Origin of the sequence: Acinetobacter sp. YH12105, assembly GCF_013419095.1 — a bacterium.
GTDB lineage: Bacteria > Pseudomonadota > Gammaproteobacteria > Pseudomonadales > Moraxellaceae > Acinetobacter > Acinetobacter pseudolwoffii.
Genome location: NZ_VPAU01000018.1, coordinates 1 through 57,648, shown reverse-complemented (window position 1 = coordinate 57,648; position 57,648 = coordinate 1). Strand labels below are relative to the sequence as shown.

The window sequence follows — 57,648 nt, the reverse complement described above, 5'->3', positions numbered from 1 at the left end:
TAAGCCTGCCGCCAGCGTTCAATCTGAGCCATGATCAAACTCTTCAGTTTAAAATCAGTAGTGCCTAAAGGACACCAATCTTGGCTCATCAATTTTCTGACAAATATTTCTCAAATAAACTTCGAGTAATTTCTACCATTCAATCAATGAAAATAATTTCGATCGATCAACCAGTAAAAATCCACACAAGTTGTTCTTCATAATCTCTTAATGATCTTCTTGTTACTTCGTCAGTAGCAAGCTAGGTCGGCTATGTTACACTAAATTTTGTTAGTGTCAACAAGTAATTTAAATTATTTTAAACTTTCTCCTAAAACCCAATCTCAACACTTCGTGCTAAGTTGCTGTTTTATCAGAAGTTTTAATCTTCATCACTGCCGATGGATGTGCATTCTACAGCATTTCAGAGCGCTTGCAACACTTCTTGCAAAGATTTTTTATCGTGTGTTTGTTTTATAAACCAATAAAAATATAAATAATTGTTTTTTATATAAAATTTATTTTAATTATTTTTGATTTTCATGTGATCTAGCTAAGAACTCTCACCCAAGTAATTACAACCAATTGTTTTAATTAAAATTATTTAAAAAAATCATTTATTACGCACTCCCTATTGCTTAAGGCGTAGTCAATTCTTGTTTTATTCTTCACCGCCCTGACGCTTATATAGACAAAACTTGTTTTATACGGCCTTCTTCCTAGAAATTGGCACTCTATTTAAATATGCAAAATAAACTCCGACCTTAAAATTAAAAAAGCCATTGCTTAAGAGCAATGGCTTTTTCAAAAGATTAGACAACAATTAAAACTTCATACTGACTCTTGCCCAGTAGTTACGGCCAATATTGTTAAATTGCTCATTGGCAGCAAATCCAAAACCAGAACTGCCCATCTTGTTCAAATGCTCGGCATAGGTACGATCTAGGACATTATCGACCCCCACAGAAAGATCTACCCCATTCGTAATGTGATATGTGCCATTTAAAGACAGTGCGCCAAAGCCTGCACTTTTCTTAACATCATAACCAACGATATTCCCTTCACGCTCACTAATTCGGTTTTGACCATCGACCAAACGCCAGTAAGCACCCAAAGTATAATTATCCTGGATATAACGTAAATTCACCCGAGCCTCTAAAGGTGAAATCTGTGGCAACGGCGTATTATCAGTGGTGTTTTCACCCCATGCGTACATGGCACTGACATCAGCCTGAATCGCATCACTAAACTGATAACCAATGCCCGCTTCTGCACCTGCAATGACAGCATCGACATTTCGTGTTTCAGCTTGATCGTTTGCATTGTATTTGGTCAAAATAAAATCTTGAATCAAGCCTGTATAGGCAGATACCCATGAACTTAGGTTTCCATGTTCATGTTGGTAACCTAAATCCAACTGTAGGGTTTTCTCAGTATCAATGCTTTTAAAGGTATTGGTATTACCATTCCCTGTTTTAGGACTGAATAATTCCCAGTAATCCGGCATACGTTCGACATAGCCCACGCCAATATAGGTCTTACCATCGTCATGCTCGGGATGATGATTTTCAAAACGTACAAAGGCACTCGGTAGAGTTTCTTTACGTTCCTGATTTGACTCCACTGCTTCTACATTGACCTGATCCAGACGCAAACCAGACACTAGCTTATTGTTATCACTAAGCTGATAACTGAGCTCACCAAAAGCCCCAACAGACTGGAATTCCATATCTTTAGTACGTGACTGATTTTGATACGGCGTCATCAGACTTCCGTTACGTTTAGTATGTTGGTTATTCTGACTATCGATACCAGTAATCAGCTGTAATTTATTCCATTCATTGGTCATTGCCATACGAGCATTCAATGTTTTACGCGCAACATTGCTCGCCATGGGCATACTCATCATGGGACTAGCCTGAAACTCACGCAGACTATAATTATCCATGACATGATCATTAAAGTTATAGTTCACCTGTGCTTCAATCTTTTGAATCACATCGCTAATATTTTTCTTTTCGAGCTTTAGACCGAGACTTTCACGGGCAAATTTCGATCCATCCATAGCCCGACCAGCATAGACTGCTTCAGCATCCGCTTTACCACCGGTCAGTTCTACCCAGGTATTTTCATCAGGTGTCCAGCCTAAAGCCAGATCCGCATTCCAGCGCTCCCAATCCGAAGGAACAATGGTGCCATTTCCATCTTTATAACTGCCAGATACAGAACGGTTGGTATTCAGACGGATATATTTCTGCTCATCGCCTGCTGCCACTTCAATATTCTGATCCAGTCGGTCAAATGAACCCATCAAGACACTTGTTTGACCACGATAGTTTTTATCATCTTTAAACTGTTCCGGACTGCGCTCAAAAATCACGGTTGCGGCAGATCCAGTATTGGCATATTGAACCGTTTGCGGGCCTTTGATCACCGTAATCTGGTCGTAACTTTCTGGGGAAATATATGAGGTGGGTGAGTCCATCCGACTTGGACAGGCCCCCAGGTTTTCAGTGCCATCGGTCAGGATTTTAATTCTTGAACCAAACATACCCCGGAAAGTCACATCACCATTGGTGCCGGCACCGCTATTCACTGCACTAAAACCGACAATACTTTGTAAATAGTCTGCACCATCTGATGCCGGAATCGGTTGAATCGGCTGTTTCGGATCAGCACGGACAATCAGTCCATTGGCATCATTACCTGCTGTAGAAGTCACCACAATCGGTGCCAAAGTTTGCACGGGCATCGTTTCATTTGCCATTGTGGCTGGTGAATAACAGATAACACAAATCGCAGCCGCAAGTGGCTGTAAAAAAAATTTAGGCTGAGCCATTTTTTTATCTCACTGAATACATAAAAAAGCATGGCTTGAGTCAATAACAACCCAAGCGAAAAATGCAGGTTTATGCAGGCAGTGGCGGCGCTCGTCCCTGAGGAATTAAAAAGAGCTGCTGAAGGACAAACCAGACATGCTTAAAGGTTTTTTGATAAGCAATTAAACGTACCTGAATCCGGTCAAGTACCTGTTTGATATCCAGATCCGGCGGTAAGACTAAATTGGCATAAACCGTACAGTATTGACACTGATGATTGGCATCATGATGATCATGCTGAATATGACCAGATTGGACTTTGAAATGGTGATGTTCACTGGCACTATGCTGTGTATGAACGTCTGTCGCGATAAGAAGCGCACGCGTGATGGTTTCGCAGACCGGAGCAACCTGATATTGCGTCGGTAACAAAGGCTGTAAAAATACAGCAATCTGTAGAAACACAGCTGCAAATGCAAATAGCAGCCCCGCGCGTAAAAACACAGGCCACTCCTAAAATATGCTCATGTCGATTATAACAAAGCCCAATCAGAATTGGGCTTTGTTGGATCATTAAAATAAATTAAAAAAATATCCTAGCGTTTAACTGCCACCTTGTCTTTATTACGCTGGCGTACCAGTTTTTCTACTTTTTCACGTGCACGTTGACGTTTTAATGGCGATAAATAATCAACAAATAATTTGCCACTTAAGTGATCCATTTCATGTTGAATACACACAGCGAGAAGTCCGTCAGCTTCGAGTTCAAATGCTTGACCTTCCAGATTAATTGCCTCGATTTTTACACGTGACGGACGGTCAACTTTATCGTATATTTGAGGAACTGATAGACAGCCTTCTTCGTAGGGCTGCGTTTCTTCAGTCAATGGTGTAATTTTGGGGTTAATAAACACCATCGGTTGATCTTTATTTTCAGACAGATCCATAACAATCAGCTGAATATGACGATCCACCTGAGTCGCGGCAAGTCCGATACCTGGTGCTTCATACATGGTTTCAAACATATCTGCAGCGAGCTGACGAATTTCATCAGTCACATCTTCGACAGGTTGTGCAATGGTACGAAGACGGGGATCCGGGAAACTTAAAATAGGTAATAAGGCCATACTGCGTCCTCAATTATGCCATTGATCAAAAAACCAAATGAAGGGAATGCTTCATCAAAAAATGTGTGTAAGATCGTTATTATAACGCAACTACGCACATAATTTTAGGAATTATGATAATGAAAAAGGTTTTGAAGGGCATGCCATTTTTTAGTGCCTTGGGGTTTAAAAATCAGATGCTGGCACTCGCCGTTTGTGTCGGTGTCGGTATGGGGACTATTCATTCTGCCGAGGCCGCACCTGCACGTAATGTCAATCCGCCGGCATTAAAAGCCAGTGCACCCAATATTTATGTGGTCAAAAAAGGCGATACCCTCTGGGACATCTCAAAACGCTTTTTGAAAAACCCGGTGCGTTGGCCTGAAATCTGGGCCAGCAACAAGCATGTGAAAAATCCACATTGGATTTTCCCGGGCGATCGCCTGTTGATGTGTGATTACCAGGGCCGTCCGATTATTGGCAAAGATGAAGGTGATGGTTGTGACGGTATTATCAGCCGCTATCTGGGCAGCACCTCTCTGCAACCTCAGATTCGGGTTGAATCTTTAAACAATACCATTCCAGTGATTCCACTAGAACATATCAAACAGTGGCTAGAGCGCTATACCCTGATGGCGCCTGATTCAGTTCAAGGCACCCCATACATTCTTGGAACTGCAGATCAGCGCGTACTGGCGGGCAAAGGCCAGAAAGTCTATGTACGTGGTAACGGTCTGGTCGTTGGTCAACGCTATGCCGTTTATCGTGAAGCTGAGCCTTATGTATTTACCGATGCCAATGGCAAGAAATATACTGCTGCACTCGAGCTGCAACAGGTGGCATCTGGTATTGCGGTACGTAGTGAAGGTGAGGTAACCACACTGGAGCTGACTGACAGTTATAACGCGGAGGTGCGTCGCGGTGACCGCGTACTGGCTGAATACGACCCGATGTTACCGACGCTGTTCTACCCAACCAATGCAGAAAGTATTGTGCCTGGTGGTCAGATTGTGCGTGTATTGGGGTCGATTGGTACTGCAGCACGTCATAGTGTCGTCACCCTTGACCGTGGTACGGCACATGGCGTTCAGACAGGTCATGTCTTTAGCGTAAACCAGAAAGGTGAAGTGGTGACTGATCCGAAGACTAAAGAACGGGTGCAATTGCCAGGTGAGCGTATTGGTCAGGTCATGGTCTTTAAAGCCTTCGATCAATTGAGCTATGCCTATGTGCTGGATAGCGAGCTTCCAATTAAAGTGGGTGCCGGCATTCAGCCTCCTTTGTTAGAAGACTAAGGTTGCAAAGTGGGATGATGTTGATAGATCAGCATCATCTCAATTATTTTCATTCATACCAATAATAAGAAGACGCAAAAATAGGTCTCACTATGTTGAACAGATTGTCGACATCACAAATCAATGCCATCACGCTGTGGTATTTGGTGCAACATTCCCTCACCAGCTTTTATAAAATCAGTCGGCATTATGCAGATCTTGCGGATGCAGTCCATTGTTCTCAAATCGAGACCTGGCAAAAGCTCGGCCTTCATAAAAATCATATTCAACGCCTGAAAGACTTTCAAAGCAGCGAATCTCAAACCCATTTTCAGCACAGTCTAGAACAGATTCAGTTGCACAGTGATTTTGTGCTTTTGCATACAGATGCTGAATATCCACAACAACTGAGTCATTATGAGCATAAGCCGCCAATTCTGTTCGGGCAGGGACATGCAGATCAGTTACTCCAGCCACAAATTGCAATTGTTGGCAGTCGCAAGCCAAGTCCGCACGGACAGCAAGTCGCCTATGACTTTGCCTTTTATCTGAGTGAGCAAGGTTTTTATATTAATAGTGGCTTGGCACAAGGGATTGATGAAGCAGCACATCGGGCTGCGCTACAACATCGACGAACGATTGCAGTGATGGGTACAGGGATCGAACAGACCTATCCTGCTGTACATCAAGCACTACGTCAGCAAATGATTAACCACGGTGGTACAGTTATTACTGAGTTTTTACCTTTTACCCCACCCTTGCAGCAGCATTTTCCACGGCGCAACCGAATTGTCAGCGGCTTAAGTCTTGGGGTGATTGTGGCAGAAGCCGCGTTAAAAAGTGGTTCATTGCTTACGGCACAATGGGCAGCGGAACAAGGCAAGAACATATTTGCAATTCCGGGGCATATTTACAGTGAACATCATCAAGGTTGTCATCAACTGATTCGTGAAGGTGCAATTTTAATTGACCATCCACAGCAAGTGATTGAGGATTTAGCCCTAGCAACACAGTGGCAAGCGAATGCAAATCACTTCAAAAAAGATACTTATCCTGAGCAAGAGCGCACTATCCCGCCCCATTTAATTCATCTTTATAATCAACTCGATTGGGTCGGACAGAGTCTGGATCAGCTCAGTTTTCATTTACAACAGGAAGTATCTTCCTTGACCAGTCAATTGATGGAACTTGAGCTGCTCGGCTTGAGTACTCAACAAGCGGGCATGTATCAGCGTTGTCGTCCACTGAAATAAAGTTCACAATAGGGCTTTGTTGTTTTGTATAAGGTATTCACATGATTACTACCTCTGTTGCTGAAGCAGCAGCATGTCTTAAAGACGGACAAGTCTTGGCATATCCTACAGAGGCTGTTTGGGGCTTGGGTTGCGACCCTTATAATGAACAGGCATTTCATCAGATTTTAAAATTGAAACAGCGCCCGATTGAAAAAGGGGTGATTCTATTGGCAGCGCATATTTCACAGGTGGAACATCTGCTGCAAGATTTAACTACAGAAATGCGTGAACAAGTGATTGAATCCTGGAGCAATGACAGACCCGCTGAACGCGCCATTACCTGGCTGCTTCCCGCGCATCAGGAGATTCCGGCCTGGATTAAGGGCGATCATCCCAAAGTGGCGGTTCGCGTTACCAACCATCCACTCTGTATGGCACTGTGTCAGGCCTTTGGCGGTTTTATTGTGTCTACCAGTGCCAATCCTGCAGGATTGGAACCGGCACGTTCACTGCAAGATGCGATTCGCTACTTTGATCAGAATCTGAATTATCTGAATGGTGACTTAGGGTTAAGCCAGCAACCGAGCCGGATTATTGACGCCGTCAGTGGGGCGATTATTCGCGACTAAGTTGGTTCTCAGTCGACTCAGATATTCAAGCTCGACTAAAGTTTTAAGACAAAAAAAAGCTCAACCATATAGGGATGGTTGAGCATAAAAAAGGATGTGCATAAATCACATCCAGAGGGTTCAGAAATCTCTGGGAGTTTGATAAAACAAGGAAAAATATGTTTAATCATTCTCGATGGACGCATTATGAGAGAAAATTAGTGCAACGACAAGTACAATAAAAAACTCAATTAATACATATTTTCTATTAATACTAGGCAACTTTTAACCAAAATTCAAACTATCTTGCTCTTTCTATTCCAGTTTTAAAATAAATTAAGATTTTTATATTTATTTTCACATTTAAAAATTGGGATTTAACAGGCTATTTCAATTAAAAAACCTTGATTGTTTGCTTAATATTTAAACAATTAATATCTTGATAAACTGTTCCTTAGCTTATCACTTTGCTCTTCCCGGATATTGTGCCCATATAATTCCCAGTAAAATGATACCGCCTCCAATACTGTGATACATGGTCCAGGCTTCACCTAACCAGAGATAGGCGACTATCGCGGTAAAAACCGGCATCAGATTCATAAAAATACTGCTACGATTTGGACCGAGTTGCTGTACCGCCATCATCCAAAAAAACGGGGCTAAAATAGAAGGAAAAATTCCGGCATAAACAATACTGGCTGCATTATGGCTATTGATACTGTCCAGACCGAAGTAAAGTACCAATGGAATATGATAGAGACAGGCCATAAAAATCTGGATATACAGACTCAGCAACAGTGGAATCTGAATCTGCCATTTTTTCAGCAAGACACCATAGCAGGCATAGAAAAATACTGCGATCAGCATCAGCAAATCACCGATATAACTGTCGCCCACCGTCAAGAAATGCAACCCCTGCCCTTGGGCCATGACATACATCAGCCCAATAAAAGACAGCAGACTCCCCAGTACCGCAGCCTGTGTCGGGCGAATTTTTAAGACGAAAATACCCACAATAATGGTAAAAATAGGAATAAAGGCATTGATCAGCCCCATATTGGTCGCAGTGGTAAAGTGTGCAGAGCTATAGGCCAATCCTTGATACAGCACCATCCCCAAGGCACTCAAAACTGCAAAGTGTCCAAGATGTGGGCGAATCTCTGGCCAGGCTGCTTTGACCTTGGGCAACAGAAATGGGCTTAAAATTAGCAGTGCCAGTACCCAGCGGTAAAAACTGATACTGATGGGAGAAATATAATCCGCCACATAACGTGTCACCGTCATGTTTAAGGACCAAATAAAAACTGCAGCCAATGGCAATACCATTGCCCACCAGACTGCTTTGTGCTGCTGTGTCATACCCTCATCCATGTGTCGCTTGTCTTGTTATTTAGCGATTGCTATTTGCGCACCCTAGCATAATAGATTTTTCACATGATATTCAGGCAATTTACCGATTTAAGCCTCCTGCCTCAGCAGCTGTTACTTGTATTGAATCTAAATACCCGTTAAAACAAAGATCGATTCAGTCTGAATAAACAGGAAATCTAATGACTCGCTCTGTATATGACATTCCAGTCAAAACCATTCAAGGCCCGGAAACCACCTTAAACCAGTATCAGGGCAAGGTATTGCTTGTGGTGAACGTGGCATCGAAATGTGGTCTGACTCCGCAATATGAAGGTTTGCAAAAGCTGTATAAAGACAAAAAAATGCAAGGTCTGGAAATTCTGGGCTTCCCTGCCAATAACTTTCTGGAGCAGGAACCGGGTAGCGAAGCAGAGATTCAGGAATTCTGCTCTGTCAATTATCAGGTCGACTTCCCGCTCTTTGCTAAAATTTCTGTGGCGGGCGAAGACAAGCATCCGCTCTATACCACGCTGACTCAAGCTGTACCAGAGCGGATCGGTGAAGGCCCGTGGTGGAAAGATCTGGTCGATTATGGCCTGACTCCAAACCAACCGCCTGAAGTGTTATGGAACTTTGAGAAATTTCTGATCAATAAGAATGGCGAAGTGGTTGCACGTTTTGCGCCTGACATTACTGCAGATGATCCGCGAATTGTGGATGCGGTAAATGCCGAACTGGCCAAATAATTGCTAATCGCAAAGTAAGTATGTATTTACCCAATAGATACTTACTTTGTAATTTAAACACAGCGAGTTAAATACATAATGATTCATATAAATCCTATCTATAAGTCGCCCTCAACTTTTATTTTTGGCTATAGTTCGTCGCCTGTTCATCAATCTAACAGGCCTAATCTGCAACGATCCTCGGTTAGATTAACAATACACTTGAAGCAATAAACCATTGAGTAAAAGCAAGCGTATTTTCTATATCAAATGCATTCTACGCGTATGAGAAACCCGTACTGGATCAAGTGAATAGGGAGAATGTAAGCATGCATATCCAGAACTCTCCGTTTCTTAACATCATTACAGCCCAAACAATTTATTGAGTTGAAAACGTGAGTTTTATCTTTATTTTTTAAGCATTTTTAATCGAAGACGGTCTGCGCTTCAGTAAATTTGTTATAACTTTGCAACAATCTTTTTTATCTCCATAGTTTGTCCCTATATTAAATCATGAAATATTTCCACCTGCACCGAGACCCTGATTCCATGTCCAAGATTCTTGCCAATGCCGTTCTTCCTTTTGCATTATTTAGCTCAGGGATTTTACTGATGGGATGTGAACAGGCAGTTGAAGCACCCACTGAGCAAGCGGAAACTCGTAGTTCCGATCTTGACACTGCCAGCCAGCCGCAAACTGGCGCTACAGCAACAACTGAGCTTAGATCGGGCAATATGTTTTATATGGTTCGTGATGTGGCTGACTTACAGCTGAAAGCAGGCAGTTATGTGGAACAGTTGAAGCAGACTCAGACCGAGCTACAAAGTGCAGTAGAAGCCAAGGATACTCAGCAACTGCAGTCCACCGCAACCCAGTTACAACAGCAACTCAACAGCTTTAATCAGGTACTCGGCAACCTGAACTTAAAAAGTCAGGAAATTGACCAGATCCGCAGCAATATCATGAGTGCCAATCAGCAAGTCTTGGCCTCACCGCTGTTGAATGGTGACATGGATTTAAGCCAGATCGACCTGAAAAAAATTGAATCGCAGATGGTCAATGTGCAAGCTGAAATGATCAAACTGGCGGGGCTGCTGATCCAGAATCCAGAGCAAAAATCAGACAGTACGACTGAACAGGAAAATACCTAAACCTTCATCTAAGGCGATAGATCGGAAAGCATCTTCCTCAATCGCCTTATCTGCTTTACACTGTGATTTATTATAAAAACTAATTTAAATTAAAAGCTTATATCTAATAAAATAATCAGGAGTTCAATCATGTCGAATTCAGTGCTGTATTCTGTTGTTCCGGTCGAATCCCGACTTGACCTGAAAGATCCCTTTATTTTCACTGTTCACCATCAGGATCATTATCCACAAGGCAATGCCGAATTAGGGCCAGTTACACCGCCGTATCAGCATGAATATGACATGTATTATGGCGAGCAAATTCCCGGCTTTCCGGAGCATCCGCATACCGGTTTTGAAACCATTACCATTGTCGAATGCGGTTATGTCGACCATTTTGACTCGCTCGGAAACTCGGGACGTTATGCCGCAGGTGATGTGCAATGGCTGACCACCGGCAATGGGGTACAGCACTGCGAAATGTTTCCTTTAGTTCATCAAGATCAGGATAATCCTCTGGAGCTGTTTCAAATCTGGCTGAATTCCTCACCGGAACAGAAAACGCAGCCGGCCGATTATAAAATGTTGTGGCGTGAACAGATTCCACATGTACTTTCAGCCGATACAGCCGGAAGTAAAGCGGATATTCGGGTCATTTCAGGGCAGTTTAAAGACACCGAAGCACTGGATCGTCCACCCCATTCTTGGGCAGCACCTACTGAAAACAGGGTCAATATTTATATGATCACACTTGCGCCTGAGGCTGAACTCATTATTCCGGCAAGTACTGCGAGCGCGACGCGTTTTTGTTATTTCTACCAAGGCAAAAGCCTGGAGCTGGAAGGACAGAAAATACAGGTCAAGCATCTGATAGAACTCAAACCAGATCAGGATATTCATCTCAAAGGTGGTTTACTGGAATCACATATTTTATGGCTAGAAGGTGAACCGATTGGTGCGCCTGTGGCAATGCGTGGGCCCTTTGTGTTAAATACTCCGCAGGAACTGGATGCTGCTTTTCGCCGTTATCGTGACACCCAGTTTGGTACTTGGCCTTGGCCAAACGCTGAACTATCATTTCCACGAGAACAACCTCGTTTTGCCAGTTATGACGGTGGTCAACGCGAAGAATATCCAGAACAAAGAAGCCACTGAATAGTGGCTTCTTTGTCGAGTCAATATTTTATTTCTTCGGGCTTTTGACCACGACCAGTTTCTTTTGCACAAATTCTTTGAAACCATCAATCGAGAGTTCATGGCCATAACCGGAGTTCTTCATCCCGCCAAATGGTAATTCCGGCGTGGTATCGGTAAACCAGTTGATCCAGATCATGCCGGTTTCCACCCGTGACGCCAGTTGTTTAGCGCGCTCAATATCTTGCGCATGGATCACGCCGCCCAGACCATAATTAGAATCATTGGCAATTTCGACAATTTCATCATCATCTTTTGCGACATAAATTTGCGCCACCGGACCAAAGAATTCTTCATACCAGGCTTCATTTTCACGCGTGATATTTTCCAGAATGGTCGGTGCATAGAAATTGCCTTGATGTTCTACGGCTTTAGCACCAGTAACTACAGTTGCACCTTGCGCTACGGCTTTTTCGACTTGTTTGGTGAGCTTTTCTAAGGCATCTTTTGAAGACAGTGGCCCTAGCGTGGTTTCCGGATTAAGCGGATCACCGAGTTTCAATTGCTCAAAGGCTTTGAGCATGCCAGCTTTAAACTGTTCGGCAATTTTTTCATGCAGGATAAATCGTTTCGCCGCCGTACAGACTTGGCCGGCATTATTGACCCGGGCCTGACAGCCTAATTTAATTGCGCGTTCCAGATCTGCATCATCCAGTACGATAAATACATCATTCCCGCCCAGTTCCAGCGTTGATTTTTTAAGATGTTTTCCGGCCTGTTCAGCGACTGCACTGCCCGCACCTTCTGAACCTGTGAGTGCCACACCACGTACACGTTTATCGGCAATCACGTCTTTCACCTGATCGGAACTGATAAACAGATTGGTCCAGACGCCTTTGGGTGCGCCTGCATCCAAGACCAGTTGCTCAAAGGCTTCCGCACATTGCGGTACAATGCCAGCATGTTTTGCCAAGACTGGATTACCAATGGCGCAGTTTGGGGCAAAGACCCGCATCAGTTGATAAAACGGGAAGTTCCACGGTTCAACTGCCATGATAATACCCAGTGGATGATGCTCGACCCACGCTTCACCCAAATCGGTCTGATAAGACACTGGCGCTAAAAATTCTTTGGCATGATCCGCATAGTATTCTGCAATTTTGGCGCAGGTTTCGATTTCACCTTCACTCTGCTTAATCAGTTTCCCCATATCCTGGGTCATAAGCTTGGCCAGTTCAGCTTTTTGCGCTCGCATGTTGGTAGCCAATTTACGCAGTACTGCAATACGGGTATCGACCTGCTGTGACCATTCTGACTTTAGGATTTTTTCTGCGCTATCGAGTGCATTTTGAATATCTTGATCGCTATGGGATGGGTAGTCTTTCAATTTTTGATTGGTAAATGGATTAATAGATTGATAAGCCATGGTTTTCCCTTTTTCAATTATAAGTTTTGCCTGTTCTAAACTTCTATCGTATTAAGCTATAACAAGCGAAATCTGTTCGAATCATTTAACTTATCACTGATTTTTTTATGGTGTGTGCAGGTTTACAGATTGGTTCAAAACATTACTGAGAAAGGGTAAAAGTTATATCGAGTGGTACAAATTAAAATTTATTTAAGAATCGGAAATGTAAAACCAACACTCTCAAGATCGATACTTGCAAAAATTCCAAGCTAAAACAAATAATCTAAATCAGCTGTTTTAAGGTGATGCTAAAAATATAAATTTCAAATTTTCAGGTGTGTAGTACATTATTCTATATAGTAGAAAAAAGAAAATTCATAATGAGTCAAATACCATCTAATATCATTCAAACAGCAGAAAACTATTTTGATAATACAGTTTTAGAAACGACTGATACTATTTTTCAAGAAATTTTAAAAGCTTTTCCAATAGCATCTTCAGGTTTAGCGATTTATAAAGTTTTCAGAAGCTATAACGAAAAGCAAAAATTAAAAAATATCCTGGAATTTATAAAGGAAGGTGAAAAGTTAGCATCAGGAACATTACTAAAAATCTTCAAGAATCAAAACAACTTAGAAATAGGTGGTGAATTACTCAATGCTTTAGATAAAGTCTATTTAATCCATCAATCTAAAATGCTCGCTCGTTTAGCTCTTTTATATGATGCGAAAGAAATAAATCGTGAAAATTTTTTAAGATATGCTCATATTATTCCTCAATTTACATCGTTTTTATTAGAAGGGTTAGAAAAAGCCTACTTATCATTTGAAATGAACAAATTCGAGAAGGATTACCGCCTTACGAATAATGAATGTAACTTTTCAGCATCTGAATTAGAAAAGTTTGGTTTTTTGTACGTAGTAGCTACATTTGGTTCTGGCAATAATTATGGTAGAGAAAAAGACTTAATCTTTTTTTATGAACACATATATAAAAACAAACATGATAAGAACCTATGAACCATAAAAAAACCACCCTTTCGGGTGGTTTCTTCAATCTTAAACCTGCAATTACATTGCGCGGTTTTTGATTTTGCGGATCGTTTCCAGCTGAGCAGCAGTTTCTGCAAGAGCAGCCAAAGCAGCAGCAGCGTCCAAATCGCCCTTTTGATTTGCTAGCAATTGTTCAGCGTGTTTACGCGCTTCAATAATTGCAGCTTCATCTAAGTTTTCTGCACGGACTGCAGTATCTGCAAGAACCGTAACAACATGCGGTTGAACTTCTAGAACACCACCAGATACATAGATTAATTCTTCTGTACCGTTTTCCAAAATAACGCGGATCGCGCCAGGTTGGAGCAAAGTTACCAGCGGAGCGTGACCAGGCATAATACCTAACTCACCGCCAGCACCTTTAGCAATTAGCATAGTTACAGTGCCTGAGTACAAAGACTCTTGAACACTTACAACGTCACATTGCATAGTCGCCATGAGAATCTCCTAAATTAGGGAACTAATTAAAGTTTCTCAGCTTTAGCAATCACTTCGTCAATACCACCAACCATGTAGAACGCTTGTTCTGGGATGTGATCGTATTCACCAGCTAGAAGACCTTTAAAGCCACGAATCGTTTCTTTAAGAGATACTAATTTACCAGGAGCACCAGTAAATACTTCAGCTACGTGGAACGGTTGAGAGAAGAAACGCTGGATTTTACGCGCACGGTAAACAACCAGTTTATCTTCTTCAGCAAGCTCGTCCATACCAAGAATCGCGATGATGTCTTTAAGCTCTTTATAACGTTGCAATACGTTCTGTACAGAACGTGCAATTTCATAATGCTCTTGACCAACAACTAACGGATCTAACTGGCGTGAAGTTGAGTCTAGTGGATCGATCGCTGGGTAAATACCAGAAGATGCGATGTCACGGCTCAATACAACAGTTGCGTCCAAGTGAGCAAACGTTGTAGCAGGCGATGGATCTGTTAAGTCATCGGCAGGTACGTATACCGCTTGGATTGACGTAATAGAACCAGACTTAGTCGATGTAATACGTTCTTGAAGAACACCCATCTCTTCTGCAAGTGTAGGCTGGTAACCTACTGCAGATGGCATACGACCTAGAAGTGCTGATACTTCAGTACCCGCTAGTGTATAGCGATAGATGTTGTCTACGAACAATAGTACGTCACGGCCTTTACCGTTTTCGTCTTTCTCGTCACGGAAATATTCAGCCATAGTAAGACCAGTCAACGCTACGCGTAAACGGTTACCCGGTGGCTCGTTCATCTGACCGTAGACCATTGCTACTTTGTCTAGAACGTTAGAATCTTTCATTTCGTGATAGAAGTCATTACCTTCACGAGTACGCTCACCAACACCAGCAAACACAGATAAACCTGAGTGAGCTTTCGCGATGTTGTTGATCAATTCCATCATGTTTACAGTTTTACCAACACCGGCACCACCGAACAGACCAACTTTACCACCTTTCGCAAACGGGCATAGCAAGTCGATGACTTTAATACCAGTTTCTAGAAGGTCAGTAGAAGCTGCTTGTTCTGCATAAGAAGGTGCAGAGCGGTGAATTGGTAAACGCGCTTCAGTCGCAACAGGACCAGCTTCGTCGATCGGGCGACCAAGAACGTCCATGATACGGCCTAGAGTCGCTGTACCTACAGGTACAGAAATCGGCGCGCCAGTGTTAACTACGTTCAAACCACGCTTAAGGCCTTCAGTAGAACCCATTGCAATAGTACGAACTACGCCATCACCAAGCTGTTGCTGAACTTCTAAAGTAGTTTCAGTACCATCTACTTGGAGAGCGTCATAGATCTTAGGAACGCTGTTGCGTTCAAACTCGACGTCGATAACCGCGCCGATGATCTGAATGATACGACCGCTATTCATTGCTGTCTCCTCAATTCAAAATAATGTTAAACGGCAGCGGCACCACCAACGATCTCAGAAATTTCCTGAGTAATCGCGGCTTGACGCAGCTTGTTATAAATAAGTTGCAGGCTCTTAATGATCTCGCCTGCGTTGTCTGTCGCTGCTTTCATAGCGACCATACGTGCAGACTGCTCACATGCGATGTTTTCAATCACACCTTGATACACCACAGACTCGATATAGCGAACCAACAAGCCATTTAAAAGCTCTTCAGCTTCAGGCTCGTAGATATAATCCCAACCGTATTGACGGTTAAGAGTCTTGTCTTCTTCAGCAGCAGCCAAAGGAACAAGTTGTTCGATCTTTTGATTTTGAGTCATGGCATTGACAAAGCCGTTTGACACTAGATAAATACGATCTAACTCGCCTTTATCATAAGCATCCAACATCACCTGTACAGAACCAGATAACTGCTCAAGACTTGGAGTATCACCGACTTGCGTCGTCGCCCCAAGCACTTTACCGCCGTAGTTTTTAAAAAACGAAACCGCTTTTTGACCAATTAAAGCAAATTGAACTTCAATTGACTGCTCTTGTTGCTGTTGAACGTGTTTAACCACTTTCTTGAACAAGTTAATGTTCAAACCACCAGCAAGGCCACGATCTGAAGACACAATGATATAGCCAACGCGCTTAACCGGGCGTTCAACCATATAACGGTGTTTGTATTCAGGGTTCGCTTGGACCAAATGAGCAATTACACGGTGCATATTTTCGGCATACGGACGGCCTTGAGCCATGCGCTCTTGCGCACGACGCATCTTAGAAGCTGCTACCATTTGCATCGCTCGAGTAATCTTTTGCGTGCTCTTGATACTAGCTACTTTGGCGCGAATTTCTTTTAAATTTGCCATACGCTTAACCTAGTATTCGAAAGCCCTTGCGAGCTTCCGAAGGTTGATTCCGTGAACCAAACCAACACTAATCTAGCAAGTTGCTAAATTAGTAAGTTTGAGTCGCTTTAAAGCTTTCAATACCTGCTTTGATTGCAGCTTCGATGTCTTTGTTGTAATCACCAGAGGCATCGATTTGTTGCATTAACGCAGCATGTTCTGAACGGAAGTAAGAAATCAACGCAGCATCAAAGTCTACGATTTTCTTAACGTCTACGTCAGCCATGTAGCCTTCGTTAGATGCATAAATTGAAACAGCCTGGTCAGCAATTGAGTAAGGAGCATATTGTTTTTGCTTCATTAACTCAGTTACACGTTGACCATGTTCAAGTTGCTTACGAGTTGCTTCGTCAAGATCAGAAGCGAACTGAGCAAATGCTGCCAATTCACGGTATTGCGCCAAAGCAGTACGGATACCACCAGACAATTTCTTGATGATCTTGGTTTGCGCTGAACCACCAACACGAGATACAGAGATACCCGCGTTCACAGCAGGACGAATACCTGCGTTGAATAATGATGTTTCAAGGAAGATCTGACCATCAGTAATCGAAATTACGTTGGTTGGTACGAATGCAGATACGTCACCCGCTTGAGTTTCAATAATCGGCAATGCAGTTAATGAACCAGTTTGGCCTTTAACTTCACCGTTAGTGAATTTCTCAACGTAGTCAGCAGATACACGAGAAGCACGTTCAAGTAGACGTGAATGTAGATAGAACACGTCACCTGGATACGCTTCACGACCTGGTGGACGGCGTAAAAGCAATGAAATTTGACGATACGCAACAGCTTGCTTAGACAAGTCATCATAAATGATTAACGCGTCTTCACCACGGTCACGGTAGTATTCACCCATTGTACAGCCAGAGTACGGAGCCAAATACAGCATTGCTGCTGGATCAGATGCACCTGCTGCGACAACAGTGGTATACGCCATAGCGCCAGTTTCCTCTAGCTTGCGTACCACGTTAGCGATAGTCGATTGTTTTTGACCGATTGCTACGTATACACATTTAATGCCAGAGTTTTTCTGAGCGATGATCGCGTCGATCGCCATTGCTGTTTTACCAGTTTGACGGTCACCAATGATCAGCTCACGCTGACCACGGCCTACAGGGATCATTGTATCTACTGATTTATAACCAGTTTGTACAGGTTGATCCACTGACTGACGCCAAATTACGCCTGGTGCTACTTTTTCAACAGCATCAGTTAATTTAGCATCGATCGGGCCTTTACCATCAATCGGGTTACCCAAAGCATCTACTACACGGCCTAAAAGTTCTGGACCAACCGGAACTTCTAATACACGACCTGTGCAACGCGCTTTTTGACCTTCTTGAAGGCTTAAGTAGTTACCTAAAACAACGACGCCCACTGAATCCTGTTCTAGGTTCAGTGCCATACCATAAAGGCCGCCGTCGAATTCGATCATTTCACCGTACATTGCATCAGCAAGGCCGTGAATACGCACAATACCGTCGGAAACCATAACAATGGTCCCTTCGTTCTTAGCGGTTGCGCTGGTGTCCAGATCGCCGATACGCTGTTTAATGAGCGCACTGATCTCGGATGGATTCAGTTGTTGCATTGCGCTATACCTCAATCTTTTTAAAGTTCAGTCTTCTTATTTCTTAAGCAAGAAGACGAGTACGCATTTTCTCAAGCTTGTTAAGCGCAGAATCATCTATCACTTGGTCGCCTGCACGAATAACTACACCAGCAATAAGCTCTGGTTTCACTTCTACAGAAACACTTACTGCAGCTTCGAATTTCTTCTCTAATGCATGCGTCAGTAATTGTTCCTGAACAGAAGTTAATGGGAATGCTGATTCAATCACAACATCCACAGTATTGTTATTCTGTGATTTGAGCTGTTCATATTCTGCAGCAATTTCAGGAAGAAGCGTCAAACGGTTGTTTTCAGCAAGCAATGTCAGGAAGTTAGACACTGCTGCAGTTTGGTCTTCACCTAAAACTTTGGCAAAAAGAGACACCTGCTCAGCAGGTGTAAGCTCCGGGCGATTTAGATAAGCTGAAAATGCTTCGTCTTGCACCGCAGCACTGAGCAATTCAAGTGCAGTTGACCAAGAGTCAGTTGCACCCTGCTCAGAAGCGTAAGCAAATGCTGCTTTTGCATAAGGGCGTGCTAACGTCAAGAGTTCAGCCATAATCTGCCTCTCTTAAAGTTTAGCAGCCAGCTGAGTCAGCATGGCATTGTGAGCTTCTGCATCAACTTGCTGGCTAAGAATTTTCTCAGCACCAGTCACTGCAAGAGCAGCCACTTGTTGACGCAATTCTTCGCGAGCAGAATTGATTTCGGTATCAACAGCTTCTTTCGCTTGTTGACGAATACGCTCACCTTCAGCAGATGCTTGAGTACGCGCTTCTTCTACCAACTGTGCTGCACGACGGTTCGCTTGTTCGATAAATTGAGCCGCTTGTGCTTTTGCCGTGTCCAGTTCAGCTTTCACTTGTGCTTGCGCATCTGCAAGGTCAGCTTTCGCTTTTTCAGCAGCATTTAAGCCATCAGCGATACGACGCTGACGTTCACTAATCGCATTGATTAGTGGTGGCCATACAAACTTCATGCAGAACGCGACAAAAATCGCAAACGCAATCGCTTGGCCAAACAATGTGAGGTTGATATTCATTGCAAATTCCTCAAATAGTGAATTTCGGAATTAAGCTGATTAACCTACAAATGGATTAGCGAAGATGAAGAACAAGCCAATACCAACACCGATCATAGGCACAGCATCAAGAAGACCTGCGATTAAGAACATACGAGTTTGAAGTTGCGGAGCCAATTCTGGTTGACGAGCAACAGCTTCAAGGAAACGGCCGCCTAGAAGACCAAAACCAATCGCAGTACCTAAAGCACCGAAAGCGATCAAGATAGCAGATGCAATTGCAACTAGACCTAAAGTGAGTTCCATGATAATTCCTCAGAGGTTAGGTTTTATACCAAATTAAGTTAAAAAATTGTGTGCCCAACCATCCGTTGACAGTTAGGCAATACCATTAATGCTTTTCGCTTGCCATACTCATGTACACGATAGTCAACATCATGAAAATGAATGCTTGTAGCGTAATAATCAAAATGTGGAAAATCGCCCAAGGCACAGACAACGCCCACTGGATCCAGAACGGTAATAACGCGATAAGAATGAAGATTAACTCACCCGCATACATGTTACCGAACAGTCGTAGAGCCAATGAAACTGGTCGCGCCAAGAAAGTGGTCAATTCCAACAATAAGTTGAATGGAATCAAAAGCACTTTAGCAACTGGGTTACTTGGGTTAAATGGGTTAAGTGCTAACTCACCAACGAAGCCGCCAACACCTTTCTCACGAATACTATAGAAAATGATCAAGAAGAATACAGAAATAGACATACCGAGGGTAACGTTTGGATCTGTAGTCGGAACAATTTTAAAGTAAACCTGATGAGGGTCTACACCCAGCATAGAAGCAATCGCGTGTTGAGCTACATAAGGAATAAAGTCAACAGGGATCAAATCCATCAAGTTCATGAGGAAAATCCACACGAAAATGGTTAAAGCTAAGGGTGCAATTAATCGAGACTTCCCGTGGAAGGTATCACGTACACTTGAATCTACAAACTCGATAATCATTTCAATTGCAGACTGGAACTTGGTAGGAACACCAGCATTAGCCGCTTTCGCAACCAACCAGAATAACAAACAGAAAATCAGACCCAGTCCGATAGACCAACCCATTGAATCCAAGTGAATAGCAGTGAACCCCATCTGTTGAGCTTCAGCACCGCTCTCGGCCAATTTCCATGTACCATCTGGCATTTTGCCATAGGTCATGTTGGTCAAGTGATGCTTGATATACTCGGTCGAAGTAAGGGCATGTTCTTCAGCAGCCATAAATCACACCTGGTCAATGTCAAAAAACTAATAGAACAAACGAATATCGCGTGCTGCTTGATATCTCGCCTGCTCCTGAAAAACTTTTCAATTTCTTGTTGTGTCTATACTCATTTTTGTAGACGTGACGCCCAAAACGGAGCGACCCACGACATGGCTTGAACAAGTATAAAACCACAAAACAACGCCACCGCTGACAACGGTTCGACATTGCTTAAAATTAAAATGAAACCAACAATCACAATTGCAAACTTTCCCATTAAGCCTTTATACATGTTCGAAAGAACTTGTTTAGACGCGCGGGCTCCTGCTGCTCGAAACGATTGCCACGAAAAATAACAAGTCGCGAGCCAACAAACGAGCGCACCTAATGCTGCACTCAGGGCTGCGGTTGAGTCTTTCACGACCCAGCCGATCAAGGCTGAAACAGGGATCATACAGGCTTGCAGGAGGACCAAAGCTTTCGCTAATCGTCGGTCAATCAAGCGACTAGTTCGGCTCATTATTTATTCACTCACAGCAATCATGCTTGACAAGTTTAACAGGTGATTATTTTTAATCGCAGGCATTATAGAGTTACACCCCTGAACATGCAATCTTTTCCCGACCTTAGTCGTGTTTTTTTAAATCTGGGCAATGCTGTTAAACTAATCAAAATCTGTCTATTTTTTAAATCATTAGCGTGCATTTAATACGCACTTCTGGGTTTCTGCTGCTAATTGCTGCCAGGCTTGCACAAAGTCCCCTGCCCCGCTCATGCTTTCATCGACATGCTGAAACACCACCGGTTTCAGTTTTCGGTACTGATTTTCACTGGCATGACCTTCGGCCAGAAGGCACATTTTAGGCTGTGGGCGATGATCCTGTAAGAACTTGATTTGTGCCACAGTTGGCGAGACATGTGGATCATCGGTCAGTGCGCCCATGAATTTCAGATTCAAGGGACGTTCCAGATATTGATAGGCATCATGATACGACCAGTAAGCTTTGGCTTTAGTGCTGGAACTATAACGCTGGGCCGTCGCAAACATGCTTTGCGCAAAGTCGCGTGCATTTTTCCAGTACAGTTCACGGTTCTCCGGCAATTGTTGCGAACGCAGCGCCGCAATAAAGAAGCCAATCCTTACGGCATTATTTGGATCGAGCCAGACATGCGTATCAATGGTATTTTTTAAGGCCTCACCACGCGGGTTACGCATCGGCAATGTGGTCAAAATACCGGATTCCAAAATAGCGATACCTTTATGACTGTCATTCAGCACTTTGGCCAGCGGTGCTTCATGCGCCTGACCCAGCCAGATCACCAGACCGGCATCCTGAATGATTTTACGATGTGCCGGGGTCAGACTGACATCATGTCCGCTCTGATTGGCCAGTAATAAAGTCGGCTGTTCCACGCCCTGGGTAATTTTCTTGGCAATCAGATAGATCGGCTGAGTCGAGACCACCAGACTTTGTGACCAACTGAGTGTGCTGAACAAAGCCAAAAGACCCATTGCAAGGAGACGGAACATGAGTAGAAATCACTTAAAAACGAGAAAATTAGTGAGTGTTATAATATAACAAAAATACAAAAATACCTATGCCCAATCGAAACTCTGAACGCTTCATGTTAAGATTTGAAATCTATTAATTTTCAGTTTCGCACTTGAGGTGAACTATGGGTTCTTGTTCGCACGAACACCACAACGCATTGCACGGCGTACACGACCATCCCAATGTCGCACAACGTCTTGCTGAAGCGGAAAGTCTTTGTGCAGCAACAGGCGCACGCCTTACCCCTTTGCGTAAAGAAGTGCTGGAACTCATTTTAAATGCGACTGGCCCGATGGGGGCTTATGATTTACTGGCACAAATGAAAAATGCCAGTGACCGTCCTGCGGCGCCACCTACGGTATACCGAACTCTGGATTTTTTATTGGATAAAGGGCTGATTCACCGCCTGACCTCGATCAATGCCTATATTCCTTGTTGCCATCCACGTGAAGGGCATCAGGCGGCTTTTTTAATCTGTACCGAATGTAAAGCGGTGACAGAAGCATCAGCGCAAGGTCTGCTTGACCAACTTGATGCACTTGCAAGCTCGGATGACTTTAGCGCACATCACAGTATTATTGAAATTTCAGGAATCTGTCAGCAGTGTCGCAACAAAGCTTAAGTGCCTCCCCCCTGATTCAGCTCTCCCAGATCTGGGTCAAGATTGATGAGCGTGATATTTTAAAAGCCATTGATTTTTCATTGCAAGAAAAAGAGATTGTCACGCTGATTGGCCCGAATGGTGCAGGCAAGTCGACTTTAATTAAAGTCATGCTCGGCATCTTGAAACCGCAATCCGGTGAGATCAAAACTGCACGTAAACTGAAATTCTCTTATGTGCCGCAAAAATTCAATCCATCGCATAGCTTGCCGCTGCGGGTCAAAGATTTACTGGCGCTGGAAAAATGTCCATCCAAAATCAAAACTGAAATTATTCGCGATACTGGCATTAGTAAACTGCAAGATTCCAAAGTTCAGCAACTCTCAGGCGGTGAGCGTCAGCGGGTGCTCTTGGCACGGGCCTTATTACGCCAGCCCGATATTCTGGTACTGGATGAACCGATGCAAGGTCTGGACATTCAATCCGAAGCTGAACTGTATGAATATGTGCGTAACTTGCCGGAAAAATATGGCTGTGCCGTATTAATGGTGTCACATGACCTGCAATGGGTGATGCAAGGTACGACTCGGGTGGTGTGTCTAAATAAGCATATTTGTTGTAGCGGTCTGCCGGAAAGCGTACAGCAGCATCCAGAATATCAGGCAATCTTTGGCACCAACCGGGTGTTTTATCAGCATCATCATGATCATTGTGCGCATGGCGATTCTGCTACGCCGTGTCAGCATGATACGCGCCCTCATATTCACCCCGAGCCGGAAGCTTAGACCATGATGGATTGGTTACAACTCCTTTTACCTGCATGGATTATGGGCACGCTACTGGTGTTTCTGACGGCACCGCTAGGCTGCTTGATGCTGTGGCGTCGTATGTCATTTTTTGCTGATACTATGGCACATGGTACTTTACTAGGTGTTGCGATTGCAGGCGCCTTAAGTCTACCGCTGTGGATGGGCGTGACCTTCTTGGCATTATTGCTGGTTGCCATTCTGTGGGTGCTACATGATCCCCGCCTCCCCAATGATGCCCTGCTTGCACTGTGTTCAGCGACCTTACTTTGCTCGGGTTTATTGTTTATTCAACATTTACCAAGTTTAAGACCTGAACTGCTCAGCTATTTATTCGGTGATCTACTGACCATTTCCTGGACGGACTTGCCCACGTTTGCCATTGTGATCATTCTGGCCTTAGGTGTTTTATATAAAAGCTGGCAAGCCCAGATTCAGATCGCGATTGATCCGGATATGGCGGTCAGTGAAGGGGTAAATGCCAAATGGCAACGCCTGATCTTTATGTTGCTATTGGCACTGTTTACCGTACTGGCTTTACGTGCAGTCGGTTCCCTATTGATGGGTGCATTGTTGGTTATTCCTGCTCTGACTGCTCGCCTTTTGGCAAACTCTCCACGCCAAATGGTGATCTGGGCATTCGTGATTGCACAGATTGGCGTGACAGTAGGCCTCTGGTCGAGCGCAGGCCTTAATACTTCAACTGGGCTGACCATTGTGCTGACCATGGCAGTGTTATTTGCAATGATGTTTATCTTTCAGAAATTTAAAAAGCTGAGCTAGGACATGGGGACTAAACGCTACTTTGTGAGTGCCTGTTTGCTCGGTCAAAAAGTTCGTTACGATGGCAAGGATTGCCTTGTCAAAGAAGTGCTCGAATCTTTAGTTCCAAATCAATATATCAGTCTGTGTCCTGAAATCTCAGGTGGACTACCGATTCCACGTCCACCTGCCGAAATTCAAAATGGTTCAGGCTTAGATGTACTTGCGCAAAAATCTTTAGTTATAGATATTCTAGGCAATGATGTTTCTCAAGCTTTTATACAAGGTGCATATCTCGCTTTAAAAGTTGCGCAAGACTTTCACGCCACACATGCAATTCTTAAAGCTCACAGTCCCTCTTGTGGTAGTGATTTGATTTATAACGGATCATTTTCAGGACATAAAATTCAGGGCGATGGTGTTACCGCTGCACTCTTTAAACAACATGGTATTGTTGTGATGACTGAAGATGAATTCTTGGCGCAATTATCACAGACTATTCTTTAATTTATAAAAGCGAAATTCAGGATTAAACAGCCCAATCAAAAATAAAATCGTGAATGCAATCCAAAAGAACCACGCCATCATAATTACCTGATCTTTCATTCATTCTTCAGATTGAGATGTGTTAAACACAAACCATGTTTTCCAGCCTCTAATATATGCTGCCCCGCCCCACGAAATAATCCACTTGGTTAAAATGCAGTTTAAGACATAGATCAAAATCCATAATGGCGTTGACATGCTGCTTTGCCTATTATTGTTTTCATGCGATCAAACTAGATGAAATACGCTTAAAAATCAATTAATAGACTTAAAAATGTATTCCATACTGTTATTGATGTACCAAACTCAACAAACTAGCAGCACAACCGAATAATACGGCAAATGTACGATTTAGAATTTTCTGTTGTTTTGGTGACTTGAGCAATCGTAAAACTTTTGCAGCAAGCCCCGTGTAGCCCGCCATCACAATCAGATCAATCGTGATCATGGTCAGCGCCATAATCACATACTGAATCCATTGTGGTTTGGATAAATCCAGAAATTGTGGCAATACAGCCAGTAAAAATACAATGGCTTTTGGATTACTCATATTCACCAAAAAACCATATAAAATCAGTTTTCCCGCAGATTTACGTGCCAATTCATGTTTAATTTCGATGGATTGTAGTGGCGCTTTCCACTGTAAAATAGCCAAATATAATAAATAGCCCACACCAAACCATTTCACCACCAAAAATGCCCATGGCGTGGTCGCAAACAGCACCCCCACTCCGGCTGCCACCACTGCAATCTGCACCAGTAATGCCAGTTGCAGACCCAATGCATTCCAGTAGCCATGTCGAAAACCATAATTCAGCCCACTCGACATCGAGGCAATTGCCCCTGCACCGGGTGAAACACTAATCACCCAACAGGCCAGCATATAGGCAAACCACATTTGGTAGGACATGAACATTCAACTCTGGAAAACTTGCACAATATTATAGGACTTATCCAATAGGTTCAGGCTAAAAAATTGCTTAAATATAAGGCGCTGCACTGTTCACTCTGCAGAGCTTCAGGCACAATATGTGCATTAAAAAACAGGATTTATCATTACAGGAGCCATGAATGACAGCCCAATCGGTAATCTTGCCCCTCCCCTCAGATCATGCTCGCTTTATTGTATTGCGTCTTAAAGACTTAAATATTGAAGCACTCAAAGAAAAATTAGAACATCTTTTTACTTCTCGTGATCGTCTGATTACGCAACATCCTCAAGCACAAATTAAAACAGCGGTCGCTTTTGGTCCTGAGCTTTGGTCAAGACTTTATTCACAAAGCCCTGCGGGTTTCAAACAGCTTGAACCGATTCAGGGTTCATTTGCAATGCCGGTTGTTCCGGCAGATATTCTGATTCATATTGCCAGTGCACGGGCGGATATCTGTTTTGCGCTGAGTCAGGCTTTTTTTGAAGGAATTCAGGATCAGGTTGAAGTTCTGGATGAACGTGTCTGCTTCCGCTATTTTGATGGCCGTGATGTGACAGGCTTTATTGATGGCACTGAAAATCCGCAATTCCCAGATGATCGTGCTGAGGTGGCATTACTTAGTGAAGATACGGGCATTTTCCAGGATGGTTCATTTATTTTTGCCCAGCGTTATGCGCATGATCTGGAAAAGTGGAAAAAGCTGAAAGTCGATACTCAAGAGCAAGTGATGGGTCGTACCAAACTGGAATCGATTGAACTGGAGGATGAGGTTAAACCGGCAAATGCTCACGTTGCACGTACTGTAGTGGAAGATGAAGAAGGCGAAGAAATGGAGATTCTCCGTCATTCCTTGCCTTATGGTGATGGCCGTGGTGACCAAGGTCTATTCTTCATTGCCTATACCAAAGATTTAACTATTATTGATGCCATGTTAGAGCGTATGTTTGGTACGTCTGGCGATGGGATCCATGACCGCTTGCTACACTTCGTCACTCCACTAGATGGAGCATATTACTTTGCACCGAGTGAAGAGTTGTTGGAAGAAGTTTTGGAAGGGTGAAGTTAAAAAAGATTGCTACATTAATGATGTAGCAATCTAGTAACTTATTTTTTCAGTAATTTCTTAGAATTTATATTTTCACAACCTAATGTATAGAATAAACATTTTAATTCTAAATTCAATACTAATTTATAATTATTAATTTTACCGTTACCTTCGCTAATATCCGCCTCATATAGATATTCTCTTTCTTTGACAAAATAAGAAAAATTATCACCAGCCAATATATTTAAATAATTACTTTCTAAACTCTTAGATGAAGAATCTACTACTGGAACCTCGACTACTAAATTTGATAATTTATTATATATAAATATATTAGAACTAAATTTTTTATAAGCTCTTTTCACATAATCTATTTCACTAAATTCTCTTGTTCGAAAAGCTACTATTTTTTCATCTTGATATAGTATCTTTAAATCGACACTAGATTTTAAAGGCACTGTACTTTGGAACAAAGTATATTCTATTTGATTATTAAAGACCTCAACACCATAACTTTTAAGAATATAATTTCCACCAGAATATTTTTTATTTTTATTACCGTAATCAACCAAACCTAACTTTAAGTTTTCATTTAATTGAGAAAAACTACCAAATTGATCTAAAAACAAAATTGGCTCATTGGTTTGTATAGCACTCTGCTGATAATCATTCCAATCTATATTATTCGAATGACACGATAATGAAAAAAAAGTACTAATTATTACTAGGAATTTAATTATTTTCATATTTTTTAAAAAGCCTAAATTAATTTATTTAAAAAAAAGGGGATAGGATCAAATCTTCCTTGTAGGCCTTTACCCAATAATGGCGAGCTTCTTGTCTCAAAATGTAAATGTCCACCCTTTGAAATAGTAGTCATTCCACTCGCATTTCCACTAGAACCTGTTTTACCTAAAACTGTTGTAACATCCACAGCATCTCCCTTTTCAACATTTATTGTAGATAGATGTGCATAAAAAAAGTAAATAAAATTACTGTTTATAATGTTTTTTAATGCATAATTTTTTTGTTGTATAGGCAGGTCATCAATGTTTACTTCTAATACAACAATTTTACCATATGGCCCTCCACTATCCTTTGCGACAGCAATAATGCCACTACATACTGCAAAAATATTTGTACCTGAGTCAGCAGCTAGATCTATACCCTGATGATTTCTTGTACCTCCATTTCTAACCTTCCCAAAAGTGGCACTTTTGATATTTGCAAGACCAGCAGTTCTTAACTTATTTACTGCTAAAGGATCTACCCATATTTCACTTCCTCCTACAGGTTTATTTTCTTGTACTTCTTTACTTAAGATTGGTGTTGGTGTTGGTGTTGGTGTTGGTGTTGGTGTTGGTGTTGGTGTTGGTGTTGGTGTTGGTGAAGAAGTTTGTTCTAATAAAATTTTTATTGTTTCTTCTAAAGATAAATTTACCCCGGAAGTTTTTGATTTATCCAGTACATAATCATAAATATTAATATGTGCATCAATATAAGCTCTTAACCATGCTCCATAGGCAGCTTTTGCATCATCATTATATCTTTTCAAATAATCTGAGGCTCTTTGTTTACCTTTACTTCCAAATTGTGCAAATAACAAATTCTTCGCTCTTTGTTGAGAAAAACTATTTTGTATGAATGACCTAGTACCACCCGCTCCTTCATGATGTAATAGATAAGCAAATTTCGCTATTGAACTTGGTTCTGTTAATTTTTGATAAGGCAATTTTGACCATTTAAAGTTAACGACTGCATAAGCTGCTGCTGCATCAATAGAGAATTCAGGAATGAATCTCAAATTGAGAAGTTGCTTCTCAGTGAGCTTCTTATTTTTTGAAGCATATTGTCCTATTAGAGTATGTTGATTTTTACAAATTTCAAGCCAAGTACTTTTTAAAAATTGTGTTAGTCCAGCAGCATTTGTACTTGCATTAAAACTTTCCGGATCCCATTCACCATTACTTTTTTTTGCAGCCTCAGCATGAATTAAAGCTGCGAGGCTATGAGGTGTAAAATTATGCCGCTTCGAAGCCTCTATAACGAATTTTCTATATTTATTATTGACGCTACTTAGAATAAAGTTTTCTTCTGTAAATTGGCTTGCAATTATATGAGTACTATTACCTGAATCAGTCCTTTTTTGATCACTTCTTGGCTCCGGCAAAGATGATTTATTAGTATGTAGCTCATCTATTTTTTTACTTCCTCCCATTATAACTGGGTCTGCTAAATTTTTTAATGATTGTTTAATTTCATCTAATGTCTGTTGGGCTATACCAGACTTAGGATAATGTACACCTGAAACCTTCATTTGTCTTGAAGTTAATCTTAAAACTTTTTTACCTATAGGTAATTTTTTATGATGAGCTATTAGATCAAAGGCACCTTTAATATTTTTATAATAAACTTTTAGTCCTTTTAAATGGTCTAATATTTCTATATTATAGATTACACCATCTTTAAAAATTATTTCTTTTGACTTATCATCATATTCTAGCTTTACAGTACCTTTTGGAATTGACTTAAAAGATAAATCTAATAATATGATTTTTAAAACCACTTCAGCATTAATCTTATTCTTTTCATTAATATAAATTTTTTGACCTATTCTTATTTTATGGATCATAGAAGTATCTAATTCATTAATTTCTGCTATTTTTTTCACAGTAATATTAAATTTTCTCGAGATACCCCATAATGTATCTCCTTTTTTTACGATATAATAATTCACAGAGACTACCTTTATAATTATTCAATATCTTCCAACTGAATTCCATGCTCTCCCACATCAAACTCATCTTCTATATCAGGCACTTTAAATTCCAAATCTTCAAAGCTACTAGACCATTGTTTAAATCCTACTAATGCTTCATAAGCTAATGATTTTTGAAAAATAGATAATTCAGACTTACCCTTTAAATCAGTTTTACCTTCCCATAAAATTTCCTTATTTTCAGGTGTGAACATAGTTACCTCTGCACCTTCAATTCCTGTACCGCCCAAACTAGTAAATAAAAAATCTACAGCATATGGACCAATTTTAGGCAACTCAGGTAAATCATAAAAAGTTTTAGCCCCTCCCATAAAACTATGCTGCCCCGCCTTACACTCAAATTTCCCACCAGTTGTGACACACACTCCACTGCTATTAATCTTTATTTGAGACCCTCCCGCGGTTAGCAGGATCTCTTTCGGACTGGTGATCTCAATCTTGTCTTCAGTTGAAATCAGCTTAATCACCTTCCGTGCAATTGCTTCGATGGCATCATCTTGGGCCTGTATTTCAATTTTACCTTTGCCTGCGTATAAGCGTGCTCCGTTCTGGGCAGCAAATAGGCTGATCTTGTGCTGCGCATGTGCAATCAGAGACTGTTGAGTCGATAGATGGATACTTTCCCCTGCACTGTAATTTATCTGCTGGTCTGCAGATAAATGAATATTTTCATTTGTACTCAGCGCAATCGAATGTGGTGCCGTTAATACCATAACAGCCTGTTTAAATGCAGTGGCTTTGCTCGCATCTTCAGTTTCTAGTTGATTCAGAAATTGTTTTAAGCTATTAAAAAGCTCAAGCGGATCAGTTTGCTGAGCTTCTGCCATGTCACTCAGAACTTTGGTGTTATTCAGATTTGATTCCATCTGGTTCTTGGTAGGCTTAGCATCCAGGTGATTACCTGCTGCTGTATCTTGCGAATAGGTCGAAATCAGTAAGCCTTGCCCTGCTCGTACCACCCCCCACTGATCTGTCCTAAGTTCAAACCCTTCCCCACGACCTTCACTCGATTCTGTTTCTTTAGGATGACTGAGATTTCCTAAATTCAACTGGCTAGCACCATGACTACTGTGTAACTGTGCACTAATCTGATCCGTCGTATCATCAAAACGCAGCTGGTTGAAACCCTCACCCTCTACTTCTTGGGAACGGATCCCACTGAGTTTTCTGGTGGCTGGTAATTGTCCCTTCGCATCAAACATCACTGGATGTCGTTCTGCTTCGTGAATCCGTCCCATAACAAAGGGCCGATCGATATCGCCTTCAAAAAAATCAATCACTACCATTTCACCAACTCGTGGATGCAATCTGACTCCATAACCTTCACCAGCCCAAGGGGTTAATACATCAATCCAGGCCGAATCGCTATCATTGTCATTGCTGCCTGCACCAGCATCATGTTGATGGTCATCACTTCGGGTAAATAGAAAACGAACTTTCACTCTTCCCCAAGCATCGACATGGATTGTTTCACCTTCAGGCCCGACCACTCGAGCTCGCTGCGGATATGCAACGGGGCGATGCATAAAAGGCTGATATTCAGGTACGACGGGGATGTCACGGCGGACGATATACAACTCATTGGCCTGCCGTTCTTCCTCCGAAATTTGCCAATCACTTTGACCGAGCAAGCTGTCTAGCTGCAATAAAATATCTTTAGGTAAATTATTCTGGTTATAGAAGCGTTTACCCAAAATCAAAAATTCACGCTCATGCACGGGATGCTGATCAATTTCAGCATGCTGTTTTAATTCAAACCAATACCCGACCTGAGCATCACGTACACTGCTGCTGGCTTTAAAATATTTGGATTGCAGCGCATGATAATGATTGAGCTGCTGATTCAGTCGTTCCAGTTGTGCCGTACCAGATGCCGTCACCTGATCCTCGGCATTCAAATCACCTGTCCAGGCCGGACTAATGTTCCAGGCATCTTCAAGATTCAGACTGGCCGTATCCTGCACGCTACTTTGCTGATGAGTATTTAATAAGGACTGGCTTTGATCCTGCGCAAGGTGCTGCGCTTGCCAGCGCTGGGTATGGGTACTGTTGGAATTAAGCTGACGTACGGCAATCAGACTGGTCAGCGTATCAAACTGCTCGGTGGCATGACTGCGATGGAAGCGGATTGAACGGCGTTTTAAAGCTGAAAAGGCTTGAGAATGATCGATTAAACGCAGGTTCTGCGGCTGAATCTCAGTAGCGGACACCGGAACAATGGAGTGCTTTTCATCAATCAGCCAGTTTATTCCTTCACTACGCCATAAACGCGTTAAAAAATCATAATCCGACTCATTGGACTGCATCACAAAAGGGCGTACATCGTAATCCCGATTTAATCCGGTCAGGTCCAGACTAAGACTGGCTGCAAATAATGCACTTCTACTTTGCCATTCACTAAATAATATTTCACTGATTTCGCGCACGCTCTTATTCATAAACACCCGACTATTACGGCGTTTGTGCCAGAGTGCAGTAGCATCCTGCATGGTCAGTTTATACAGACTCAAGGCACCGTCGCTGTGTCCCTGACTGGCTGCGGTAATAATGCCACTGGTTCGAAAAAGTTCGCCACGATCTGTTACCTGATCTACTGCCACCTGACAGCCTATAAATTGCTTTAAAGCAAGATTGGCCTGCGTAGAAAGGCAGATCAGTTCTGCCTGCAGACCCTGATTAATCTGATGCTGGCCATCAATCCGCTGAATCAGGACCTGATGATTTAAGAGCAGATGTGAAAACTGCAGATGCAGCGCACGATGCTGCCGGTTCAGCCCAAGTTGCTCCAGCAGCAGATGAATATGTTTTGGCATTTTATAGTTATAGTTTTAAGCATTATTATTGTGGAGCAAATTCTAGGAAAAGTTGTCCATTTCGTCCAGCTCGGTGTGCATTTCACATAATTAGGCATTTGATTTTCAGTAATTCAATTGCACCTATTCAATAAATCTCTGAAAAATAGAGGTAAAAATAATGCCAAATATTTCAGAATTTTCTGATTATCCAGAGTAGAACTTGCTGCTACACTGGATTCAATCTTATTTTCAAGGCCAAGGACATGCTGAAATTCCCCTCTAAACTGCCTGATCTAGGCATCACGATTTTTAGCACCATGTCGGCCCTGGCACGAAGACTCGGCGCATTGAACCTTTCACAGGGATTTCCAGACTTTCCTGCGCCACCGGCATTGATTGAGGCTTTGAGCCGGGCCAGTCATAACGGATTTAACCAGTATGCACCTGGAGATGGCTTGCCGATATTGCGTGGGCTGGTGGCCGATCTGTATCGACAGCGCGATCAGCTGAGCATTGACCCGCTAGAAGAGATCACGATTACTTCCGGCGCCACAATTGCGATTTTTTGTGCGATTCAGGCCACAGTTCGTGCGGGTGATGAAGTGATTATTTTCGATCCGAGCTATGACAGTTATGCACCTGCAGTACAGCTGGCTGGTGCAACGCCTGTACATATTGCATTACAGCATCCCGAGTTTTCTGTGGACTGGAATCAGGTGAAAGATGCCATCAATAAGCGTACCCGCATGATTGTGGTCAACACTCCTCACAACCCCAGCGGTAGTGTCTGGTCCAGAGCAGACTGGCAACATCTGATTGAGCTGATCCGTGAGCGCAATATTGTGGTGTTATCCGATGAAGTCTATGAACATCTGGTTTTCGACGGCGTTCAGCACCATTCAGCCTGGTCATTTCCTGAACTGCGCGAGCGTAGCTTCGTGATTGGTTCTTTTGGTAAAACCTTTCATGTCACCGGCTGGAAAACCGGTTTTTGTATTGCGGCACCGCCACTCATGAAAATGTTCAGACAGATTTATCAGTTTGCCAGCTTCTGTGGCGTGACTCCGATTCAGGTGGCTTTGGCGGAATACATGCAACAGCATCCTGAACATATACGCGAACTTTCCCGGTTCTATCAAAACAAACGTGATCTATTTAATTCATCAATAGAAACATCACGTTTTAAATGGACGCCCTCTCAAGGAACTTATTTCCAGAATCTCGATTATTCGGCTATCCGGCCTGATTTAAATGATGTAGAGATGTGTCATTTTCTGGCAGAGCAACACGGGATCGTGGCAATTCCAGTCTCTGTGTTCTACCAGCAAGCGCCTGCCGATTTACGCCTGCTCAGGTTCTGTTTTGCAAAAAAAGAACAGACCCTGATTCAGGCAGGTCAAATTCTTTCAAAGGTTTAATTCAAATTTTAACTAAAATTCTTATAAAATAAATGCCTTAGTTACTTAAAAGCTAAGGCCTTTATTCCTGCTTTATTCAATAATAGCAACATAATTAAATAGATGAAAAATCAATAACAGGATAGGGCATGGCACAGCAATCACTGATCCAACAACAGAATTTATGGAAGGCCTTTCTGGTATTTCTGTTGCCATTAATTGCAACCAACATCCTGCAAAGCCTTTCAGGTACGATTAATACGGTTTTTGTCGGGCAAATGCTGGGAGTCAATGCCATTGCTGCGGTTGCGGTATTTTTCCCGATCCTGTTTTGTTTGATGGCTTTTGTCATTGGCTTATCTGCCGGTTCTACTGTACTCATTGGACAGGCTTGGGGCGCAAAAAATATCGAAAAAGTGCGCTGTGTGGTCGGTTCAACTTTATTTATGACCTTGATTGGCGGAAGCTTGATCGCGCTGTTTGGAGTGATTTTTGCCGAAAATATCCTCTTGGCGCTCGGTACAGATCCGGAGGTGATGCATTTATCCTTGCCCTATGTGCAATGGATGCTGGCAGGTAGTCCCCTAATTTTTATTTATATTATTTATACCTCTATCTTGCGCGGTGTAGGCGACAGCACCACACCGCTGTTTGCTTCCGCACTCACCATTGGCGTGGGCTTGGTAGTCACCCCGATATTAATTGCCGGATATTTTGGCTTTCCCCAAATGGGCATTATCTCGCCGGCAATTGCCACCATTTTGGGTAATCTGGCCGTATTGTTGTTTCTAGTCCTGTATTTAAATTATAAACAACATCCGCTTAGGCTGGACTGGGCATTATTAAAACATATCCGCCATCAGCCTAAATTAAGCAAAATTATTTTAAGTCTGGGCGTTCCGACTGGAATACAGATGATCACGACTTCTGTCGCCGGTCTGGTGATTGTCGGCTTGGTCAACCGCTATGGCGCAGAAGCAACGGCTGCCTATGGTGCGGTCAACCAGGTGTTAAATTATATCCAGTTTCCTGCTCTGTCGATTGCGATTGCAGCTTCTGTGTTTGGTGCACAAGCGATTGGTGCAGGAAAATCCGATTTACTGAATAAAGTCACACGGACTGCACTCAGTATGAATATTCTGTTTACTGGCGGTTTGGTGGTTTTGGCCTACCTGTTCTCAAAATATTTAATGGCACTGTTTATTACTGATCCTCAGGTCGTGGTGCTGGGTCAGCAACTTTTATTCATTGTGCTTTGGTCCATTTTATTCTTTGGTGCCAGCGCCATTTTTGCTTCAATTATGCGTTCAAGTGGTACGGTAACTGCACCGATGCTGATCAATATTTTTGCAATTCTCTGTATTGAAGTTCCTGCCGCTTATCTGTTTAGCCGGTGGTGGGGGCTAGAAGGGATCTGGTATGCCTATGCGTTGGCCTTTGTCAGCATGTGTATTTTGCAGGGACTGTATTATCAGTTGGTCTGGAAGAAAAAAACCATTAAAATATTGGTTTAGCTTCATTATTTTACATGCCTACAGCCTTACAGCAACTCACTCCTGATCTGCAATAAAAAATTAAAAACCCGCTTTCGCGGGTTTAATATCCAATGATTTAAGCAGATTTTTTCTTCTTTTTTCCGAATTGGCTTGCCAGTGCAGTGACATGCTGATAGCCGCTTGGCAAGATCCGTTGAATCAAATCAACAGCTTTGGCATCGTTACCAATTAATAAACGGCGTTTGTCTTTCTGTACCGCCTCCAGAATCTGACGAGCGGCTTCTACTGGCGGGCAACGCAGCAGTTTATTAAAATTACGGGCGGCTTTTTCCGGATTCATGCCCAAGGTCAGCATACTGTCATTCATTTTCGCAGCATTGGCAATATTGGTACGAATTCCCCCCGGATGTACACAAAGTGCACTCACACCGCAATTTTGCAGATCCAGTTCCTGACGCAAGGATTCGGTAAAACCACGCACTGCAAACTTGGTCGCGTTATATGCCGACTGGGTCGGCTGCGCGGTTAAACCAAACAGACTGGAAATATTAATCACATGACCATCGCCGGTTTTCTTGATTAAAGGCAAAAATTCTTTGGTGCCATACACCACGCCCCAGAAATTAATGTCGACGATCCATTCCAGATCTTCATAGCTCGCACCTTCTACGGTACAGCCAAGTGCCACGCCGGCATTGTTAAAGATCATATTGACACTGCCATGATCCTGCTCCACCTGTGCTGCCCAGCTGCGTACCTCTTGTAGCTTGGCCACGTTAACTTTTTGAATCGTCACCCGAACATCACTGCCCTGCAACAATTCAACCGTTTGTGCCAGTCCTTGTTCATTAATATCACTTAGTGCCAGATGACAGCCTTGCTGTGCCAGCAAAACTGCCAGCTGCTGACCGATCCCTGAACCGGCACCGGTAATGGCAGCGACTTTATTCTTAAAATTTTTCATTGAATTTCCTTATGTAAATAACTGCTCTTCCATGACAGCAGGATCTTGTTCTGTTGTTTCAGGAGTTAGCACAGACCCTCAATATAATTTTGACAATATATATTGTCAATAATTATCCGATGTCCTTAGCGGCCAAATTCCTCTGCTGAATTTCGACATAGGTCAAAGCGTGATTTATTGCTAAGATATTCAAAATCTTCATGCAGATGAGTAGCCAGGCTTTATGACCGATTCAATCAATGCAGCAACACCATCACGACCACCCAAAAGCAAGGAACGTCAGTTTAAAGGCCTGTCGATGGCTGAGCGACAGCAGGTACGTCGTGAAAAGCTGATTGAAGCCGGTATTGAAGCTTATGGCAGCCATGGCTTTTTTTCAGTAACCGTGAAAGATATCTGCAATGAAGCCAAACTGACTGAACGTTATTTTTATGAATCTTTTAAAAAAAGTGAGCACCTGTTTCAGACCATCTTTTTAAAACTGATTGATGAACTGCAACAGAATGTCATGCAGGCCATGATGCAGGCATCCACTGATCCGAAAAAAATGATTGAAGCGGGTCTGACTGCCCTGCTTAGCACCTTGCGTGACAATCCGCGTATGGCACGGATCATTTATATTGATGCCATGCTGGTGCAGGAGTTGCATAATCAGGCCACCATTCATGAAACCATGTCGCGCTTCGACCGCATGATTCATGCCTTTGTCATGTTAATGATGCCGCAGTTAAATCGTAGTGAGCAGGAAATTTCACTGGTGTCGACCGGTTTAAATGGCTATGTCACCCAAATTGCCATTCGCTGGGTCATGAGCGGATTCAAGCAGTCATTGGAGGAAGTTTTATCATCGTGCAGTGTGGTATTTTTGGCATTATTGGAGTCATTTTCCGACAAAAAATAGCTGTTAAATCGAAGGCTTAACCAGATTTTCTGCATTCTAAAACAGGTTCTAATTTCTGCTGAAGCACCGATAAAAGTAAAATTAATTTATGATTTTTTAACAAGTTTCTTTACTAAAATTGTCACAAATCTTTGCGAATTTCAGCAGTTTTTCCCTTTCTGCAATGATACTGTCATAATTAGTCTTTGTAATAAGCCTGTCATAAATATAAAACGGTTCACCGTTTACATGAAATAGGGTATTGCGTTGTGAAAGATGACTACATATTAATCGTCGATGACGAACTCCCGATTCGGGAAATGATCCATACCTCTCTGGATATGGCCGGTTTTCAATGCTTACAAGCCGAAGATGCCAAGCAGGCGCATCAGATGATTGTGGATCAGCGTCCGGCACTGATTTTGCTGGACTGGATGATGCCGGGCGGGATCAGCGGTGTAGATCTATGTCGTCGTCTGAAACGTGATGAAAGCCTGTCAGAAATTCCGGTGATCATGCTGACCGCACGCGGTGAAGAAGACCACAAAGTACAAGGTCTGGATGCCGGTGCCGATGATTACATGACCAAGCCGTTCTCGACCCGGGAACTGGTGTCACGCATTAAAGCTGTCCTGCGCCGTGCCAATGCACTCAGCGGTGAAAAAACCATTGATGCCAATGGCCTGATTCTGGATCCGGTCAGTCAGCGGGTTAATTTTGGCGATAAAATTCTGGAAATGGGGCCCACTGAATACCGTCTATTGGCGTTTTTTATGACCCATCCGGAACGTGCCTATACCCGTGCGCAATTACTGGATCAGGTTTGGGGCGGCAACGTCTATATTGAAGACCGTACTATTGACGTCCATATACGCCGTTTGCGCAAAGTGCTGGAACCTTATGGCGCAAACCGCTATGTACAAACCGTACGTGGAACCGGTTACCGTTTTTCAACCCGTGCAGATGTGGCTTTAGGTTAACGTCTTTTAAGGTAAATCTTGTTTTATGTATGAACCCTACCCTGTCCCCGAACTGGCACGTGAGCACAAAAGAATCCGTTACAGCAGTTTATGGGATTTTGCCAAACAGGATTTACGCTTACTGGCTTTTTTCCTGATCATCGCCAGCCTTATCGGTTTTGGGATTGGGTATTTCTGGATTTGTATCGTCATTGCCTTTGTGGCGTTCTTTAGCACCCAGATGCGCTCTTTATATCTGGTCAATGAATGGATTTCTAATCGCCCTTATGATGTTCCGCCGAATATCGGCGGGATTTGGGGCGCACTGTTATTCAATGTTTATCGCGCTCAGCGGCAGGAACGGATTGTGCAGGCAGAAATGGTGGAACTGATCGATCGAGCGCAGTCTTCACTGGTGGCCTTGCAAGAAGCAGTGGTTTTAATTGATGAAAACCAGCAGATTGAATGGTGGAATCCAGCCGCCGAACGTCTGCTCGGAATTTCCAGTGATGACCGTCGCCGTAATATTTTAACTTTGCTGCGCCAACCGAGTTTTATTGAATATTATCATCATATTGATGAGTCACCAGATGGCCTGAAAATGCGATCTTCGCTGTTCGAAGATCATTATGTCCAGGTCAAAATGACCCGTTTCGGCGGTGAAAGCCGGGTACTGGTCGCCTATGATGTGACCCGGATGCACAATCTGGAACAGATGCGTAAAGATTTTGTCGATAATATTTCGCATGAGCTGCGCACGCCTTTAACCGTACTCAGTGGCTATATTGAAACCTTTACCGACCAGGAAGATATCAATCCGCGCTGGAAACGCGCCTTTGATCAGATGCAGTCGCAGACCCGACGCATGAACGCGCTGGTGAATGACCTGCTACTGCTGTCACGTCTGGAAAATGACAAAAATATTGCCAAAAACCAAATCATCGAAATGCCAAGTCTGATGAATCAGCTATTTGATGATGCACAGGCCTATAATATCGATTATGGTCATACCCTGAATCTGGACATTGACAGTCATTGCGATCTGATCGGTTCAGATATGGAACTGGCCAGCGCCTTTAGCAACCTGATCACCAATGCGATTAAATATACGCCTAAAGGTGGAATCATTACCATGGGGTGGCATGATGATGGTGAATCTGCCTATTTTGTAGTAGAAGATAACGGCATCGGAATTGATCCCAAACACTTGCCACGTCTGACCGAACGTTTTTACCGGATCGATTCAGACCGTAGCCGGCGTACTGGTGGCACCGGTTTAGGATTGGCAATTGTTAAGCATGTCCTGATGCAACATCAGGCACATCTCGAAATTGAGTCCAAGGAAAACCAGGGTTCCACTTTTAAGGTGATTTTCCCCAAAGAGCGCCTCAGCTTTCCAGACTGATATCCCCCATTAAAAAAGCTGCCATCGGCAGCTTTTTTTTCAGGATGCTATCTGTTTTTCTTTGGCCAGTGCACGCGCATAGGCTGCACGTTGCGATACCCGTTTCAGATAAGCCTGAATCGCCGGATAACTTTGGCCAGTCCGGCTTTGCATGGCCTCCAAAGGAAAACTCATCTGAATATCGGCAAAACTGAAGTGTCCGGCAAAATAGTCATGCTCGCTCAAATAGCGTTCCAGAAACTGGATATGATCTTTTAAGCGGCTTTGTACAAACTGTTTCTTCACTCCCTCACAAATTTTCTTGGCTACTGGTCGAATCAGTAAAGGGGTATGTTTCGGTACAGTGGTCATCACCAGTTGCATCACCAGCAGTGGCATTAATGAACCTTCTGCATAATGCATCCAGTAACGGTACTGGGCCTTGTCGGCAGGATCTTCTGGGCGAAACTGCTGCTGTTCATCATAGCTTTCCTGTAAATACTCCAGGATCGCCGCAGATTCCGCCAGTACCTGCTCCTGATCGGTCAGAATTGGTGCCTTACCCAAGGGATGAATCTGTTTTAAGGCCGGTGGCGCGGAAAGATTAGGCTGGCGCTGATAATATTGCACTTCATAATCCAGTCCTAACTCTTCCATTGCCCAGAGAATACGAAACGATCGTGATTGTTCGAGATGATGTAAAACACGCATATTAGACTCATGATTTTATTGTTCTTGCTTGCTGAGCATAGCAAAAAGCAGCGGAATGTAGCGCAATTTTTGATGACTGTAATGCTCTGTTCCCTAGGTTGCAGATTTGCCATTTTCAGTTCAAATCCGACAGGGTTCCATCCACCCCTGCAATTCTGATCGTTTATCTGGAAGCACGCATCCGGTCTGGAAATGCGGGAGCTTCTAAACGTGGTCCATCATAGGCCGGAATCGAACCGAAGCGTTCATGGCCTTCAATCCATTGTTGCCGCGCAATTTTAAGTTCCTCGGTGGTACGTCCGACCAAATTCCACCACAGTAAAATCGGGCTTTCAAATGGTTCACCACCAATGAGTAATACACGGCTCCCGGCATGAATATCAGCATTAACCTGCTCTAATCCCGGTTCAAGGATCAGCATGTTATCTTCCGTCAGTTCATGCCCATTAATGCTGGCCGTGCCCTCAAGTACCATAAAACCATATTCAAATTTTGGATTCAGGGCTAAGCTCGCACTGGTACTTTCTGCTGCATACAGGTCTACCCCGAGCAGTTCACTATGCACTTTTACCGGTGAAACGGTTTTTAAATATTCACCGACTAAGACGGTAAATTCGATGCCCTGATCATGCACTACCGGCAATTCAGGATAATGCTCAAAAGCCGGTGCCATATTGATCTTGTCATCCGGTAAGGCAATCCATAACTGCGCTGCATGCATATGCGTTTCGCTTTCTGGAGAAACTTCCGTATGTGAAATGCCATAGCCCGAGGTCATCAGATTGACCTGTTTGGGACGAATCAGCTGCTGAGTACCTAAACTGTCATTGTGCATCATGGTGCCTTGCAGCATCCAGGTAAAGGTCTGCAGACCAATATGGGGATGTGGCCCAACATCTAGGCCATCGCCTTGTGGAAAGCTGGCCGGACCGGCATGATCCAGAAAACACCAGGCACCAATCATGCGTTTATGTCGGCTGGGCAAGGCACGTTTGATTACGGTACCCTGTCCGATTTCGGCACGGCGTAAAGGGAATTCCTGAATAAACTGATTGACATATTTTTCACAATCATCCGAATTGGACAGTTCAATATCACTATTATTCGACATGGCTGAGCTCACCTCGGCATTTTCATTCTAAATCTTAAATTATGTGAAACATTCTTCCCTTGGACTGCTGCAAGATGTCTCCCTATTCAGGACAATGTACAGGGTCTATTTGCAAAATCTATCTTTGGAAATATTTAGATACGTATAAAACCCTTAACATCGCTTGATCGATCTAACTCCTGTTCAAGCGATCAAACCTGAATTTCGCAGTGTAACAGCCTGAGTGGAAGTGGCTCAATGCTGATTAGGGTGCTCTCAAGCCTGCGCTAGAAGCCATTTCGACATTGCTGGCCCAATTACCCAATGTTTCACGTGAAACGAATGATTTTAATTTAAAAATTAAAGCAATTAAAAATTATTTTTATGGATTTCAATCACTTTTGCAGCTAAAAAATATAATTTTTGTTACGTTTTAAAGTCAAATTTAAGTCAGATACCCATTTTTAGGGAGGTTATTTTTCATCCAATCACGGCATAATAGGCACCTATAAAAATAATACTGGACCAGGACATGTCTGCTCAGCATGAGAATATATATTCAACGGCGAATATATCTTTTCAAAACTCAACGACCGATAAATCACTGAAATTATCTGAATGTGATCTGCAAAACCGTCAGCTGATCGAACAGGCGCTGACAGATCCTCATGCTCGTATTCCTGCTCCATTTCAGCAATATTTTCATGATTATGTCTATACGCATAGTCATACTAATTTACGTCAAATTAACTATCTGGCACAAATTGCCTTTTTGCTGTATTTCTTTGCCGATATTCTGATTATTCCAGACATGTTTTTTATTTCTGGTCTGATACGCGTCATCTTGGTTCTAGGCGCTATGCTTTGCTGTTATTACTTGTTTAACACATATAAAAACATTCAGATTCTAGATAGAATCCTGCCGATCGCCACCACTGTGGCTGCAGCTGCATGGATTGGCCTGCTGGTGCTTTCAAGCAGCCCCCATGTTGCTACCTATATTTACGCCTCTGCGATCTTTATTCTCATCGCCAATCTGTGTATACAGACCCAATTTAAAGTTGCGGTCTATTGTTCCATCTTGATTGCCCTGTTTATCATGATTGGAGTGACCCAGTTAATGAGTGCATCTCAAGCCTTTATTTTTACTGTCGTGTTTAGTCCACTCTGGTTTTTTAGCATTTATATTAACTGGAATAACATTCTGAATGTACGGCGTTCCTTCCTGCGCTCTTTGCTGGACGAATGGAACTATCAAACCTTAAAAAATCTGGCACATACGGATGATTTGACCCAGTTATACAACCGCCGCCATTTTGTCGATATGGCTGAACGTTCTATTCATCAATGGCCCAAACATGCCAGCACCTGCCTGCTGATGTTTGATGTCGATCATTTTAAAAATATCAATGACAACTATGGGCATGACATCGGCGATCGCGTACTACAACTGATTGCTGAAGTCACCCGTAAAGAAATGCGCCATAGCGATGTACTTGCACGTTTTGGTGGTGAAGAGTTTATTGCTCTCTTGGAAGATACCCAGCTGCCAGACAGTCTGGTGATTGCAGAGCGAATTCGTTGTGCAATTCAGAAACAATTTGTTTATGCCAAACCGAACCAGCCCATTCGTTTTACCATTTCGATTGGTATAGCAGAACTGGAGTCGCCTACGCAAAAGCTGGAGGAGCTGATCAAGCAAGCCGATATCGCTTTATATCAGGCGAAAAAATCAGGCCGAAATCGGATTGAAGTTTATCATTCCAAAATGCTGGAAAAGCCCAAACCTGCTCCAGCCAATCCTTGGAATGCCTTTAAGCCCGTGACCCAGCAAGGTCATTCAAAGGCCAATCAAACCAAGCAGTTCTGGTCCGCCCTTTAAATAATGAAATCAGGAATATTAGTGAAAGCTTAAATTTTTATAAACTTTACATGGAAAAGTTGCATATTCTATCACGAAGAAAAAATCCTAATAAAAAAGAGCACCGAAGCGCTCTTTTTTATCGGGATATCTCCGATCAACCAGATATTTACTACGTGCATAGCGCTTGGCATCATTCAGGCAAGAAGCCGTGCTTCGTGAAATCCCTCACTGCCGCGAGCATAGCTCTTGGCGTAAAATCGGCTAAAAGCTATCGCTTTTAGAAATCCCGATTTTACTCCCATTCAATAGTTGCAGGTGGTTTAGACGATACGTCATACACAACACGAGAAACATCTTTAATTTCATTCATGATACGAGTCGAGATTTTATCGACTAGATCATAAGGAAGATGCGCGAAACGAGCAGTCATAAAGTCCACAGTTTCTACTGCACGCAGTGCAATTACCCATGCATAACGGCGACCATCACCGACAACACCGACAGATTTCACCGGCTGGAATACCGCAAATGCTTGAGCAGTCTTGTCATACCAACCGCTGGCACGAAGTTCCTGCATGAAAATGTCATCAGCAAGACGTAAAATGTCTGCATATTCTTTTTTCACTTCACCCAAGATACGCACACCTAGACCTGGGCCTGGGAATGGATGACGGTAAATCATGCTGTGTGGCAAGCCCAAAGTGGTACCCAATTTACGTACTTCATCTTTAAACAAGTCACGTAATGGTTCAACCAGTTCAAAAGCCAAGTCTGCTGGTAAACCACCCACGTTGTGGTGCGATTTAATCACATGTGCCTTGCCCTGTTTGCTTGCAGCAGATTCAATCACGTCTGGATAAATCGTACCTTGTGCAAGGAATTTTACACCATCTAATTTACGTGCTTCTTCAGCGAAGACAGCAATAAATTCACGGCCAATAATTTTACGTTTTGCTTCAGGATCAACTTCGCCTGCAAGTGCAGTCAAGAAACGCTCTTCAGCAGCAGCACGAATCACGCGGATACCCATGTTGTCAGCAAACATTTGCATCACTTGATCGCCTTCGTTCAAACGAAGCAGACCGTTGTCTACAAATACACAAGTCAGCTGATCACCGATCGCTTTATGCAACAGCGCGGCTACAACAGATGAATCCACACCACCAGAAAGACCCAGTAATACTTTTTCATCACCAATCTGTTGGCGAAGCTGTTCTACACGTAGATCAATAATGTGTTCTGGCGTCCACAGACCGCGACAACCACAAATTTGATGCACGAAGTTTGATAGTAATTCTGCACCTTTAGACGTATGTGTAACTTCAGGATGGAACTGAATACCATAGAAACGGCGAGTTTCATCAGAAACCATCGCAATTGGACAGCTAGGCGTTTGTGCAGTGATCTGGAAGCCTTCTGGAATACGGGCAACTTTATCGCCATGGCTCATCCAGACATGCAGCTGGTTTTCACGGTCCTGTAAATTACCGATCAGCTTGTCACGTACCACGATATCAACTTCGGCATAGCCAAACTCATGTACATGACCCGGCTCAACTTTACCACCAAGCTGTTCGCACATGGTTTGCAGGCCATAACAAATACCCAATACCGGCACACCCAGCTCGAATACCACTTGCGGCGCACGCGGGCTGCCTTCAAGGTGAACGCTCTCAGGTCCACCAGACAAGATGATACCGTTTGGATTAAATGCACGAATGTCTTCTTCAGACATATCATAGGCATACATTTCAGAATATACACCAGCTTCACGGACACGACGTGCGATGAGCTGACTATATTGAGAACCGAAATCCAGAATCAGGATACGATCTTCAGTAATTTGAGTATTGGTAGTCATGACGAACAACTATGAAAGGCAAACGAAAGATAAGCGCCGTATTCTAGCATTTTTCTTGTGTTTAAGCACACTATTCCAATTGGTTTAAATATTAAACAGTTAAGAAATTTCAGAAAATAATGCCCTCATTTTTGGCTGGAACAGGAGAGCAGACTTCCGCTGATTTCTCTGTTCCAGCCAAATGAATGGTTTATTTCAGATGTTCAATCTGAATCACTTCAATATCCGTGGGTTTGTTGCGGTGCGTATCGACCTCGCCCCAGACTTTCACTCGGTCGCCTGCTTTGAGTTTTAATCTTTTCCAGTGGTCGTCATCCACATCAATCATGATGCTGCCGGTTTTATCTTTTAATTCAAATTCATCACTTTGTGCTGCACGCTGTTTAACGATCTGGCCTGTTAAGGTCACGCCGGTTTCATCTTTCATTTTGTGTGCCTGAGCAATACTGACCACATTCTTTTTGGCTTCTGCCAGAACAGCCTGATCGGATTTAGCCCAAAGTGCCGGACTGGCAACTGCCAGAACTAGTGTCGCAAGAATATATTTTTTCATATGTTTTGACCTGCTATTTTTATGATGATTTCATGATCTAAACAGAAAGCTGAAGCAGACGCCGCAGAAGTTATGTAACGGCATGATGAACTTGTGTAGTCTGCTCAGAAAGATCCAATAAAAATCTGTAAATACGCTGATACATCCATTTTTAAAATGACAGGATTAGCCCGAAAGCAGAAAAATAAGCCGCAAAATAGTCGACTTTTATTACTGACTTTAGAGGTGATCGCTGTTAGGATTTGACCACACTTTTGCTTGTACTGGGCTCATGGAACTGATTGATTTTATCTTGCATGTTGATGATCACTTGCTTGAATTTATCACCAATTACGGGATCTGGATTTATGCCATTCTTTTCCTGATTATCTTTGTAGAAACAGGTCTGGTGGTGATGCCGTTCTTGCCCGGCGACAGCTTGCTATTTGCAGCAGGTGCTTTGGCAGCGTCTACAGGTGTGATGGATCCCTGGGTACTGATTCCGCTTTTATTTGTTGCGGCAGTATTGGGCGATACCCTGAATTACCATATTGGCAAATATATCGGGCCGCGGGTTTTCGAGATTGAATCGCGCTTTATCAATAAAAAACATTTATTGGCGACCCAGCAATTCTTTGCCAGACATGGTGGTAAAACCATTATTTTTGCGCGTTTTGTGCCTTTTGCTCGTACCTTTGCACCTTTTGTCGCTGGTGCTGGCAGCATGAATTACAAATATTTCCTGAGCTATAATGTAGTAGGTGGATTTATCTGGATCAGCTCATTTGTCATTCTGGGCTATATGTTCGGTAATATGCCGATCGTCAAAGATAACTTCACCTATTTGATTTTCGGTATTATTATTTTAAGTGTCTTGCCAGGTGTGATCGGCTTTATTCAACAAAGACTCAAAAAAAGTAAAACAGCTTAAGATTTTTTATAGCCTGTGCATTTAATCCCAGAGCTTGATCAGTAATGGGATCAGACAAAGCAGTACAAACAGAGCCGAGCCTCTATAAATAAGGCCGGCTTTTATTTTTTCAGAGTGACTGCTCAAAATTGCCTGACCAAAGACCATCCAGAAAATCCCTACTGGAACGGTACTCAAGCAAAAGGCAGCAAACACCAGAACAAAGTTGGTCGGACTTTGCCAGGTTTCCATGGGTAAAATCCCGGAGGCCAACAATGCTGCTTTAGGATTGCTTAAGGTGACAGTAAACATTTGCCAGGGACGAATCTGCGGATGATTTTTGCTATAGCGTTCTAACTGCTGGGCCTTATATAAATGCAGCGTCATCCAGCCCACACAGATGGTACTCAGGACATACAACAAGCTTTTGAAATTTGGCCAGATCGGTAAAGCCAGATGAATTAACAAAGCCCAGACATTAATCGCATAAAAATAGCCCATCAGAATGGCAGGAATATAAAGGCTGGTTTTGGCCTGACCCTGCTGATACGCAGAGCTGGCGACCAAGGCATTCGCCGGCCCTGGAATCATCAGAACGGCGATTAGCCCCAATACAAATAACCAATTTTCAATCATCGTGATGAACTATTCCGGGCCTAGCTTATAGCTTAATCAATATTCTCATGCCAGAACAGCTCTATAAATCTAGGATGCTGAGACGATACGCGCCATTTCAAGTGATATTAAGCGGAATATCAGCTCGGCTATTTTGAAAAAATCATAAAAAATGCTGACCCAAGATCAGCATTTATGAAGAGATCAGGAATTCGTTATTTAGCAATATTCTGACGAACCACAATCGGACAATTTTTGTAACGGGCGGCCTGAACAATCGCTTCCTGTTCACCTAAAAGCCGTGCCAGTTCGGTTCGCTTGGTATTGGATGACTGTCCCATATTGACGGAAACACTCGGACCAATTCCCCAACCACCGCGACTGCCCCAGCCACCACCCAGACCGACGCCCACACCTACACCCGTGCGTTTTGGCGCTTCCACGCCATTGTCGATATATTGCTGAATACGGTTATATTCGCCTTGCAGCTGCTGACAACCCAAGGTCTGATACTGGGTCGGGGACACATAGGTGGGTTTCACCGTTGTTGCACAAGCACTCAGCAATGCAAGTGCTGCAATACTCAGGCTTAATTTCACAAGTTTCATAGTTAACTCGATCTTAGTTCTGCTCTATCTCATTGAACAACGATTGATAGGCCTGAGTCAATTTATGATCAGTAGCCAAATGAATCAGGGGCTGATTTTTATGATGAGATTCTTTCATTAAGATGGAGGGCGGTAACATACTATTGAGTACGGGCAATCCTTCATCTTTCAGTTGCTGCACCACTTCACGCGGTAATCTGGCCTGTGCCTGAAACTGATTCACCACAATACCTTCAATTTCCAGTCTTTCATTATGGTCATCTTGGGTTTCAATGACATTTTCAATCAGGGTCTGTAAGGCGCGTTTAGAAAACACATCACAGTCAAATGGAATCAGCACGCGGTCTGCAGCAATCAAAGCCGACAGTGTAAAGAAATTAAATGCCGGCGGGGTATCAATAAACACCCGATCATATTGCCCGGACAATTGTTGTAAAGCATCTCGCAGTTTGTAGATTTTATGCTTGGACTCCAGTGCATGTGCCAAGGCGCCCAGTGTCGGGCTGGCTGGAATCACATCCAGATACTTAAAGGGAGACTGATGCACATAACTTTCCAGACCTTTGCTACGGCTTTTCAAAATCGAGCCAATTGCATTGCCGAGCAAGCCTTTACTTTGCTGATTGCCCAGCACATTTTCAAAATAGTTTTCAATATTCGGTTCTAATGCCGGCTTGTCACTTGAATAGGTCGCATCGTCACCTAATACGTATTGACTGGAATTGGCTTGTGGATCCAGGTCAATGAGTAAAGTTTTTAAACCCTGATGTGCGCTGATCGCGGCCAGATTAACGGTAATACTGGACTTACCCACCCCACCTTTTTGATTAAATACCACACGTGTATGCATGTCCCCTCCTGTTATTTTTAACTACTTTTATCACACTTGTATTTTTTAATTATTCACATAGGCAGACTGCGCTTGAAGTCACAGCCTGCTTGCTTTTAGCCAAAATTCGGCTTGATCATCACCAAGATCAAAATAGAAACCAATGAAACTACCGCAATAAATAAGCCAGCCCGGCGTTGTGCCAGCAAGATTGAATCATCTTTTTTATAGGCTTTAGCTAAAGAGGATACCAGCACAAAAAATAAAATAACCTTGGCATAAAACCAGGGTTGCACATCAAAATCCTTGATCACCAATGACACAATACCTGTAAACGCGATCACCGTAATGGCCAGATGCTGTAAAGCCACCAGCGCAATTCGTGCCTTTGGATTCGGTAGGTTGCCTTGTGTACCAATAAACAAAGTCAAGGCACGGGCAAGAATGGCGACAATCGCCAATCCTGCTGCTGACATATGAATAATTTTGACTAAAAGTTGAGTTTCCATCATTTCCTCTTAGTTTTTTGGTGCATGTGCACAAGCTGGACTGGTCGTGTCCTGCCCTGCCCATTCTTCAGGCAAAAATGCATGGATTGCCAGCGCATGAATCTTGTCTTTGGCCAGTAAATCACCAGCAGCAGCATAGACTTTCTGATGACGCTGGACTGGACGTAAACCGGCAAAGGCCTGACTGACAATCACAGTTTTAAAATGAGACTCTTTTCCAGGGAAATAACCGCCATGACCCGAAGATTCATTCACCACGTCTAAATGGGTCGGAGATAATTGTGCTAAACGATCTTTCAGTTGTTGTTCTAAGCTCATGGCCTGACTCCAATCTTTGAAAATATAAAGTCAGTATACCTTGTTCTGCTGAGTATTTTGGTAATCTGTTACAGCGCAATCTGTTGATTGTGGCGAAGTTTCATGAATTCCCACATGAATATTGGTGATTTATTGTCTGGTCTAAAATATTTTGCTTTTATTTTATGCAATTGATACAAGATTTTTAACAAAGGTGTTGACCACATTTTTTCATGCTGTATTATACACGGCATGCGGGAATAGCTCAGTTGGTAGAGCATAACCTTGCCAAGGTTGGGGTCGGGAGTTCGAGTCTCCTTTCCCGCTCAAAATTTTTTCATTTAGTTTTTTCATTTAAAAAACTTTATAGACTCCGCGGGAATAGCTCAGTTGGTAGAGCATAACCTTGCCAAGGTTGGGGTCGGGAGTTCGAGTCTCCTTTCCCGCTCCAGATTCAAAAAGCCCTCATCGAAAGATGGGGGCTTTTTTATTGTTGATTTTATTATATTTTTAAAAATCCCCCTTCCTTTGTTATTCAATTCAATAAAAAATATTCTTAATGTAATTTATATTTTGTGACCAAGATGTGACCATGGCGTGCCCACGACCTTATCCGTTGTTCTGAACTGTAATTACGCTCCACTGGTCAAGAATGTGACGGATTATACCGAAGAAGAATATCAGTCCATTCGGACAGAGTTACTCCGTAATACGCATGGTCAAAATCATTGGTTTATGATTGCCCATTTACTGGGTCACATTGACCCTACAGAAACCTTTAAAAGCTATATTCATCTGAGCTACCTGATCGCTGGGCATAAAATACTGCAATATCATCCAGACATAGATACTCAATTAGTAAAGAAGATGATGGGCTACCTACCTTCTTTCAAATTTTTAAACACAGTAAAAGATACTGCTCCATTCAATTTTGAAAAGCATGCTATTCATTTAAGTCAGCAGTTACTCAACGACCAAACTGACTGGTTAAAAAGTAACATAGAAGACATTCTGGATGAGGTTTCATTTAACTCACAGCCTCATGATTTTTCTAAATATTTCGCAGGAACAAAGGAATCCAAAATCTCATTTGCATGGTTTTTTAAGTGCCTAAATTTACTGGAAATTCATCATGATCCAGACCGGGTATCACAGGAAATGAGCTTACCTATAGAACTGGTTGAGTACTGGTATAAAAATGCCAAACAACTGGGCCAACTCAAGTCTCAAAAAAACAACCCAAGGTTATTTGATCTCAACAACACGAATCATCTTGATAAACCTTTAAAACCCGCCATGATTGATACCGTTGAAGAGCGCACAGCAAAGAACTATTTCTTTGAAAATATTCAAAATATCTTTGAAAAAAAGCCAGATCAAATAAAAGCGGTGCTTGAGACATTTTTAAGTCGTGTTACGGTTTCGCATACTGGCATTCATTATCGATGGAATAAAATCGATCAATTGGAATCATTTTATTCCAAGGTAAAAGACCTGTTTCCCCATCAATTTTGGCATTTGCTTGGACAAGACTTGGTACAATTGCTAGATAAAAAGAAACAGCCTTTATTACTGAAGCTGGCTAAATCGAGCACAACAGAGCATCCTACCACTCAAGAAGATTATGTTCGTCTCCAGCTTTACTCAACAAAAGATGCCAAAGCACTGGCCGCATTTAAATTCTGTTTACATTTAGCCTGTATTGGCAGACCTCGATCTCTTTGAACTTAAAGCTGAAGGTCTAAAAATAACTACATGCTGTTAAATAATTTAACCGTTGCTTCCTTATCTAAAACCAAATTTAATATATTTAGTAAAAATTGAGTGTCTGATCAACGATAATTAAATAGTATAAACTCTATGAATTAGCAGCGTCTGAAACAGGGATCGGTCATGCGTACAACATCAGAAAAAACTGCAAAAAAGAAAATGATATTAGCTAAGGTAGTTTTAGCTGCTGCTGAACGACTTGGTCTTGCACAGGATCAACTAGCCTTAATACTCAGTATAGATTCGGTGAAAACTTTAACCTCTCTTGAATTAGATCCCACTTCAAAACAGGGAGAAATCGCCCTCACTTTAATCCGTATTACCACATCACTAGATGCTCTAACAGATGGGGATACAGCCTGGATGCAGCATTTTATGAAATCACCCAATAAATTGATGAATGGTATTCTAATAGAACAGATTCAGAACTCTCAGGGATTGGCCTCTGTTTTACAATTGGTGGAAGGTCTTCGGGCTAAACTTTAAGATAAGCAAAGTATTAGGCTATACACAGAAAAGTCTTTCAGAAAAGACTAAAGTGAATAAAACAACAATTTCAGAGATAGAGAATGGCCATTTTACAGGTTCATTTGACATATTTGAACGTGTGCTTGATGGCATGGGTTTACAATTCGAAGTGAATAAAAAAAGTTTAACTTGCCCCAATGGGATGAAATTGAAGAAATATTTGCGGAATATGATGAATAAATTAGATTAGATTTATGTTCACATTTGATATTACACCTAATAATGTAGGCATAGTTCCACTGGTCAGCGCTCTCCATTAGATTATGAAGAGGCCCATCAAAAGATTAATACCAGTCAGTTAAGGAAATTTGGATGAAAAAAAATCTAAATTTCCTTATATTTGAATTTAAATTGATCTAAATTTATGTCTTAATTGAGCATAATTTTAGTTTTTCAATTCTTAACTGACCGGCATTATGGTAGGTATCGGGCTTTCATCATTCAATTTAGGAAGCGAGCAAATTGCGCAAGACATAGTGCAAGATACCACCGGCCTTAAAGTATTCCACCTCATTCAAGGTATCAATACGACACAACACTTGAAAATGGCTACACGTACCATCGGTATGTTGCACATCTACTTTCAGCATTTGATGCGGATGAATATCATCCGACAAGCCTAAAATTGACAGTGTTTCATGGCCCGTTAGGTTCAAGATCTGCCGGTTTTGACCCTCTAAAAACTGTAAAGGTAACACCCCCATGCCAACCAGATTGGAACGGTGAATCCGCTCAAAACTTTCAGCAATCACCGCTTTCACCCCCAACAGGTTGGTGCCTTTGGCCGCCCAGTCACGTGAAGAACCGGTACCATATTCTTTCCCAGCAATCATTACGAGTGGGGTTTGTTCTGCCTGATAGCGCATTGCCGCATCATAAATCGAGAGTTTTTCTGCACTTGGAATATGCAGGGTATTGCCACCCTCCTCGCCACCCAGCATTTCGTTTTTGATGCGGATATTGGCAAAGGTACCTCGCATCATCACTTCATGGTTGCCACGGCGGGAGCCATAAGAATTAAAGTCTTTTACATCAACCCCCTGTTGCTGCAAATATCGGCCGGCCGGACTATCTTTTTTGATATTACCCGCCGGGGAAATATGATCCGTCGTGACTGAATCGCCTAATATAGCCAAAATCCGTGCCTGTTTGATCGGCTGAATTGGTCGCACCGGCTGATCAATTTCTGCAAAAAAGGGAGGATGCCGGATATAGGTTGATTGTTCATCCCAAGCATAGGTTTGACTTTGTGGGATCTGGATTACTTTCCACTTGGCATCGCCTTCAAACACTTCCGCATATTCTTTATGGAACATCTCAGTATTCACGTTCTGTAGTGCGGCATCAATTTCCATTTGTGTCGGCCAGATATCTTTTAAATAAACTGCTTGGCCATCAAAACCTTCACCTATCGGCTCAGCAGTGAGATCAGTTCGAATATTCCCGACCAGACCATAGGCAACTACTAAGGGTGGCGAGGCGAGCCAGTTGGTTTTCACCAAAGGATGCACCCGTCCTTCAAAGTTACGGTTTCCGGAAAGCACTGAAGCTACATTCAAATCAAAACATTGCACAGCTTCTTCAATCACTTCAGGTAAAGGTCCCGAATTACCAATACAGGTAGTGCAACCATAACCCACCAGGTTATAACCCAGTTGATTCAAATAAGGCGTCAACCCTGCTGCATCAAGATAATCGCTGACCACTTTGGAACCTGGAGCCAGTGAACTTTTCACCCAAGGTTTCCGCTGCAAACCTTTTTCGATTGCTTTTTTGGCCAATAGGCCTGCTGCCAACATGACACTGGGATTCGAGGTATTGGTACAGGAGGTAATGGCTGAAATCACTACATCACCATGCTGCAACGGATATTTTTCACCATCAATCATACAAAAAGCATTTTCATGTGGCAGGTTGGCCTGTTTCGCTTCAACAGCCGTACCTCCCCCTCCTTCATTTTCCAGACGCTCTTTTTCTTCTTTGACCGGTTTCAAGGCCAGATCCATGAAGGCATGAAAGATTTTTGGCACTTGCGACAATAGCACACGATCCTGCGGGCGTTTCGGACCCGCCAGACTGGCTTCTACTGTCGACATATCTAAAGCCAGAGTGTCGGTAAAGACGGGTTCATCCCCCGGATTACGCCATAATCCTTGCAACTTGCTATAGGCCTCTACCAAGGCAATTCTTTCCGGCTGACGTCCGGTTAAACGTAAATAGGAAAGCGTTACCTCATCAACCGGGAAAAAGCCACAGGTAGCGCCATATTCGGGTGCCATATTGGCAATAGTGGCACGGTCAGCCAAGGGTAAATCGGCCAGACCATCGCCATAAAATTCGACAAATTTTCCAACTACGCCTTTTTGGCGAAGCATCTGGGTAATGGTCAGCACCAGATCAGTTGCTGTAATACCTTCTTTGAGTTTACCTATGAGCTTAAAGCCGATCACTTCTGGAATCAGCATGGAGATCGGTTGGCCCAGCATGGCCGCTTCCGCTTCGATGCCGCCTACTCCCCAACCTAACACGCCTAAGCCATTGATCATGGTGGTATGTGAATCGGTACCGACTAAGGTATCAGGAAAGGCAAAGCGCTGCCCATCGACCTCATTGCTCCAAACTACTTGTGCCAGATGTTCCAGATTAACCTGATGGCAAATCCCGGTTCCTGGCGGCACCACGCGAAACTGATTGAGCGCAGCCTGCCCCCAACGTAGAAATTGGTAGCGCTCGCCATTGCGTTGCATCTCAATTGCGACATTCTGCTCAAAAGCTTGCGGACTGGCAAAGTAATCGACCATCACCGAGTGATCGATGACCAAATCCACCGGTGACAACGGATTAATTTTTTCCGGGTCACCACCAGCTTTGGCCACCGCTGCACGCATCGCGGCAAGATCAACCACTGCGGGAACACCGGTAAAATCCTGCATCAGGACCCGTGCCGGACGATACTGGATTTCCTGTTCTGAGGTTTGGTTGTTTAACCACCCTGCCAGCGCATGAATATGCTCGGTTTTCACCGTGAGCTGATCTTCAAAACGTAGTAAATTTTCCAGCAAGACTTTTAAAGATTTTGGCAGCCGGGACAGGTCGCCCAATTGCGCTTGCAATTTGGACAGGTTGAAAATCTGATAGTGTTCTGAACCGACGGTCAATGTTTCTAAGGTATTAAAACTATTGATATCACTATACTTGGCCATCTAGTTTCCCTCCGGCTTAAGATGTTATTTTTATGATCACAGTCAACCACTTCTTTACTTACTGTATGCCAACTGCGCGGCGGGTTTGTTATTATTTATTATCGGATTGCGCTAGGCAGTTAAATGCAGGGCTGCGAGGAATTTTTGCCAGAGAGTTGTCGACAGTTCAGATCCGGCATCGACAATCTTTCTGCCAATTCCGTAAGGAGATAAGTTAAATTGAACCACGTATTTTAACTGTATTTTCAGAATGATTTCAGATCACTACGTAGCTAGGGCTGTTTTACAGATCGAAATAATAAAATCATAAATGCTTTTCAAAAAAAGAAACTAATATGTTTCTTATAGAACCTAAAAGAAATAAATGTGTCTACAATGAATGAATCTTTACTTCAGCAAATCAAAAAAAGACGAACCCTATTGGGCTTAAAGCAAGTTAATATGCAATCCCGTACAGGCATTTCAAGACAGCAGTACCAAAAACTGGAAAGTCAGGGCAATCCACGATTAGAGACCTTAGAAATTATCGCGGCAGGATTAAATGCTCAACTGATGCTCATTCCAGATGATAAAGTTCATTTAATCAGACAATTATTGAATGATGAAATTAAAATCACGATCGAAGATCAGGATGACTTAATGACCAACCCATGGAAGGGTCTTCTCGGAGATGAGGAATCATGAATCCTCTTAACGAGGTATTTTACCGGGTACTGACCATTATTAAAAAATTTATGCTTCATCCATAATCCATTCTTTAAAAAGAGCATCCTCGATTTCATAAGTACCATTTTCTGGTTTAAAAATAATTTGTTTTTTTGATAAAGAACGTAGGGCAGATTGAATACTTGATACTGCAATGCTGTCTACACCGATGGAGTCAGCAAGATGCTGTCTAAATTGAATACTATAAAGTTCAACTTGTGATTCAGCTATGGCTTTTAAGAGCAGCTGTTCTAATAACTTAAACTCTCCCCATAATCCTGAAAAGTCACGGTGCCCCATTGTATCGGCTATAAGCTGTTCCTTTGCAAAATCTATAGCCAGCATTGGGTTTAATGCTAAACGCTCAACCAATGACCTCACCAGTTGAGGACTTTGCTTCATATCTAAAAAAGCACACCATAAAATTTCTTTATCCAAACTACGTCCTGTTATTTGATTAAATACATCTGCCAGATGATCTGTAAATGCTTTTGTTAGATTTGGAAAAGGTAAATTCTGCCCATAATGAAAAAATGGAGCACTACTCACAGAAAACATTTGTCTCAAGCCCTCTCGACTTGAACCAGTAAAAATTACCTTTATCGTTTCTTTATGCATATCTAAAGCAGTACGCAAACTGGCAATAGTTGTTTTATATTTTGAACTAGCTAAAGCCTGAATCTCATCAAGTAGCAATAAAATAGGTTTACCCTGCTGAGCCAGTTTTGTAATACTAGATAAAATACTGGAATTCACTTGCCCTTGTGCAAGAGTCATTTCGGCTTTTACACCTGCCACCTCTGTACTTAAAGAGCCAATATTTTTAATCCAATGATTGGCTTTACCAATCAAGCCATTTTGCTGTGAAAACTCATCAAGAGCTTTTACAAACTGTCCTTCACTATGCAGGCCTGCATCTAAAAAACTGAAATAAAAAACGCGCCATCCAAGCTGTTCTGCTAAGGGCGTAATATCTTTTCGTAAAAATTCAGTTTTTCCCATCCGGCGTGGGGCAAAAAAAGTCAGAGAACTAGCTAGTCCAGTCTCAAACATGCCTAAAATTTGTTTAGCTAGTTCTGTACGTGGAAAATGCCAAGGGTCATTGGAGATGCTACTCATTTTAATTACTCAACAATGATTCTTTATTGCTATAGATTGTATTAGATTTCATTAGATTGTAAATGTCTAATTAGACTTCTTTAATCTAATAGGATCTAATCACCCAATAAAGCACCTTTTCACCGATCAACCGACACATTTTATAACTCCATTATTTTGTGGCTTAATAGCCATATCTGAACATAAGACCCAATATTATGGATTTAAGATTCAGAAAAACCTGAAGAAGTTGTTGCGTTTTATGTGAGAGGCTTCGTAAAGAACGACTTTATCTGGAAATAAATCCACGCTCAAAAAACTTAATGCTTACTATAATTGATGGGGTGAATATTGGCTTTGGGGTACACTGGTCTCCTCAGCAGCAATCACAGGTCGACCATTAATTGCCTTTGAATACAGTGCTGAAGCGATCCGTAAAGGTTTAGAACGCTCCTCGTACCTACTCCCATTAAGAAGGTGACCCATTAAGAAAAAACTTTCCTACACAGCACATGGGATTACCAAGTCATATATATGATGCCTCACCCGATTGCTGGGCGTGCTCCAGAATTTTGGTGGCTATTCAGTCCATCATTACCTACATTCAAACGCTCTAGTTTTCCAATTAGCTCAGGTTATAATAATGGTCACCCAAAATACGATTGATCTATTATGAACACCCCCAATGACCCTTTACACGGCAAAAAACTTGCTGACATTTTGGATGAATTATTGGATTACTACGGTGGCTTTGAAGGTTTAAGTCGTAAAATTGAAATTAGATGTTTTTGCATAGACCCAAGTGTTAAATCATCATTACGATTCTTGCGTACCACACCATGGGCACGTGAAAAAGTAGAAAGCTTATATTTGTACGTCTTACGCCAAAAGGCAAAACAGAAACCGTAGACCCAGGCTCCTCTCTTATCATCAAATTATACCAGTCAGTAAAATATTTTACATTAAATCATATATTTAAAATTAATATTATCGCAGATTCAAATCTCAAGTGCGACACATTTGTAGTTAGTTGAAAAAGTTAGGTGTATTCGTAGAATCATTGGACTTTTTCAACTCGCAATTGGAAAGCACACAATGAAGAAATACACCCAACTTTC

53 protein-coding genes, 2 tRNA genes and 3 pseudogenes are annotated in these 57,648 nt (G+C 42.5%); 27 read left to right on the top strand and 31 right to left on the bottom strand.

What is annotated here, in order from left to right; genetic code table 11:
- Positions 1-802 precede the first annotated feature (802 nt).
- The 3 genes from FTU44_RS12610 to def form a co-directional block, all read right to left on the bottom strand.
- Positions 803-2,818, bottom strand: a complete 2,016-nt coding sequence (locus tag FTU44_RS12610) for a TonB-dependent copper receptor (protein ID WP_159516701.1) — start codon at positions 2,816-2,818, stop codon at positions 803-805.
- 70 nt (positions 2,819-2,888) lie between these two features.
- Positions 2,889-3,302 carry a DUF2946 family protein gene (locus FTU44_RS12605; RefSeq protein WP_005173863.1) on the bottom strand — a complete coding sequence of 138 codons (414 nt, stop codon included), beginning with the start codon at positions 3,300-3,302 and terminating at the stop codon, positions 2,889-2,891.
- A gap of 92 nt (positions 3,303-3,394) precedes the next feature.
- Positions 3,395-3,925 (bottom strand): peptide deformylase, encoded by a 531-nt coding sequence (gene def, locus FTU44_RS12600; RefSeq protein ID WP_005173860.1) that lies wholly within the window; start codon positions 3,923-3,925, stop codon positions 3,395-3,397.
- A gap of 119 nt (positions 3,926-4,044) precedes the next feature.
- Here def and FTU44_RS12595 point away from each other — a divergent pair, with 119 nt between their 5' ends.
- From FTU44_RS12595 to FTU44_RS12585, 3 genes are all read left to right on the top strand, one after another.
- A complete protein-coding gene (locus FTU44_RS12595) occupies positions 4,045-5,199 on the top strand; it encodes a LysM peptidoglycan-binding domain-containing protein (protein ID WP_005094531.1) in 1,155 nt (384 codons plus the stop codon).
- A gap of 92 nt (positions 5,200-5,291) precedes the next feature.
- Entirely contained in the window at positions 5,292-6,431 is a 1,140-nt protein-coding gene (gene dprA / locus FTU44_RS12590; protein WP_100329712.1) for a DNA-processing protein DprA, read from the top strand.
- A gap of 41 nt (positions 6,432-6,472) precedes the next feature.
- Entirely contained in the window at positions 6,473-7,042 is a 570-nt protein-coding gene (locus tag FTU44_RS12585; protein ID WP_074383691.1) for an L-threonylcarbamoyladenylate synthase, read from the top strand.
- Positions 7,043-7,483: 441 nt separating this feature from the next.
- Here the strand turns inward: FTU44_RS12585 and FTU44_RS12580 are convergent, their stop codons facing one another.
- Positions 7,484-8,380 (bottom strand): DMT family transporter, encoded by an 897-nt coding sequence (locus FTU44_RS12580; protein WP_005173847.1) that lies wholly within the window; start codon positions 8,378-8,380, stop codon positions 7,484-7,486.
- A 191-nt stretch (positions 8,381-8,571) separates the two neighbouring features.
- Between FTU44_RS12580 and FTU44_RS12575 the strand changes: the two genes are divergently transcribed.
- The 3 genes from FTU44_RS12575 (at position 8,572) to FTU44_RS12565 (ending at position 11,382) form a co-directional block, all read left to right on the top strand.
- Positions 8,572-9,117 (top strand): glutathione peroxidase, encoded by a 546-nt coding sequence (locus tag FTU44_RS12575; protein WP_005173845.1) that lies wholly within the window; start codon positions 8,572-8,574, stop codon positions 9,115-9,117.
- Between the two features lie 528 nt (positions 9,118-9,645).
- Positions 9,646-10,248 (top strand): hypothetical protein, encoded by a 603-nt coding sequence (locus FTU44_RS12570; RefSeq protein ID WP_180050947.1) that lies wholly within the window; start codon positions 9,646-9,648, stop codon positions 10,246-10,248.
- A 129-nt stretch (positions 10,249-10,377) separates the two neighbouring features.
- A complete protein-coding gene (locus tag FTU44_RS12565; protein WP_180050945.1) occupies positions 10,378-11,382 on the top strand; it encodes a pirin family protein in 1,005 nt (334 codons plus the stop codon).
- Positions 11,383-11,410: 28 nt separating this feature from the next.
- Here the strand turns inward: FTU44_RS12565 and FTU44_RS12560 are convergent, their stop codons facing one another.
- Positions 11,411-12,787, bottom strand: coding sequence for an NAD-dependent succinate-semialdehyde dehydrogenase (locus FTU44_RS12560; RefSeq protein ID WP_180050942.1), 1,377 nt, complete (start codon positions 12,785-12,787; stop codon positions 11,411-11,413).
- Positions 12,788-13,149: 362 nt separating this feature from the next.
- On the opposite strand from FTU44_RS12560, the gene FTU44_RS12555 reads away from it, so the two are divergent.
- Complete coding sequence (locus FTU44_RS12555; protein ID WP_180050939.1) at positions 13,150-13,788, top strand: hypothetical protein; 639 nt, start codon at positions 13,150-13,152, stop codon at positions 13,786-13,788.
- A 51-nt stretch (positions 13,789-13,839) separates the two neighbouring features.
- On the opposite strand, the gene FTU44_RS12550 is transcribed toward FTU44_RS12555, so the two are convergent.
- From FTU44_RS12550 to FTU44_RS12505, 10 genes are all read right to left on the bottom strand, one after another.
- Positions 13,840-14,259, bottom strand: a complete 420-nt coding sequence (locus FTU44_RS12550; protein WP_004814254.1) for a F0F1 ATP synthase subunit epsilon — start codon at positions 14,257-14,259, stop codon at positions 13,840-13,842.
- Positions 14,260-14,285: 26 nt separating this feature from the next.
- Positions 14,286-15,680, bottom strand: coding sequence for a F0F1 ATP synthase subunit beta (gene atpD, locus FTU44_RS12545; protein ID WP_004280997.1), 1,395 nt, complete (start codon positions 15,678-15,680; stop codon positions 14,286-14,288).
- 26 nt (positions 15,681-15,706) lie between these two features.
- The gene (gene atpG / locus FTU44_RS12540; protein ID WP_004280996.1) at positions 15,707-16,576 is read right to left on the bottom strand and encodes a F0F1 ATP synthase subunit gamma; all 870 of its coding nucleotides are present in this window, start codon (positions 16,574-16,576) and stop codon (positions 15,707-15,709) included.
- A gap of 88 nt (positions 16,577-16,664) precedes the next feature.
- Positions 16,665-18,209 (bottom strand): F0F1 ATP synthase subunit alpha, encoded by a 1,545-nt coding sequence (atpA, locus tag FTU44_RS12535; protein ID WP_074383695.1) that lies wholly within the window; start codon positions 18,207-18,209, stop codon positions 16,665-16,667.
- Positions 18,210-18,252: 43 nt separating this feature from the next.
- The gene (locus FTU44_RS12530; RefSeq protein ID WP_005173826.1) at positions 18,253-18,789 is read right to left on the bottom strand and encodes a F0F1 ATP synthase subunit delta; all 537 of its coding nucleotides are present in this window, start codon (positions 18,787-18,789) and stop codon (positions 18,253-18,255) included.
- A gap of 12 nt (positions 18,790-18,801) precedes the next feature.
- A complete protein-coding gene (locus tag FTU44_RS12525; protein WP_180050936.1) occupies positions 18,802-19,272 on the bottom strand; it encodes a F0F1 ATP synthase subunit B in 471 nt (156 codons plus the stop codon).
- A gap of 39 nt (positions 19,273-19,311) precedes the next feature.
- Positions 19,312-19,557 (bottom strand): F0F1 ATP synthase subunit C, encoded by a 246-nt coding sequence (gene atpE, locus FTU44_RS12520; protein WP_000424060.1) that lies wholly within the window; start codon positions 19,555-19,557, stop codon positions 19,312-19,314.
- Positions 19,558-19,642: 85 nt separating this feature from the next.
- Positions 19,643-20,518, bottom strand: a complete 876-nt coding sequence (gene atpB, locus FTU44_RS12515; RefSeq protein WP_005094552.1) for a F0F1 ATP synthase subunit A — start codon at positions 20,516-20,518, stop codon at positions 19,643-19,645.
- Between the two features lie 110 nt (positions 20,519-20,628).
- A complete protein-coding gene (locus tag FTU44_RS12510) occupies positions 20,629-21,021 on the bottom strand; it encodes an ATP synthase subunit I (protein ID WP_005173819.1) in 393 nt (130 codons plus the stop codon).
- Positions 21,022-21,195: 174 nt separating this feature from the next.
- Positions 21,196-22,032 carry a metal ABC transporter solute-binding protein, Zn/Mn family gene (locus tag FTU44_RS12505; RefSeq protein WP_005094557.1) on the bottom strand — a complete coding sequence of 279 codons (837 nt, stop codon included), beginning with the start codon at positions 22,030-22,032 and terminating at the stop codon, positions 21,196-21,198.
- Positions 22,033-22,178: 146 nt separating this feature from the next.
- Here FTU44_RS12505 and FTU44_RS12500 point away from each other — a divergent pair, with 146 nt between their 5' ends.
- The 4 genes from FTU44_RS12500 to FTU44_RS12485 are packed head-to-tail and all read left to right on the top strand — an operon-like array spanning position 22,179 to position 24,730.
- Entirely contained in the window at positions 22,179-22,676 is a 498-nt protein-coding gene (locus FTU44_RS12500; protein WP_100355400.1) for a transcriptional repressor, read from the top strand.
- Positions 22,658-23,440: a zinc ABC transporter ATP-binding protein ZnuC gene (znuC, locus tag FTU44_RS12495; protein ID WP_005173813.1), complete on the top strand. Its 783-nt coding sequence runs from the start codon at positions 22,658-22,660 to the stop codon at positions 23,438-23,440. The genes FTU44_RS12500 and znuC overlap by 19 nt, the downstream gene beginning before the upstream one ends.
- A gap of 3 nt (positions 23,441-23,443) precedes the next feature.
- A complete protein-coding gene (znuB, locus tag FTU44_RS12490) occupies positions 23,444-24,244 on the top strand; it encodes a zinc ABC transporter permease subunit ZnuB (RefSeq protein WP_100329705.1) in 801 nt (266 codons plus the stop codon).
- Between the two features lie 3 nt (positions 24,245-24,247).
- Entirely contained in the window at positions 24,248-24,730 is a 483-nt protein-coding gene (locus FTU44_RS12485; protein WP_005094567.1) for a DUF523 domain-containing protein, read from the top strand.
- 328 nt (positions 24,731-25,058) lie between these two features.
- On the opposite strand, the gene FTU44_RS12480 is transcribed toward FTU44_RS12485, so the two are convergent.
- A complete protein-coding gene (locus FTU44_RS12480) occupies positions 25,059-25,679 on the bottom strand; it encodes a LysE family transporter (RefSeq protein ID WP_005094568.1) in 621 nt (206 codons plus the stop codon).
- 161 nt (positions 25,680-25,840) lie between these two features.
- Between FTU44_RS12480 and FTU44_RS12475 the strand changes: the two genes are divergently transcribed.
- Positions 25,841-26,761, top strand: coding sequence for a Dyp-type peroxidase (locus FTU44_RS12475; protein WP_005094570.1), 921 nt, complete (start codon positions 25,841-25,843; stop codon positions 26,759-26,761).
- Between the two features lie 44 nt (positions 26,762-26,805).
- On the opposite strand, the gene FTU44_RS12470 is transcribed toward FTU44_RS12475, so the two are convergent.
- Genes FTU44_RS12470 through FTU44_RS12460 form a run of 3 tightly spaced genes read right to left on the bottom strand, consistent with a single transcriptional unit; the run spans position 26,806 to position 32,338 of the window.
- Positions 26,806-27,492 carry a hypothetical protein gene (locus FTU44_RS12470; protein WP_100358038.1) on the bottom strand — a complete coding sequence of 229 codons (687 nt, stop codon included), beginning with the start codon at positions 27,490-27,492 and terminating at the stop codon, positions 26,806-26,808.
- Positions 27,493-27,506: 14 nt separating this feature from the next.
- Positions 27,507-29,483 (bottom strand): LysM peptidoglycan-binding domain-containing protein, encoded by a 1,977-nt coding sequence (locus tag FTU44_RS12465; RefSeq protein ID WP_180050934.1) that lies wholly within the window; start codon positions 29,481-29,483, stop codon positions 27,507-27,509.
- 17 nt (positions 29,484-29,500) lie between these two features.
- Complete coding sequence (locus FTU44_RS12460; protein WP_159138887.1) at positions 29,501-32,338, bottom strand: type VI secretion system Vgr family protein; 2,838 nt, start codon at positions 32,336-32,338, stop codon at positions 29,501-29,503.
- A gap of 245 nt (positions 32,339-32,583) precedes the next feature.
- Between FTU44_RS12460 and FTU44_RS12455 the strand changes: the two genes are divergently transcribed.
- Both FTU44_RS12455 and FTU44_RS12450 read left to right on the top strand, forming a co-directional pair.
- Positions 32,584-33,738, top strand: a complete 1,155-nt coding sequence (locus FTU44_RS12455; protein WP_159138888.1) for a methionine aminotransferase — start codon at positions 32,584-32,586, stop codon at positions 33,736-33,738.
- A gap of 128 nt (positions 33,739-33,866) precedes the next feature.
- The gene (locus FTU44_RS12450) at positions 33,867-35,231 is read left to right on the top strand and encodes an MATE family efflux transporter (RefSeq protein WP_159138889.1); all 1,365 of its coding nucleotides are present in this window, start codon (positions 33,867-33,869) and stop codon (positions 35,229-35,231) included.
- A 97-nt stretch (positions 35,232-35,328) separates the two neighbouring features.
- Here the strand turns inward: FTU44_RS12450 and FTU44_RS12445 are convergent, their stop codons facing one another.
- Positions 35,329-36,177 carry an SDR family oxidoreductase gene (locus tag FTU44_RS12445; RefSeq protein ID WP_074383703.1) on the bottom strand — a complete coding sequence of 283 codons (849 nt, stop codon included), beginning with the start codon at positions 36,175-36,177 and terminating at the stop codon, positions 35,329-35,331.
- Between the two features lie 223 nt (positions 36,178-36,400).
- Between FTU44_RS12445 and FTU44_RS12440 the strand changes: the two genes are divergently transcribed.
- From FTU44_RS12440 to phoR, 3 genes are all read left to right on the top strand, one after another.
- A complete protein-coding gene (locus FTU44_RS12440) occupies positions 36,401-37,078 on the top strand; it encodes a TetR/AcrR family transcriptional regulator (protein ID WP_074383704.1) in 678 nt (225 codons plus the stop codon).
- A gap of 248 nt (positions 37,079-37,326) precedes the next feature.
- Positions 37,327-38,037 carry a phosphate regulon transcriptional regulator PhoB gene (gene phoB / locus FTU44_RS12435; protein WP_005094589.1) on the top strand — a complete coding sequence of 237 codons (711 nt, stop codon included), beginning with the start codon at positions 37,327-37,329 and terminating at the stop codon, positions 38,035-38,037.
- Positions 38,038-38,062: 25 nt separating this feature from the next.
- Positions 38,063-39,421 (top strand): phosphate regulon sensor histidine kinase PhoR, encoded by a 1,359-nt coding sequence (phoR, locus tag FTU44_RS12430; protein ID WP_005094591.1) that lies wholly within the window; start codon positions 38,063-38,065, stop codon positions 39,419-39,421.
- A gap of 39 nt (positions 39,422-39,460) precedes the next feature.
- Here the strand turns inward: phoR and FTU44_RS12425 are convergent, their stop codons facing one another.
- Positions 39,461-40,111, bottom strand: coding sequence for a glutathione S-transferase family protein (locus FTU44_RS12425; RefSeq protein ID WP_005094592.1), 651 nt, complete (start codon positions 40,109-40,111; stop codon positions 39,461-39,463).
- A 163-nt stretch (positions 40,112-40,274) separates the two neighbouring features.
- The gene (locus FTU44_RS12420; protein WP_159138890.1) at positions 40,275-41,222 is read right to left on the bottom strand and encodes a pirin family protein; all 948 of its coding nucleotides are present in this window, start codon (positions 41,220-41,222) and stop codon (positions 40,275-40,277) included.
- Positions 41,223-41,733: 511 nt separating this feature from the next.
- On the opposite strand from FTU44_RS12420, the gene FTU44_RS12415 reads away from it, so the two are divergent.
- Positions 41,734-43,083 (top strand): GGDEF domain-containing protein, encoded by a 1,350-nt coding sequence (locus FTU44_RS12415; RefSeq protein WP_159138891.1) that lies wholly within the window; start codon positions 41,734-41,736, stop codon positions 43,081-43,083.
- A 274-nt stretch (positions 43,084-43,357) separates the two neighbouring features.
- On the opposite strand, the gene guaA is transcribed toward FTU44_RS12415, so the two are convergent.
- Together guaA and FTU44_RS12405 are read right to left on the bottom strand one after the other, a co-directional pair.
- Positions 43,358-44,926, bottom strand: coding sequence for a glutamine-hydrolyzing GMP synthase (gene guaA / locus FTU44_RS12410; RefSeq protein ID WP_180050931.1), 1,569 nt, complete (start codon positions 44,924-44,926; stop codon positions 43,358-43,360).
- 190 nt (positions 44,927-45,116) lie between these two features.
- Positions 45,117-45,479 carry a NirD/YgiW/YdeI family stress tolerance protein gene (locus FTU44_RS12405; protein ID WP_180050928.1) on the bottom strand — a complete coding sequence of 121 codons (363 nt, stop codon included), beginning with the start codon at positions 45,477-45,479 and terminating at the stop codon, positions 45,117-45,119.
- Between the two features lie 271 nt (positions 45,480-45,750).
- Between FTU44_RS12405 and FTU44_RS12400 the strand changes: the two genes are divergently transcribed.
- Positions 45,751-46,389 (top strand): DedA family protein, encoded by a 639-nt coding sequence (locus FTU44_RS12400; RefSeq protein ID WP_074383709.1) that lies wholly within the window; start codon positions 45,751-45,753, stop codon positions 46,387-46,389.
- Between the two features lie 21 nt (positions 46,390-46,410).
- Here FTU44_RS12400 and FTU44_RS12395 read toward each other — a convergent pair whose 3' ends face one another.
- The 5 genes from FTU44_RS12395 to FTU44_RS12375 all read right to left on the bottom strand — a co-directional run bounded on the left by FTU44_RS12395 (position 46,411) and on the right by FTU44_RS12375 (position 49,247).
- Positions 46,411-47,004, bottom strand: a complete 594-nt coding sequence (locus FTU44_RS12395) for a threonine transporter RhtB (protein WP_159138893.1) — start codon at positions 47,002-47,004, stop codon at positions 46,411-46,413.
- Between the two features lie 194 nt (positions 47,005-47,198).
- A complete protein-coding gene (locus FTU44_RS12390; RefSeq protein WP_005094604.1) occupies positions 47,199-47,591 on the bottom strand; it encodes a hypothetical protein in 393 nt (130 codons plus the stop codon).
- A 13-nt stretch (positions 47,592-47,604) separates the two neighbouring features.
- Positions 47,605-48,441 carry a ParA family protein gene (locus tag FTU44_RS12385; RefSeq protein WP_005094607.1) on the bottom strand — a complete coding sequence of 279 codons (837 nt, stop codon included), beginning with the start codon at positions 48,439-48,441 and terminating at the stop codon, positions 47,605-47,607.
- A 95-nt stretch (positions 48,442-48,536) separates the two neighbouring features.
- Positions 48,537-48,929, bottom strand: a complete 393-nt coding sequence (locus FTU44_RS12380; protein ID WP_005094609.1) for a SirB2 family protein — start codon at positions 48,927-48,929, stop codon at positions 48,537-48,539.
- A gap of 9 nt (positions 48,930-48,938) precedes the next feature.
- Entirely contained in the window at positions 48,939-49,247 is a 309-nt protein-coding gene (locus FTU44_RS12375; protein WP_005094610.1) for a BolA family transcriptional regulator, read from the bottom strand.
- Positions 49,248-49,480: 233 nt separating this feature from the next.
- Between FTU44_RS12375 and FTU44_RS12370 the strand changes: the two genes are divergently transcribed.
- From FTU44_RS12370 to FTU44_RS12350, 5 genes and pseudogenes are all read left to right on the top strand, one after another.
- A tRNA-Gly gene (locus tag FTU44_RS12370) sits at positions 49,481-49,553 on the top strand.
- 48 nt (positions 49,554-49,601) lie between these two features.
- Positions 49,602-49,677 (top strand) — tRNA-Gly (locus tag FTU44_RS12365).
- 155 nt (positions 49,678-49,832) lie between these two features.
- Positions 49,833-50,991, top strand: a pseudogene (locus FTU44_RS12360) (site-specific integrase); the annotation flags it as partial.
- A 128-nt stretch (positions 50,992-51,119) separates the two neighbouring features.
- Entirely contained in the window at positions 51,120-51,482 is a 363-nt protein-coding gene (locus FTU44_RS12355; RefSeq protein WP_180050925.1) for a DUF2384 domain-containing protein, read from the top strand.
- Positions 51,442-51,704: pseudogene (locus tag FTU44_RS12350) on the top strand (helix-turn-helix domain-containing protein). The gene FTU44_RS12355 and the pseudogene FTU44_RS12350 overlap by 41 nt, the downstream one beginning before the upstream one ends.
- Positions 51,705-51,970: 266 nt before the next feature.
- Here FTU44_RS12350 and acnA read toward each other — a convergent pair.
- Positions 51,971-54,727 carry an aconitate hydratase AcnA gene (acnA, locus tag FTU44_RS12345; RefSeq protein WP_180050923.1) on the bottom strand — a complete coding sequence of 919 codons (2,757 nt, stop codon included), beginning with the start codon at positions 54,725-54,727 and terminating at the stop codon, positions 51,971-51,973.
- Positions 54,728-55,102: 375 nt separating this feature from the next.
- Here acnA and FTU44_RS12340 point away from each other — a divergent pair, with 375 nt between their 5' ends.
- Positions 55,103-55,411 carry a helix-turn-helix transcriptional regulator gene (locus tag FTU44_RS12340; RefSeq protein ID WP_005173768.1) on the top strand — a complete coding sequence of 103 codons (309 nt, stop codon included), beginning with the start codon at positions 55,103-55,105 and terminating at the stop codon, positions 55,409-55,411.
- Positions 55,412-55,459: 48 nt separating this feature from the next.
- On the opposite strand, the gene FTU44_RS12335 is transcribed toward FTU44_RS12340, so the two are convergent.
- Positions 55,460-56,551, bottom strand: coding sequence for an ATP-binding protein (locus tag FTU44_RS12335; RefSeq protein ID WP_180050920.1), 1,092 nt, complete (start codon positions 56,549-56,551; stop codon positions 55,460-55,462).
- A gap of 346 nt (positions 56,552-56,897) precedes the next feature.
- Here FTU44_RS12335 and FTU44_RS12330 point away from each other — a divergent pair.
- Both FTU44_RS12330 and FTU44_RS12325 read left to right on the top strand, forming a co-directional pair.
- A pseudogene (locus tag FTU44_RS12330) lies at positions 56,898-57,087 on the top strand (type II toxin-antitoxin system HipA family toxin); the annotation flags it as partial.
- A 115-nt stretch (positions 57,088-57,202) separates the two neighbouring features.
- Positions 57,203-57,439, top strand: coding sequence for a VF530 family DNA-binding protein (locus FTU44_RS12325; protein WP_005173763.1), 237 nt, complete (start codon positions 57,203-57,205; stop codon positions 57,437-57,439).
- Positions 57,440-57,648: the final 209 nt, after the last annotated feature.

Bases quoted from the DNA above. Each gene is read 5' to 3' on its own strand.
- FTU44_RS12610 (WP_159516701.1), bottom strand. From the start codon at position 2,818: ATGGCTCAGCCTAAATTTTTTTTACAGCCACTTGCGGCTGCGATTTGT.
- def (WP_005173860.1), bottom strand. From the start codon at position 3,925: ATGGCCTTATTACCTATTTTAAGTTTCCCGGATCCCCGTCTTCGTACC.
- FTU44_RS12595 (WP_005094531.1), top strand. From the start codon at position 4,045: ATGAAAAAGGTTTTGAAGGGCATGCCATTTTTTAGTGCCTTGGGGTTT.
- dprA (WP_100329712.1), top strand. From the start codon at position 5,292: ATGTTGAACAGATTGTCGACATCACAAATCAATGCCATCACGCTGTGG.
- FTU44_RS12585 (WP_074383691.1), top strand. From the start codon at position 6,473: ATGATTACTACCTCTGTTGCTGAAGCAGCAGCATGTCTTAAAGACGGA.
- FTU44_RS12580 (WP_005173847.1), bottom strand. From the start codon at position 8,380: ATGACACAGCAGCACAAAGCAGTCTGGTGGGCAATGGTATTGCCATTG.
- FTU44_RS12575 (WP_005173845.1), top strand. From the start codon at position 8,572: ATGACTCGCTCTGTATATGACATTCCAGTCAAAACCATTCAAGGCCCG.
- FTU44_RS12570 (WP_180050947.1), top strand. From the start codon at position 9,646: ATGTCCAAGATTCTTGCCAATGCCGTTCTTCCTTTTGCATTATTTAGC.
- FTU44_RS12565 (WP_180050945.1), top strand. From the start codon at position 10,378: ATGTCGAATTCAGTGCTGTATTCTGTTGTTCCGGTCGAATCCCGACTT.
- FTU44_RS12560 (WP_180050942.1), bottom strand. From the start codon at position 12,787: ATGGCTTATCAATCTATTAATCCATTTACCAATCAAAAATTGAAAGAC.
- FTU44_RS12555 (WP_180050939.1), top strand. From the start codon at position 13,150: ATGAGTCAAATACCATCTAATATCATTCAAACAGCAGAAAACTATTTT.
- FTU44_RS12550 (WP_004814254.1), bottom strand. From the start codon at position 14,259: ATGGCGACTATGCAATGTGACGTTGTAAGTGTTCAAGAGTCTTTGTAC.
- atpD (WP_004280997.1), bottom strand. From the start codon at position 15,680: ATGAATAGCGGTCGTATCATTCAGATCATCGGCGCGGTTATCGACGTC.
- atpG (WP_004280996.1), bottom strand. From the start codon at position 16,576: ATGGCAAATTTAAAAGAAATTCGCGCCAAAGTAGCTAGTATCAAGAGC.
- atpA (WP_074383695.1), bottom strand. From the start codon at position 18,209: ATGCAACAACTGAATCCATCCGAGATCAGTGCGCTCATTAAACAGCGT.
- FTU44_RS12530 (WP_005173826.1), bottom strand. From the start codon at position 18,789: ATGGCTGAACTCTTGACGTTAGCACGCCCTTATGCAAAAGCAGCATTT.
- FTU44_RS12525 (WP_180050936.1), bottom strand. From the start codon at position 19,272: ATGAATATCAACCTCACATTGTTTGGCCAAGCGATTGCGTTTGCGATT.
- atpE (WP_000424060.1), bottom strand. From the start codon at position 19,557: ATGGAACTCACTTTAGGTCTAGTTGCAATTGCATCTGCTATCTTGATC.
- atpB (WP_005094552.1), bottom strand. From the start codon at position 20,518: ATGGCTGCTGAAGAACATGCCCTTACTTCGACCGAGTATATCAAGCAT.
- FTU44_RS12510 (WP_005173819.1), bottom strand. From the start codon at position 21,021: ATGAGCCGAACTAGTCGCTTGATTGACCGACGATTAGCGAAAGCTTTG.
- FTU44_RS12505 (WP_005094557.1), bottom strand. From the start codon at position 22,032: ATGTTCCGTCTCCTTGCAATGGGTCTTTTGGCTTTGTTCAGCACACTC.
- FTU44_RS12500 (WP_100355400.1), top strand. From the start codon at position 22,179: ATGGGTTCTTGTTCGCACGAACACCACAACGCATTGCACGGCGTACAC.
- znuB (WP_100329705.1), top strand. From the start codon at position 23,444: ATGATGGATTGGTTACAACTCCTTTTACCTGCATGGATTATGGGCACG.
- FTU44_RS12485 (WP_005094567.1), top strand. From the start codon at position 24,248: ATGGGGACTAAACGCTACTTTGTGAGTGCCTGTTTGCTCGGTCAAAAA.
- FTU44_RS12480 (WP_005094568.1), bottom strand. From the start codon at position 25,679: ATGTCCTACCAAATGTGGTTTGCCTATATGCTGGCCTGTTGGGTGATT.
- FTU44_RS12475 (WP_005094570.1), top strand. From the start codon at position 25,841: ATGACAGCCCAATCGGTAATCTTGCCCCTCCCCTCAGATCATGCTCGC.
- FTU44_RS12470 (WP_100358038.1), bottom strand. From the start codon at position 27,492: ATGAAAATAATTAAATTCCTAGTAATAATTAGTACTTTTTTTTCATTA.
- FTU44_RS12460 (WP_159138887.1), bottom strand. From the start codon at position 32,338: ATGCCAAAACATATTCATCTGCTGCTGGAGCAACTTGGGCTGAACCGG.
- FTU44_RS12455 (WP_159138888.1), top strand. From the start codon at position 32,584: ATGCTGAAATTCCCCTCTAAACTGCCTGATCTAGGCATCACGATTTTT.
- FTU44_RS12450 (WP_159138889.1), top strand. From the start codon at position 33,867: ATGGCACAGCAATCACTGATCCAACAACAGAATTTATGGAAGGCCTTT.
- FTU44_RS12445 (WP_074383703.1), bottom strand. From the start codon at position 36,177: ATGAAAAATTTTAAGAATAAAGTCGCTGCCATTACCGGTGCCGGTTCA.
- FTU44_RS12440 (WP_074383704.1), top strand. From the start codon at position 36,401: ATGACCGATTCAATCAATGCAGCAACACCATCACGACCACCCAAAAGC.
- phoR (WP_005094591.1), top strand. From the start codon at position 38,063: ATGTATGAACCCTACCCTGTCCCCGAACTGGCACGTGAGCACAAAAGA.
- FTU44_RS12425 (WP_005094592.1), bottom strand. From the start codon at position 40,111: ATGCGTGTTTTACATCATCTCGAACAATCACGATCGTTTCGTATTCTC.
- FTU44_RS12420 (WP_159138890.1), bottom strand. From the start codon at position 41,222: ATGTCGAATAATAGTGATATTGAACTGTCCAATTCGGATGATTGTGAA.
- FTU44_RS12415 (WP_159138891.1), top strand. From the start codon at position 41,734: ATGTCTGCTCAGCATGAGAATATATATTCAACGGCGAATATATCTTTT.
- guaA (WP_180050931.1), bottom strand. From the start codon at position 44,926: ATGACTACCAATACTCAAATTACTGAAGATCGTATCCTGATTCTGGAT.
- FTU44_RS12405 (WP_180050928.1), bottom strand. From the start codon at position 45,479: ATGAAAAAATATATTCTTGCGACACTAGTTCTGGCAGTTGCCAGTCCG.
- FTU44_RS12400 (WP_074383709.1), top strand. From the start codon at position 45,751: ATGGAACTGATTGATTTTATCTTGCATGTTGATGATCACTTGCTTGAA.
- FTU44_RS12395 (WP_159138893.1), bottom strand. From the start codon at position 47,004: ATGATTGAAAATTGGTTATTTGTATTGGGGCTAATCGCCGTTCTGATG.
- FTU44_RS12390 (WP_005094604.1), bottom strand. From the start codon at position 47,591: ATGAAACTTGTGAAATTAAGCCTGAGTATTGCAGCACTTGCATTGCTG.
- FTU44_RS12385 (WP_005094607.1), bottom strand. From the start codon at position 48,441: ATGCATACACGTGTGGTATTTAATCAAAAAGGTGGGGTGGGTAAGTCC.
- FTU44_RS12380 (WP_005094609.1), bottom strand. From the start codon at position 48,929: ATGGAAACTCAACTTTTAGTCAAAATTATTCATATGTCAGCAGCAGGA.
- FTU44_RS12375 (WP_005094610.1), bottom strand. From the start codon at position 49,247: ATGAGCTTAGAACAACAACTGAAAGATCGTTTAGCACAATTATCTCCG.
- FTU44_RS12355 (WP_180050925.1), top strand. From the start codon at position 51,120: ATGCGTACAACATCAGAAAAAACTGCAAAAAAGAAAATGATATTAGCT.
- acnA (WP_180050923.1), bottom strand. From the start codon at position 54,727: ATGGCCAAGTATAGTGATATCAATAGTTTTAATACCTTAGAAACATTG.
- FTU44_RS12340 (WP_005173768.1), top strand. From the start codon at position 55,103: ATGAATGAATCTTTACTTCAGCAAATCAAAAAAAGACGAACCCTATTG.
- FTU44_RS12335 (WP_180050920.1), bottom strand. From the start codon at position 56,551: ATGAGTAGCATCTCCAATGACCCTTGGCATTTTCCACGTACAGAACTA.
- FTU44_RS12325 (WP_005173763.1), top strand. From the start codon at position 57,203: ATGAACACCCCCAATGACCCTTTACACGGCAAAAAACTTGCTGACATT.